Source organism: Pseudomonas sp. SWRI154 (genome assembly GCF_014268645.1).
Classification (GTDB): Bacteria; Pseudomonadota; Gammaproteobacteria; order Pseudomonadales; family Pseudomonadaceae; genus Aquipseudomonas; species Aquipseudomonas marvdashtae.
Genome location: NZ_JABWQW010000011.1, coordinates 1 through 56,083, shown reverse-complemented (window position 1 = coordinate 56,083; position 56,083 = coordinate 1). Strand labels below are relative to the sequence as shown.

The 56,083-nt window shown below is 60.3% G+C and carries 53 protein-coding genes and 1 pseudogene (1 of these 54 cut by a window edge); 17 read left to right on the top strand and 37 right to left on the bottom strand.

What is annotated here, in order from left to right; all coding sequences use genetic code 11:
- Nucleotides 1-765, bottom strand: the 5' portion of a protein-coding gene (locus HU806_RS12425) for a copper resistance protein B (protein ID WP_186611652.1). The gene continues 138 nt to the left of window position 1, outside the view; the window shows 765 of its 903 coding nt (coding positions 1-765); it begins with the start codon at nucleotides 763-765; its stop codon lies off the left edge, out of view.
- A 10-nt stretch (nucleotides 766-775) separates the two neighbouring features.
- Nucleotides 776-2,536 carry a copper resistance system multicopper oxidase gene (locus HU806_RS12420; protein WP_186611651.1) on the bottom strand — a complete coding sequence of 587 codons (1,761 nt, stop codon included), beginning with the start codon at nucleotides 2,534-2,536 and terminating at the stop codon, nucleotides 776-778.
- Between the two features lie 305 nt (nucleotides 2,537-2,841).
- Between HU806_RS12420 and nadA the strand changes: the two genes are divergently transcribed.
- Complete coding sequence (gene nadA / locus HU806_RS12415) at nucleotides 2,842-3,900, top strand: quinolinate synthase NadA (RefSeq protein WP_186611650.1); 1,059 nt, start codon at nucleotides 2,842-2,844, stop codon at nucleotides 3,898-3,900.
- Between the two features lie 216 nt (nucleotides 3,901-4,116).
- Here nadA and HU806_RS12410 read toward each other — a convergent pair whose 3' ends face one another.
- From HU806_RS12410 to HU806_RS12375, 8 genes are all read right to left on the bottom strand, one after another.
- Nucleotides 4,117-4,605 (bottom strand): RDD family protein, encoded by a 489-nt coding sequence (locus HU806_RS12410; protein ID WP_186611649.1) that lies wholly within the window; start codon nucleotides 4,603-4,605, stop codon nucleotides 4,117-4,119.
- Between the two features lie 95 nt (nucleotides 4,606-4,700).
- A complete protein-coding gene (locus tag HU806_RS12405) occupies nucleotides 4,701-4,913 on the bottom strand; it encodes a cold-shock protein (protein ID WP_186611648.1) in 213 nt (70 codons plus the stop codon).
- 393 nt (nucleotides 4,914-5,306) lie between these two features.
- Nucleotides 5,307-6,431 (bottom strand): glycine cleavage system aminomethyltransferase GcvT, encoded by a 1,125-nt coding sequence (gcvT, locus tag HU806_RS12400; protein ID WP_186611647.1) that lies wholly within the window; start codon nucleotides 6,429-6,431, stop codon nucleotides 5,307-5,309.
- 31 nt (nucleotides 6,432-6,462) lie between these two features.
- Nucleotides 6,463-7,839 carry an L-serine ammonia-lyase gene (locus HU806_RS12395; protein ID WP_186611646.1) on the bottom strand — a complete coding sequence of 459 codons (1,377 nt, stop codon included), beginning with the start codon at nucleotides 7,837-7,839 and terminating at the stop codon, nucleotides 6,463-6,465.
- A gap of 102 nt (nucleotides 7,840-7,941) precedes the next feature.
- Nucleotides 7,942-10,791, bottom strand: a complete 2,850-nt coding sequence (gene gcvP / locus HU806_RS12390) for an aminomethyl-transferring glycine dehydrogenase (RefSeq protein ID WP_186611645.1) — start codon at nucleotides 10,789-10,791, stop codon at nucleotides 7,942-7,944.
- A gap of 11 nt (nucleotides 10,792-10,802) precedes the next feature.
- A complete protein-coding gene (gcvH, locus tag HU806_RS12385; protein ID WP_186611644.1) occupies nucleotides 10,803-11,186 on the bottom strand; it encodes a glycine cleavage system protein GcvH in 384 nt (127 codons plus the stop codon).
- Nucleotides 11,187-11,503: 317 nt separating this feature from the next.
- On the bottom strand, nucleotides 11,504-13,012 hold the full coding sequence (gene gcsR, locus HU806_RS12380) for a transcriptional regulator GcsR (RefSeq protein ID WP_186611643.1): 1,509 nt from the start codon (nucleotides 13,010-13,012) through the stop codon (nucleotides 11,504-11,506).
- 115 nt (nucleotides 13,013-13,127) lie between these two features.
- Entirely contained in the window at nucleotides 13,128-14,033 is a 906-nt protein-coding gene (locus HU806_RS12375; protein WP_186611642.1) for a LysR family transcriptional regulator, read from the bottom strand.
- A 113-nt stretch (nucleotides 14,034-14,146) separates the two neighbouring features.
- On the opposite strand from HU806_RS12375, the gene HU806_RS12370 reads away from it, so the two are divergent.
- Together HU806_RS12370 and HU806_RS12365 are read left to right on the top strand one after the other, a co-directional pair.
- Nucleotides 14,147-15,025 carry an MBL fold metallo-hydrolase gene (locus tag HU806_RS12370; RefSeq protein WP_186611641.1) on the top strand — a complete coding sequence of 293 codons (879 nt, stop codon included), beginning with the start codon at nucleotides 14,147-14,149 and terminating at the stop codon, nucleotides 15,023-15,025.
- Between the two features lie 230 nt (nucleotides 15,026-15,255).
- Nucleotides 15,256-15,870: an NAD(P)-dependent oxidoreductase gene (locus HU806_RS12365; protein WP_186611640.1), complete on the top strand. Its 615-nt coding sequence runs from the start codon at nucleotides 15,256-15,258 to the stop codon at nucleotides 15,868-15,870.
- A 9-nt stretch (nucleotides 15,871-15,879) separates the two neighbouring features.
- On the opposite strand, the gene HU806_RS12360 is transcribed toward HU806_RS12365, so the two are convergent.
- The 11 genes from HU806_RS12360 to HU806_RS12310 form a co-directional block, all read right to left on the bottom strand.
- On the bottom strand, nucleotides 15,880-16,209 hold the full coding sequence (locus HU806_RS12360; protein ID WP_167352841.1) for a GlpM family protein: 330 nt from the start codon (nucleotides 16,207-16,209) through the stop codon (nucleotides 15,880-15,882).
- Between the two features lie 24 nt (nucleotides 16,210-16,233).
- A complete protein-coding gene (gene aauR, locus HU806_RS12355) occupies nucleotides 16,234-17,562 on the bottom strand; it encodes a two-component response regulator AauR (RefSeq protein ID WP_186611639.1) in 1,329 nt (442 codons plus the stop codon).
- Entirely contained in the window at nucleotides 17,559-19,460 is a 1,902-nt protein-coding gene (gene aauS, locus HU806_RS12350) for a two-component sensor histidine kinase AauS (protein ID WP_186611638.1), read from the bottom strand. The genes aauR and aauS overlap by 4 nt, the downstream gene beginning before the upstream one ends.
- A 109-nt stretch (nucleotides 19,461-19,569) precedes the next feature.
- Nucleotides 19,570-20,304 carry an amino acid ABC transporter ATP-binding protein gene (locus HU806_RS12345; RefSeq protein ID WP_018614195.1) on the bottom strand — a complete coding sequence of 245 codons (735 nt, stop codon included), beginning with the start codon at nucleotides 20,302-20,304 and terminating at the stop codon, nucleotides 19,570-19,572.
- Nucleotides 20,301-20,972: an amino acid ABC transporter permease gene (locus HU806_RS12340; RefSeq protein WP_014339892.1), complete on the bottom strand. Its 672-nt coding sequence runs from the start codon at nucleotides 20,970-20,972 to the stop codon at nucleotides 20,301-20,303. Before HU806_RS12340 ends, HU806_RS12345 begins: the two co-directional genes overlap by 4 nt.
- On the bottom strand, nucleotides 20,972-21,718 hold the full coding sequence (locus HU806_RS12335) for an amino acid ABC transporter permease (RefSeq protein WP_053124568.1): 747 nt from the start codon (nucleotides 21,716-21,718) through the stop codon (nucleotides 20,972-20,974). The genes HU806_RS12340 and HU806_RS12335 overlap by 1 nt, the downstream gene beginning before the upstream one ends.
- A 188-nt stretch (nucleotides 21,719-21,906) precedes the next feature.
- A complete protein-coding gene (locus HU806_RS12330) occupies nucleotides 21,907-22,821 on the bottom strand; it encodes a glutamate/aspartate ABC transporter substrate-binding protein (protein ID WP_186611637.1) in 915 nt (304 codons plus the stop codon).
- Between the two features lie 354 nt (nucleotides 22,822-23,175).
- Nucleotides 23,176-24,714, bottom strand: coding sequence for a glycerol-3-phosphate dehydrogenase (glpD, locus tag HU806_RS12325; RefSeq protein WP_186611636.1), 1,539 nt, complete (start codon nucleotides 24,712-24,714; stop codon nucleotides 23,176-23,178).
- Nucleotides 24,715-24,920: 206 nt separating this feature from the next.
- Nucleotides 24,921-25,676, bottom strand: a complete 756-nt coding sequence (locus HU806_RS12320) for a DeoR/GlpR family transcriptional regulator (RefSeq protein WP_003204973.1) — start codon at nucleotides 25,674-25,676, stop codon at nucleotides 24,921-24,923.
- Between the two features lie 95 nt (nucleotides 25,677-25,771).
- Nucleotides 25,772-27,277: a glycerol kinase GlpK gene (gene glpK / locus HU806_RS12315; protein ID WP_186611635.1), complete on the bottom strand. Its 1,506-nt coding sequence runs from the start codon at nucleotides 27,275-27,277 to the stop codon at nucleotides 25,772-25,774.
- 92 nt (nucleotides 27,278-27,369) lie between these two features.
- Nucleotides 27,370-28,221: an MIP/aquaporin family protein gene (locus HU806_RS12310; RefSeq protein ID WP_186611634.1), complete on the bottom strand. Its 852-nt coding sequence runs from the start codon at nucleotides 28,219-28,221 to the stop codon at nucleotides 27,370-27,372.
- Between the two features lie 286 nt (nucleotides 28,222-28,507).
- Between HU806_RS12310 and ybaK the strand changes: the two genes are divergently transcribed.
- Entirely contained in the window at nucleotides 28,508-28,978 is a 471-nt protein-coding gene (gene ybaK / locus HU806_RS12305; RefSeq protein WP_186611633.1) for a Cys-tRNA(Pro) deacylase, read from the top strand.
- A gap of 150 nt (nucleotides 28,979-29,128) precedes the next feature.
- Nucleotides 29,129-29,911 carry a PhzF family protein gene (locus HU806_RS12300; RefSeq protein WP_186611632.1) on the top strand — a complete coding sequence of 261 codons (783 nt, stop codon included), beginning with the start codon at nucleotides 29,129-29,131 and terminating at the stop codon, nucleotides 29,909-29,911.
- A gap of 48 nt (nucleotides 29,912-29,959) precedes the next feature.
- On the opposite strand, the gene HU806_RS12295 is transcribed toward HU806_RS12300, so the two are convergent.
- Nucleotides 29,960-31,069, bottom strand: a complete 1,110-nt coding sequence (locus HU806_RS12295; RefSeq protein WP_186611631.1) for an ABC transporter ATP-binding protein — start codon at nucleotides 31,067-31,069, stop codon at nucleotides 29,960-29,962.
- Nucleotides 31,066-31,986, bottom strand: a complete 921-nt coding sequence (gene argF / locus HU806_RS12290) for an ornithine carbamoyltransferase (RefSeq protein WP_186611630.1) — start codon at nucleotides 31,984-31,986, stop codon at nucleotides 31,066-31,068. The genes HU806_RS12295 and argF overlap by 4 nt, the downstream gene beginning before the upstream one ends.
- A 400-nt stretch (nucleotides 31,987-32,386) precedes the next feature.
- On the opposite strand from argF, the gene plzR reads away from it, so the two are divergent.
- The 3 genes from plzR to grxD all read left to right on the top strand — a co-directional run bounded on the left by plzR (nucleotide 32,387) and on the right by grxD (nucleotide 35,347).
- Nucleotides 32,387-32,674 carry a PlzR type 4 pili assembly inhibitor gene (gene plzR / locus HU806_RS12285; RefSeq protein ID WP_186611629.1) on the top strand — a complete coding sequence of 96 codons (288 nt, stop codon included), beginning with the start codon at nucleotides 32,387-32,389 and terminating at the stop codon, nucleotides 32,672-32,674.
- A gap of 123 nt (nucleotides 32,675-32,797) precedes the next feature.
- The gene (locus tag HU806_RS12280; RefSeq protein ID WP_186611628.1) at nucleotides 32,798-34,906 is read left to right on the top strand and encodes a molybdopterin oxidoreductase family protein; all 2,109 of its coding nucleotides are present in this window, start codon (nucleotides 32,798-32,800) and stop codon (nucleotides 34,904-34,906) included.
- Between the two features lie 99 nt (nucleotides 34,907-35,005).
- Nucleotides 35,006-35,347, top strand: a complete 342-nt coding sequence (gene grxD, locus HU806_RS12275; protein ID WP_186611627.1) for a Grx4 family monothiol glutaredoxin — start codon at nucleotides 35,006-35,008, stop codon at nucleotides 35,345-35,347.
- A 130-nt stretch (nucleotides 35,348-35,477) separates the two neighbouring features.
- On the opposite strand, the gene bfr is transcribed toward grxD, so the two are convergent.
- Together bfr and HU806_RS12265 are read right to left on the bottom strand one after the other, a co-directional pair.
- Nucleotides 35,478-35,951, bottom strand: coding sequence for a bacterioferritin (bfr, locus tag HU806_RS12270; protein WP_186611626.1), 474 nt, complete (start codon nucleotides 35,949-35,951; stop codon nucleotides 35,478-35,480).
- Between the two features lie 199 nt (nucleotides 35,952-36,150).
- Nucleotides 36,151-36,369 (bottom strand): bacterioferritin-associated ferredoxin, encoded by a 219-nt coding sequence (locus tag HU806_RS12265; RefSeq protein ID WP_003178704.1) that lies wholly within the window; start codon nucleotides 36,367-36,369, stop codon nucleotides 36,151-36,153.
- A gap of 306 nt (nucleotides 36,370-36,675) precedes the next feature.
- Here HU806_RS12265 and HU806_RS12260 point away from each other — a divergent pair, with 306 nt between their 5' ends.
- Entirely contained in the window at nucleotides 36,676-37,278 is a 603-nt protein-coding gene (locus HU806_RS12260) for a peroxiredoxin (RefSeq protein WP_003204949.1), read from the top strand.
- A gap of 118 nt (nucleotides 37,279-37,396) precedes the next feature.
- Here the strand turns inward: HU806_RS12260 and rnt are convergent, their stop codons facing one another.
- Together rnt and pyrC are read right to left on the bottom strand one after the other, a co-directional pair.
- Nucleotides 37,397-38,074: a ribonuclease T gene (rnt, locus tag HU806_RS12255; RefSeq protein WP_186611625.1), complete on the bottom strand. Its 678-nt coding sequence runs from the start codon at nucleotides 38,072-38,074 to the stop codon at nucleotides 37,397-37,399.
- Complete coding sequence (gene pyrC, locus HU806_RS12250; RefSeq protein ID WP_186611624.1) at nucleotides 38,071-39,117, bottom strand: dihydroorotase; 1,047 nt, start codon at nucleotides 39,115-39,117, stop codon at nucleotides 38,071-38,073. The genes rnt and pyrC overlap by 4 nt, the downstream gene beginning before the upstream one ends.
- A 188-nt stretch (nucleotides 39,118-39,305) precedes the next feature.
- Here pyrC and HU806_RS12245 point away from each other — a divergent pair, with 188 nt between their 5' ends.
- Together HU806_RS12245 and HU806_RS12240 are read left to right on the top strand one after the other, a co-directional pair.
- Entirely contained in the window at nucleotides 39,306-40,298 is a 993-nt protein-coding gene (locus tag HU806_RS12245; protein WP_186611623.1) for an OmpA family protein, read from the top strand.
- 128 nt (nucleotides 40,299-40,426) lie between these two features.
- Entirely contained in the window at nucleotides 40,427-41,644 is a 1,218-nt protein-coding gene (locus tag HU806_RS12240; protein ID WP_003204943.1) for an argininosuccinate synthase, read from the top strand.
- 146 nt (nucleotides 41,645-41,790) lie between these two features.
- Here HU806_RS12240 and HU806_RS12235 read toward each other — a convergent pair.
- Nucleotides 41,791-42,081 (bottom strand): annotated as a pseudogene (locus HU806_RS12235) (hypothetical protein); the annotation flags it as partial.
- 468 nt (nucleotides 42,082-42,549) lie between these two features.
- Between HU806_RS12235 and HU806_RS12230 the strand changes: the two are divergent.
- Nucleotides 42,550-43,176, top strand: coding sequence for a response regulator transcription factor (locus HU806_RS12230; protein ID WP_186611622.1), 627 nt, complete (start codon nucleotides 42,550-42,552; stop codon nucleotides 43,174-43,176).
- Between the two features lie 54 nt (nucleotides 43,177-43,230).
- On the opposite strand, the gene HU806_RS12225 is transcribed toward HU806_RS12230, so the two are convergent.
- The 8 genes from HU806_RS12225 to metG form a co-directional block, all read right to left on the bottom strand.
- The gene (locus HU806_RS12225; RefSeq protein ID WP_186611621.1) at nucleotides 43,231-43,413 is read right to left on the bottom strand and encodes a PA3496 family putative envelope integrity protein; all 183 of its coding nucleotides are present in this window, start codon (nucleotides 43,411-43,413) and stop codon (nucleotides 43,231-43,233) included.
- A gap of 107 nt (nucleotides 43,414-43,520) precedes the next feature.
- A complete protein-coding gene (gene nth / locus HU806_RS12220; RefSeq protein ID WP_186611620.1) occupies nucleotides 43,521-44,159 on the bottom strand; it encodes an endonuclease III in 639 nt (212 codons plus the stop codon).
- Nucleotides 44,156-44,686, bottom strand: coding sequence for an Rnf-Nqr domain containing protein (locus HU806_RS12215; protein ID WP_186611619.1), 531 nt, complete (start codon nucleotides 44,684-44,686; stop codon nucleotides 44,156-44,158). Before HU806_RS12215 ends, nth begins: the two co-directional genes overlap by 4 nt.
- On the bottom strand, nucleotides 44,679-45,290 hold the full coding sequence (locus HU806_RS12210; RefSeq protein ID WP_186611618.1) for an RnfABCDGE type electron transport complex subunit G: 612 nt from the start codon (nucleotides 45,288-45,290) through the stop codon (nucleotides 44,679-44,681). Before HU806_RS12210 ends, HU806_RS12215 begins: the two co-directional genes overlap by 8 nt.
- Entirely contained in the window at nucleotides 45,287-46,273 is a 987-nt protein-coding gene (locus HU806_RS12205; protein ID WP_186611617.1) for an RnfABCDGE type electron transport complex subunit D, read from the bottom strand. Before HU806_RS12205 ends, HU806_RS12210 begins: the two co-directional genes overlap by 4 nt.
- Nucleotides 46,260-47,276, bottom strand: coding sequence for an electron transport complex subunit RsxB (rsxB, locus tag HU806_RS12200; protein WP_186611616.1), 1,017 nt, complete (start codon nucleotides 47,274-47,276; stop codon nucleotides 46,260-46,262). Before rsxB ends, HU806_RS12205 begins: the two co-directional genes overlap by 14 nt.
- Nucleotides 47,273-47,845, bottom strand: a complete 573-nt coding sequence (locus tag HU806_RS12195) for an Rnf-Nqr domain containing protein (protein WP_186611615.1) — start codon at nucleotides 47,843-47,845, stop codon at nucleotides 47,273-47,275. Before HU806_RS12195 ends, rsxB begins: the two co-directional genes overlap by 4 nt.
- A 126-nt stretch (nucleotides 47,846-47,971) precedes the next feature.
- Nucleotides 47,972-50,017, bottom strand: a complete 2,046-nt coding sequence (gene metG / locus HU806_RS12190; protein WP_186611614.1) for a methionine--tRNA ligase — start codon at nucleotides 50,015-50,017, stop codon at nucleotides 47,972-47,974.
- 330 nt (nucleotides 50,018-50,347) lie between these two features.
- Between metG and apbC the strand changes: the two genes are divergently transcribed.
- Nucleotides 50,348-51,442 carry an iron-sulfur cluster carrier protein ApbC gene (gene apbC, locus HU806_RS12185; protein ID WP_186611613.1) on the top strand — a complete coding sequence of 365 codons (1,095 nt, stop codon included), beginning with the start codon at nucleotides 50,348-50,350 and terminating at the stop codon, nucleotides 51,440-51,442.
- A 54-nt stretch (nucleotides 51,443-51,496) separates the two neighbouring features.
- Here the strand turns inward: apbC and HU806_RS12180 are convergent, their stop codons facing one another.
- Entirely contained in the window at nucleotides 51,497-52,255 is a 759-nt protein-coding gene (locus tag HU806_RS12180) for an SDR family oxidoreductase (protein ID WP_186611612.1), read from the bottom strand.
- A 161-nt stretch (nucleotides 52,256-52,416) separates the two neighbouring features.
- On the opposite strand from HU806_RS12180, the gene HU806_RS12175 reads away from it, so the two are divergent.
- From HU806_RS12175 to groL, 4 genes are all read left to right on the top strand, one after another.
- Entirely contained in the window at nucleotides 52,417-53,148 is a 732-nt protein-coding gene (locus HU806_RS12175) for a HugZ family pyridoxamine 5'-phosphate oxidase (RefSeq protein WP_186611611.1), read from the top strand.
- 66 nt (nucleotides 53,149-53,214) lie between these two features.
- The gene (locus HU806_RS12170) at nucleotides 53,215-53,691 is read left to right on the top strand and encodes an FxsA family protein (RefSeq protein ID WP_186611610.1); all 477 of its coding nucleotides are present in this window, start codon (nucleotides 53,215-53,217) and stop codon (nucleotides 53,689-53,691) included.
- Nucleotides 53,692-53,947: 256 nt separating this feature from the next.
- Entirely contained in the window at nucleotides 53,948-54,241 is a 294-nt protein-coding gene (locus HU806_RS12165) for a co-chaperone GroES (RefSeq protein ID WP_024619193.1), read from the top strand.
- Nucleotides 54,242-54,290: 49 nt separating this feature from the next.
- On the top strand, nucleotides 54,291-55,934 hold the full coding sequence (gene groL, locus HU806_RS12160; RefSeq protein WP_181288598.1) for a chaperonin GroEL: 1,644 nt from the start codon (nucleotides 54,291-54,293) through the stop codon (nucleotides 55,932-55,934).
- Nucleotides 55,935-56,083 lie beyond the last annotated feature (149 nt).

Sequence of the window (56,083 nt, the reverse complement as noted above, 5' to 3'; positions counted from 1 at the left end):
GTAGCGCAGTCGCAGGCCGACTTCGGTGTCTGACAGCCCCGAGCCGACGCCGTGGGCGGGGTCGTTTTTGCCGTAGAAGTTGGCTTCGGCGGTGGGCTGCAGGATCAGACGGTTAGTCAGCAGGATGTCGTAGTCGCCTTCCAGGCGTGCCGCGCTCTGGCCGCCTTCGCCGATGAACGCGGTGGCCTCGGCTTCGAAGTTGTACAGCGCCATGCCTTGCACACCGAACGCGGCCCAGGTTTGCGGGTCGCCTGGCTTGAAGTCCTGGCGCACGCCGGCCACCACGTCCCACCACGGGCTGATGGCATGTCCCCACAGCGCCTGGAGCTCGGCTTCTTCAGTCTTGCCGTTGAGGCGCTCGCCTTCGGAGCGCAGCCATAGACGATCGATGTCGCCGCCAATCCAGCCGGAGGCATCCCAGCTCAGGGCGCTGCCATCATTGGCGTCTTGCCATTCGAGTTGGTCGATGAGAAAAAAAGAATGGATGGCGCTGTCATGCACCGCATGCCCGCCATGATCCTCATAGACGGCGGCGCGGTCGGCAGCGGTCAGCTCCGGGATTGGCGTGCGGCTGGTGACGGGGGCCGACTGCATCGGCTCCATGCCCTGCATCGAGTCCATGCCTTGCATCTGGCCATGGTCCATCCCCTGCATCTGGCTGTGATCCATGCCTTGCATCGTGTCGCTCGCCGCCCAGGCCGAAACGCTGGTGCCGAGGGCAAGGGCGGCCACGGGCAGGGTAGGGTATTTCAACAGGCTGATCATGGTCGGCTCCTCATTCCTGCACCCGGACTTCACGGAACATGCCCATTTCCATATGGAACAGCAGGTGGCAGTGATAGGCCCAGCGTCCAAGCGCATCGGCGGTCACGCGGTAGCTGCGCCTGGAACCCGGCGGCACGTCGATGGTGTGTTTGCGGACCAGGAACTGGCCGTTCTCATCTTCCAGGTCGCTCCACATGCCATGCAGGTGGATGGGGTGGGTCATCATGGTGTCGTTGATCAGCACGATGCGCAGGCGTTCGCCATACTTGAGCAGCAGTGGCGCGGCGTCGGAGAACTTCACGCCGTTGAACGACCAGGCGAACTTTTCCATGTGCCCGGTCAGGTGCAGCTCGATCGTTCGGCCGGGTTCGCGGCCGTCGGGGTCGGGGAATGTGCTACGCAAGTCCGAATAAGTCAGCACCTTGCGACCGTTATTGCGCAGCCCCATTCCCGGGTCGTCGAGCTTGGGCTTGACGGTCATGGCCTGCATGTCCACCAAGGGGTTGTCTTTTTCGCTGTCGGGGTGGGCCTGCATGCCTGCCATGCCCGACATGGCTCCGTGGTCCATGTTGGCCATGTCATCCATGCCCTGCATCTGGCCGTGGTCCATGCCTTTCATTTCGCCCATGCCGGCCATGTCGCCGTGATCCATACCGCCCATGCCCATGTCGTCCATGGTGACCAGCGGCCGAGGGTCCAACGGCGGTACCGGCGCCGACAGCCCGGCCCTGGCCGCGAGCGTGCCGCGAGCATAGCCGGTGCGGTCCATCGACTGGGCGAACAGGGTGTAGGCCTCTTGGGTCGGTTCGACGATGACGTCGTAGGTTTCGGCCACGGCAATGCGGAACTCATCGACGCTCACCGGTGTGACGTATTGGCCGTCGGAGGCCACCACCCTCATCTTCAAGCCGGGAATGCGCACGTCGAAATAGCTCATGGCCGAGCCATTGATAAAGCGCAGGCGGATGCGCTCGCCCGGCTTGAACAGGCCAGTCCAGTTCATGTCCGGCGCCTGGCCGTTCATGAGGTAGGTGTAGGTGGCGCCACTGACGTCGGCGAGGTCAGTGGGGTTCATCTTCATCTCGGCCCACATCTTGCGATCGGCCACGGTGGCGGCCCAGCCGTTCTTGCCCACGTCATCGATAAAGTCGCCGACGGTGCGTTTGTTGTAGTTGTAGTAGTCCGATTGTTTCTTGAGCTTGCTCAGGATGTCGCCGGGGGCTTCATCGGTCCAATCGGTGAGCATCACCACGTAGTCCCGTTCGTACTGGAAGGGCTCGGGTTCCTTGGCGTCGATCACCAGCGGGCCGTAGACGCCGGACTGTTCCTGGAAACCGGAGTGACTGTGGTACCAGTAAGTGCCGTTTTGCCTGACCTTGAATTGATACACGTACACGCCGCCGGGCTCGATGCCCTTGAAGCTCAGCCCCGGCACGCCGTCCATGTTGGCCGGCAGCAAAATGCCGTGCCAGTGGATGGACGTGGTGTCCTCCAAGCGATTGCGCACTCGCAGGGTCACGGTATCGCCTTCGCGCCAGCGCAGCAGCGGGCCGGGAATACCGCCGTTGATGGTTTGTGCGGTGCGTGGGCTGCCGGTGAAATTGACCGGGCTCTCGCCGATGAACAGGTCGAATTCGCTGCCGGTGAGTACGTTGGGCTGGCCGGGGCTGGTGACGGCCCAGACGGGCGGGCGCCAAAGGCCGAGGCCGCTGAGGAGGCCTCCCGCGGCCAGGCCCTTTACAAAAGTTCGCCTGGAAGTGTTCGATTGCATGCCGTTGAATCCATCGCTCGATTTTGAAGCAGGCACAGAAGCGGTGCCCTGTGCCGGTTGGAAAAGAAGATGACACAGCCGGACGCGGCGGGTGATTACATTTCAGTCAGCTTGCTGGACGCGTCCGTTTCGGTGGTCGGGCGCAGGTCAGAATGATCTTTTGCAACGGCGGGATATTCTGTAGCCTTGCCGGCTTCACGCTGTCCCGTGCCTGATAGATACTCACTTTCCCGGCGGTACCCGAGTGGTCCGGAGCCGGGTGTATACTCGACTTTCGCGCAAATGCGCCCATAGGTCTTGCGAACATGACGCAGATTTCCGAACGCCTTCTGGTCCAGGCCCATCTCGATGCCAAGCAGCCCAAGCCGCTGACCGCCGAGCAAGAGGCCTGGTACCGCGCCGCCATTGCCGCCGAGCTCAAGGCTCAGGACGCGGTGCTGGTCGCGCACTTCTATTGTGACCCGGTCATCCAGGCCCTGGCCGAAGAGACCGGCGGCTGCGTGTCCGACTCCCTGGAAATGGCCCGCTTCGGTAACGCCCATCCGGCCAAGACCGTGGTGGTGGCCGGGGTCAAGTTCATGGGCGAGACCGCCAAGATCCTCAACCCTGAAAAACGCGTATTGATGCCGACCCTGGAAGCCACCTGTTCCCTGGACCTGGGCTGCCCGGTGGATGAGTTCTCGGCGTTCTGCGATCAGCATCCGGAGCGCACCGTGGTGGTCTACGCCAACACCTCGGCGGCGGTCAAGGCCCGGGCCGACTGGGTGGTGACCTCCAGTTGCGCACTGGAAATCGTCGAGAGCCTGATGGACAACGGCGAGACGATCATCTGGGGCCCAGACAAGCACCTGGGCACCTACATCCAGCGCAAGACCGGCGCCGACATGCTGCTCTGGGACGGGGCCTGCATCGTCCACGAAGAGTTCAAGTCCAAGCAGCTGGAAGACATGAAGGCGCTGTATCCGGACGCCGCCATCCTTGTGCACCCGGAATCGCCAACGTCGGTGATCGAGCTGGCGGACGCCGTGGGCTCCACCAGCCAATTGATCGCCGCAGCGCAGAGCTTGCCGAACAAGACGCTGATCGTCGCCACCGACCGAGGCATCTTCTACAAGATGCAGCAGTTGTGCCCCGACAAAGTCTTCATCGAAGCGCCGACGGCCGGCAACGGCGCAGCGTGCCGCAGTTGCGCGCATTGCCCGTGGATGGCGATGAACACCCTGGAACGCACGCTCCAGGCGCTGAAAGACGGCAGCAACGAGATCTTCGTCGACCCGGCCCTGATCCCCCACGCGATTCGCCCGCTCAAGCGCATGCTGGACTTCACCCAGGCAGCGCGGATGAAATTGGCGGGCAATGCTTGATTGTTGGAATCTTGAGACCTCTGGAGGGCTTGGAGCTTTGAGAGGTCTTGGGACTTGGGAAGTTCTTGTGGCGAGGGAGCTTGCTCCCGCTGGGCTGCGAAGCAGCCCCCTGCTGCCAGCGCCGCATATCTTCAGATAAACCGAACAGGCCTTTTACGACTGCTGCGCAGCCGAGCGGGAGCAAGCTCCCTCGCCACGGGACCGGTGTTTGTTCCTTTATTTGCTCTTCTTCGGAACCCGCACCAGCTGCGTATCCGAATAGATGTCATGCCAGCTGCGCTGGCGCTTGTCGAACAGCGCCCAGATGAAACCTGCGCCCACCAGCAGCAACGACGCAATCGACACCACGAACCGCAAGAGCGCCTGCCACAGGCTGATGGCGGTGCCGTCGGCATTCTGTACGCGGATGCACCAGACCTGCATGCCCAGGGTCTGGCCGTTGTGGGTCCAGAACTTGGCAAAAAAACCGAACAGCACGAATAACAGCACGGTGGACAGCAGCGGGTCACCGTCCAGCGCGCCGGCGTCGGTGAGGGCACGCATCTTTTCTTCGCCGATGATTGCCATCTGGATCATTTTGTAGACGCCACCGGTCACGATCAGCAGCGCCGTGCACAGCAGGAAGTCATAGAACATTGCTGCCAGGCGACGGCCCAGGCCGGCGGGGGGGAAGTTGCCCTGGGGCGTGAGCAGGTGTTTCGGCATGAGGGCCTCGGCGGAAAAAAGAAGCCATTTTACGGATTTACGCCCATAAAAAAGCCCCTGATATCAATCAGGGGCTTTTTTAGTTTGCGAAAGCCTTAGCCTTCGGCTTGAACCTCGTCAGCCTGCATGCCTTTCTGGCCTTGCACGGCTACGAAAGTGACTTTCTGGCCTTCTTTCAGGCTCTTGAAGCCGTTGCCCTGAATGGCGCGGAAGTGCACGAACAGATCCGGACCGTTTTCAGGAGTAATGAAACCAAAACCTTTTTCGTCGTTGAACCACTTGACGGTACCGCTCTGACGATCAGCCATTTTCTTATTTCCTTGACGCTAAATTAATGACAGCCTCTTTCCAGGCGAAAGAGTACTGGGGCTGGGTTGCAGGAAAGTAAGATGACGTCGAACGGGATGTAGCTAACTTCGTAGGCTACTGCCCAGGTCACGATCCAAGCGACCCATGCAAACACAGTGACGAAACTCTACGCCAACTTCCAAGGAAAATACAACCCCCCTCAAGGGCCCGGAATTGCTCAGCTTGGTGGCAGTTTAGATGTCTCGCTGGGGAAGGCTTATTCGAAAGGCACGTCCAGTTGTTCCGTGGCGTTATAAGCACCCGTGAATATCTAAACATGCACCCTTTTATGGCGGTTGCGTTACACATTAGTGCACGTACAACGCAGCCGCGTTACTTATAGAAACAACTAATCAACCGCGATAGTAGCGCTGTGGAACGAATGGCATTTTGCTTACAAGCAAAGGCACTTTTTTCCCACGAACAATGGCCCAGACTTGCGTGTCGAGTGCAACGTAAGCGCTGTCCAGATAACCCATCGCCAACGGCCCGCCCAAGGTCGGGCCGAAACCGCCGCTGCACACGGTGCCGATGGTCTCGCCCGCTTCGTTGACGATCTCGGCACCTTCGCGCACCGGTGTGCGTTCCTGGGGCAGCAGGCCGACGCGTTTGCGGGCCACACCGCCCTGTTGTTGGGCGAAAACGGTTTCAGCCCCAGGAAAACCACCGGCGCGGGCGCCATCGGCGCGTCGGACCTTGGAAATGGCCCACAGCAGGCTGGCTTCGATTGGCGTGGTCTCGGTGTTCATGTCGTGGCCGTAGAGACACAGGCCGGCTTCCAGGCGCAGCGAATCACGGGCGCCAAGGCCAATGGCCGCGACTTCCGGTTCGGCCAGCAGGGCACGGGCGAGTTTCTCCGCATCGGCAGCCGGCACGGAGATCTCGAAGCCGTCTTCGCCGGTGTAGCCCGAACGGCTGACAAAACAATCCACGCCCAGCAACGTAACGCGCTGGAACTGCATGAAGGTCATCTTCGCCACGTCTGGCGCCAGGCGTGCTAGCACGGTGACGGCGGCCGGGCCTTGCAGGGCGAGCAGGGCGCGGGCTTCGAACAGCGGCTCGATGCTGCACTGATCGCCGATGTGGGCGCGCAGGTGGGCCAGGTCCTGATCCTTGCAGGCCGCGTTGACCACCAGGAACAGTTCGTCATTGCCCAGGTTCGCAACCATCAGGTCATCGAGGATACCGCCGTTCTCGTTGGTGAACATGGCATAGCGCTGCATGCCCACCGGCAGGTCGATGATGTCCACCGGCACCAGGGTTTCCAAGGCCTTGGCGGCACCCGCGCCGGTCAGGCGGATCTGGCCCATGTGGGACACGTCGAAGAGTCCGGCCTGATCACGGGTGTGCTGGTGTTCCTTCATTACGCCCAGTGGGTATTGCACCGGCATGTCGTAGCCGGCGAATGGCACCATGCGCGCGCTGAGTTCGAGGTGCAGCGAATGCAGCGGGGTTTTCAACAGTTGTTCGGTGGACATATCAGCTCCTGGAATTTGTGGATGGCACGCATCAGCATTCGATGATGTTGACCGCCAGACCGCCGCGGGCGGTCTCCTTGTATTTGCTTTTCATGTCGGCGCCGGTCTGGCGCATGGTGCGGATGACTTTGTCGAGGGAGACGAAGTGATGCCCGTCGCCGCGCATGGCCATGCGCACCGCATTGATGGCTTTCACCGAACCCATGGCGTTGCGCTCGATGCACGGCACTTGTACGAGGCCGCCGATGGGATCGCAGGTCAGGCCGAGGTTGTGTTCCATGCCGATTTCGGCGGCGTTCTCCACTTGCTGGACCGTACCGCCCAAGACTTCGCACAAGGCGCCCGCAGCCATGGAGCAAGCCACGCCGACTTCGCCCTGGCAGCCGACTTCGGCGCCGGAGATGGAGGCGTTTTCCTTGTACAAGATGCCGATGGCGGCGGCGGTCAGCAGGAACCGGACCACGCCATCTTCATTGGCGCCCGGAATGAAGCGCATGTAGTAATGCAGCACCGCCGGCACGATTCCGGCCGCACCGTTGGTGGGCGCGGTCACGACGCGCCCGCCATAGGCGTTTTCTTCGTTGACCGCCAGGGCGTACAGGTTGACCCAGTCCAGCACCGACAACGGATCGCGCAGCGCGGCTTCCGGGTTCTTGCACAGCTGTCGATGCAGCGCCGCCGCACGGCGCTTGACCTTCAGCCCGCCTGGCAAAATCCCTTCGTTGCGACAGCCAGCGGCCACGCAGTCCTGCATCACCTGCCAGATTTTCAGCAGGCCGGCGCGGGTTTCGGCTTCGGGGCGCCAGGCACTTTCGTTGGTCAGCATCACTTGGCTGATGGACAGGCCATAGGTAGTGCAATGGGCGAGCAGGTCCTTGGCGCTCTTGAACGGGAAAGTCAGGGGAGTGACGTCCTCGACGATCCGGTCAGCGCCGGCCGCGCCTTCATCGACCACAAAACCTCCGCCCACCGAGTAGTACTCGCGGCTGCGCACTTGCAGGCCCGCCGCGTCGAAGGCGCGGAAGATCATGCCGTTGGGGTGAAAGGCCAACGGTTTGCGAATCATCGCCAAGTGCAGCTTTTCATTGAATTCGATGGAGTGTTCACCCAACAGGTTCAGGCGACCGCTGCTGCGAATCTGCTGCAGGCGCGCGTCGACTGTTTCAGTGTCCACGGTGTCCGGGTGCTCACCTTCCAGGCCCAGCAGCACGGCTTTGTCACTGCCGTGTCCTTTGCCCGTGGCACCGAGCGAGCCGTAGAGCTCGACCTTGACGCTGGCAGTGGCATTGAGCAGGTCATCACGACGCAGCCCTTCGGCGAAACGGGCGGCGGCACGCATCGGGCCGACCGTATGGGAGCTGGAAGGACCGATGCCGATCTTGAACAGGTCGAACACGCTTAATGACATGGGAGGCTCCTGGGGGAGCAGCGACAAGCTGTGAGCTACAAGCTGCAAGAAGAGCCGTTCGGCTTTTAACTTGTGGCTTGCAGCTTGAAGCTCGTCGCTGCTTTAAGCGTAACTTTCGATCGATGGGCAGGCGCACACGAGATTGCGGTCGCCGAACACGTTATCGACCCGGCCCACTGGCGGCCAGTATTTGCCTTCGATCAACGACGCCACCGGGTAGACCGCTTGTTCGCGGCTGTAGGGGTGAGTCCACTCGCCGACGAGTTCCGCCGCGGTGTGCGGGGCGTTCTTCAGCGGGTTGTCGTCCTTGTCGAGGCTGCCGTTTTCCACCGCGCGGATTTCTTCGCGAATGCAGATCATGGCGTCGCAGAAGCGGTCCAGTTCTTCCTTGGATTCGCTTTCGGTCGGCTCGATCATCAACGTGCCGGCCACCGGGAACGACATGGTCGGGGCGTGGAAACCGAAGTCGATCAGGCGCTTGGCCACGTCATCGACGCTGATGCCGCTGCTGTCCTTGAGCGGGCGCAGGTCGAGGATGCATTCGTGGGCCACCAAGCCGTTGCTGCCGGAGTAGAGCACTGGGTAATGCTCTTCCAGGCGACGGGCGATGTAGTTGGCATTGAGGATCGCCAGTTGCGAGGCGCGCTTGAGGCCCGCGCCGCCCATCATGCGGATGTACATCCAGGTGATCGGCAAGATGCTCGCGCTGCCGAACGGCGCCGCGCACACCGCGCCTTCCTTGCGCTCCATGTTGGCATGGCCCGGCAGGAACGGTGCCAGGTGCGACTTGACGCCAATCGGGCCGACGCCCGGGCCGCCACCGCCGTGAGGGATGCAGAAGGTCTTGTGCAGGTTCAGGTGCGATACGTCGCCGCCGAACTTGCCCGGTGCGCAGAGGCCGACCATTGCATTCATGTTGGCGCCGTCGATGTACACCTGGCCGCCGTTGTCATGAACGATCCCGCAAATTTCGCGGATGCCTTCCTCGAACACGCCGTGGGTGGACGGGTAGGTGATCATCAGCGCGGCGAGGTGTTCGCGGTGCTCGATGGCTTTGGCGCGCAGGTCTTCGATGTCGACGTTGCCGCGGGCATCGCAGGCGGTCACGACCACGCGCATGCCGGCCATGTTGGCGGTGGCCGGGTTGGTGCCGTGGGCCGAAGACGGGATCAGGCAGATGTCGCGGCGGTCTTCGCCACGGCTCTGGTGATAGGCACGGATCGCCAGCAAACCGGCGTATTCGCCCTGGGAACCGGCGTTGGGTTGCAGCGACACCGCGTCATAGCCGGTGGCGGCGCAGAGCATGGCTTCCAGCTCATCGGTCAATTGCTGGTAGCCGGCGCTCTGCTCGGCCGGGGCGAACGGGTGCAGGGCGCCGAACTCGGCCCAGGTCACCGGGATCATTTCGCTGGCGGCGTTGAGTTTCATGGTGCAGGAACCCAGCGGGATCATGGTGCGATCCAGGGCCAGGTCCTTGTCGGCGAGCTTGCGCAGGTAGCGCATCAGCTCGGTTTCGGAATGGTAGCGGTTGAACACCGGGTGGCTGAGGATCGCCGATTGGCGCACCAGCTCGGCCGGGATGCGGCTTTGCACGCTAGCGGCCAGTGCGGTGAAGTCCGGCAGCGCCTTGCCATCGGCCAGCAAGCTCCACAATGCTTCGATATCAGCCTGGCTGGTGGTTTCGTCCAGGGACAGGCCCAGGCGTTCAGCGTCCACCACCCGCAGGTTGATGCGTTGGGCGCGGGCCTTGTCGTGCAGGGCGGCGGTTTGTGCGCCGGTGTGCAGGGTCAGGGTGTCGAAGAAGCTCTCTTGCTCGACGTTCAGGCCCAGCGCGCCCAGGCCCTTGGCGAGGATCGCGGTGAGGTGATGGATGCGGTTCGCGATCTGAGTCAGGCCTTTAGGGCCGTGGTACACCGCGTACATGCTGGCGATGTTGGCCAGCAACACTTGGGCGGTGCAGATGTTGCTCGTGGCTTTCTCGCGGCGGATGTGTTGCTCGCGGGTCTGCATCGCCAGACGCAGGGCCGGCTTGCCGAAACGGTCCACGGAAACACCGACCAGACGGCCCGGCATGTCGCGCTTGAACGCGTCCTTGGTGGAGAAATACGCGGCGTGCGGGCCGCCGAAGCCCAGTGGTACGCCGAAGCGCTGCGCGCTGCCGATGGCGACGTCGGCGCCGAATTCGCCCGGAGGCGTCAGCAGCGTCAGTGCCAACAAGTCAGCCGCGACCGCCACCAGTGCGTTGGCGGCGTGGAAGCGTTCAGTCAGTTCGCGGTAGTCGAACAGGTCGCCGTTACTGGCCGGGTATTGCAGCAACGCGCCGAAGAACGTGCTCACGTCGGTCAGTTCGCGCTCATCGCCCACCACCACGTCGATGCCCAGGGGCTCGGCACGGGTGCGCAGCACGTCGAGGGTTTGCGGGTGGCTGTGGACGGAGGCGAAGAAGGCATTGCTGCCCTTGTTTTTGCTCAGGCGCTTGCAGAAGGTCATGGCTTCGGCCGCGGCGGTGGCTTCGTCCAGCAACGAGGCGTTAGCGATCGGCAGGCCGGTGAGGTCGCTGATCAGCGTCTGGAAATTCAACAACGCTTCGAGACGGCCCTGGGAAATTTCAGGCTGGTACGGGGTGTAGGCGGTGTACCAGGCCGGGTTTTCCAACAGATTGCGCAAGATCGGCGACGGGGTGTGGCAGTTGTAGTAGCCCTGGCCGATGTAGGTCTTGAACAGTTGGTTCTTGCCGGCGATGGCCTTGATCGAGGCCAGTGCTTCGGCTTCGCTCTGGCCGTCGCCCATGTCCAGCACGCTGGTGCCCTTGATGCTTTCCGGGATGACGCTGGCGCTCAGGGCTTGCAGGGAGTCGAAGCCCAGGCGCTCGAGCATGGCTTGCTCGTCGCCTGCACGCGGGCCGATGTGGCGGGCGATGAATTCGTTGGCGGTGCCGAGATTAACGGTCATGTCGTGGCTCCTCAGGCTTGGGCGTTGGCTTTGATCAGGCGATCGTAGGCGTCTTGATCCAACAGCTTAGCCACTGCGTCGGCGTCGGTCGGTTTAAAGCGGAAGAACCAGCCTTTGCCCAGCGGATCTTCGTTGACCAGTTCGGGATTGCTTTCCAGGGCAGGGTTCACTTCGAGCACTTCACCGTCCAGCGGCATGTAGACACCGCTGGCGGCTTTCACCGACTCCACGGTAGAGGCTTCGGCGCCTTTGTCGTAGGCCTGCAGTTCCGGTAACTGAACATAGACCACGTCGCCCAAGGCGTTCTGGGCGAATGCGGTGATGCCAACGGTAACGCTGCCGTCGGCTTCGGTGCGAAGCCATTCGTGATCTTCAGTGAAACGCAACTCGCTCATGGAAACTCCTGGGGCCAGATTTCGTCTGGTGGACGCGAAGAAAGGCGCGGGGCTTGGCCCGGCCGAATGGCTATAGCCATAGCAAGAACGTGGCCAATGTTTTAAATCCCTTATTTTTCAGTGCTTTAAGAGGATTTTGAAAGGCGGAAAGCTTTTGTGCTGTAGCGAAATCGCTACAGTATCCAGGCAGGAAAAAATCACCATGGGATCAAAGCCTTACCCTGCGCAGCTCAGCGCCGAGTGTAGCGATATCGTTCCGCTGTAGCGCTTTCAGTACAGGTCGAGGTCGTTTTTGAGCGTTTTCGAGCGCTACCCGGCTAAGGCTTGCCGGAGATCCCGTACTTGCGCAGCCGATGGGCGATAGCGGTGTGCGAGGTTTGCAGGCGGCTGGCGAGTTGGCGGGTGGAGGGATAGTTGGTGTACAGCGATTCGAGCAATTGCTTTTCGAACGCTTCGACGGCCTGCTCCAGGCTTTCGACTTCCACGTCGCCCTGACGCGCCACGCTGGTGCCGGCGATGTCCAGGTCGCCGATGTCCACCAGGCTGCTTTCGCAGATAGCGGCGGCGCGGAAGATCACGTTCTGCAGTTGCCGCACGTTGCCCGGCCAGCGATTGCCCAGCAGCGCCGGATAGGTACCGGGGGCCAGGCGGCAGACCGGACGTTGGATCTGCGCACAGGCCTGCTGCATGAAATACCGCGCCAGCAGCAGGATGTCCTGGCCGCGCTCGCGCAGCGGCGGGACTTCAACGTTGAGCACGTTCAGGCGGTAGAACAGGTCTTCGCGAAACGAGCCTTCGCTGACCATTTTTTCCAGGTTGCGGTGGGTGGCGCTGAGGATCCGCACATTGACCTTGATCTCCCGGTCGCCGCCCACCCGGCGGAAGCTGCCGTCGTTGAGGAAACGCAGGAGCTTGGCTTGCAGGTAGGGCGACATCTCGCCGATTTCATCGAGAAATACCGTGCCCTGGTTCGCCAGCTCCATCAGCCCCGGCTTGCCGCCGCGTTGTGCGCCGGTGAAGGCGCCGGGGGCGTAGCCGAACAGTTCGCTTTCGGCCAGGTTCTCCGGCAGCGCCGCGCAGTTCAGGGCCAGGAATGGCGCGCTGTGACGGGCGCTGATGGCGTGACAGGCGCGGGCCACCAGTTCCTTGCCGGTGCCGGTTTCGCCCTGGATCAGCAACGGTGCATCCAGGGCCGCGACGCGCTGGGCCCGGGCCTTGAGGGAGCGGATCGCCGGGGATTCGCCCAGCAGCGCGTCGAAGCCTTCGGCGTGGTCATGATGCAAGGCCGACAGGCGCTCACCGATACGGTTGGGCTGATACAACGTCAGCAGCGCCCCGGCGTCGGTGATCGGGGTGGCGTCCAGCAGCAGCGTCTGGCCGTTTAGGGTGATTTCCCGCAACGGCAGGCGAAAACCATTCTCCAACAGGGCATCCAGCAATGCCGCATCACCGAACAGCTCGGCCACGCTTTCCCCGGCCGGCTCACGGCCGTAGAGGGCGATCAGCGCCGGGTTGGCGAGTAACACCTTGCCAGCGCTGTCCAGCGCCAGGACAGGGTCGGTCATCGCCGCGAGCAAGGCATCGAGCTGCAAGTGCCGGCGTTGGCCCGGCAGGATGTCCACCACGGTTACCGCCTGCACGCCACGCACGCTGAACAGCGCCTCGCGCAATTCATCCAGCACTTGCGGGCTGAGGGTCGGGGCGTCGATGTAGACGTTGGGCGGCACCATCTCCACGGCATCCAGATTGAGATTGCGACCGCCGAGCAAGGCCAGGACTTCCTGGGTGATGCCGACGCGGTCGATGAAACTGACGTGGATACGCATGGGGCGGCTTTGGGTTCTGGAATACGATGGGTGGCAAGTATGCCTTGGGGCGGGCTATTGGTGAAATCCCGGGGACACCGTTGCGAGCGCAGCAAATCCTTATGCCCGAGGGACGTTAGAGCCCCACATCCCATTCAGGCGTTTCGGGAAATCTCTCCACCAGGAAATCCAGCAGGCTGCGCAGCGCCGATGGCATGTGTTTGCGCGACGCGTATACCGCGTACATGTTCATCCGGCGAGGTTCAGCGTGGGCCAGCAGGCGTTCCAGTTCCCCGTTCTGGATGTGGGGACCGGCCTGATAGCTAGGGAGCATCGCCACGCCGGCACCCGCGATCGTCGCCTGTAGCAGGGTGCTGGCTTCGTTGGCGCTGATGTTGCCTTGGACCGGCACCGACACGGGCTCGCCGTCCTGTTCGAAATGCCAGAGGCTTTTACCGACGTAGGAGTGGGTAAGGCAATTGTGCCGGCTCAGGTCCTCCACGCGTTGCGGCGTCGGATGCTCGCGCAGGTAGCGGGGCGAAGCGCAGATTACCGAACGGCACACCGTGAGGCGGCGGGCGATCAGGTTCGGGTCGAGGTCGTTGCTCATGCGGATCGCCAGGTCGATGCGTTCATCCACCAGGTTCACCGTGCGGTCGAGCATCTGCAGGTCGACGCTCACGCCTGGGTAGCGCCGGACAAAGTCGGCCATGGCGCAGGCCAACTGGGCCTGGCCGAACGAGGGGCTGGCGGTGATGCGCAGCAGGCCCCGTGGCGCATCCTCCGGCGTGCTCACGGCGGCGTGCATGTCGCCGGACAGCTCGAGCATCTGCCGGCAACGCGGCAGGACTTCGCTGCCGGCGGCCGTCAGGCTGAGCTTGCGGGTGGTGCGGTGCATCAGCCGCGCGCCAACCCAATCCTCCAGCTCCGCCAGATACCGCGACACCACCGGCCGCGACAGGTCCAGGTGCTCGGCTGCTGCCGACTGGCTACCCAGGTCCACCACGGTGACAAACACCCGCATTGCTTGTAGACGATCCATGATTTGCCCGATTTCAGAAACAAACTGTGTCCCAGCATGGCATTTTTTGTAACGACTCTGGCAACTAAGCTCTGTTTCATTCCCTTGCGGGCCTTTGGACGATGGAGCACCTCATGACCGGATTCACCCCTATCAAGCGCTGGCTGCTGGCAACCGCCGCCCTGGCTTTCACGGCCCAGGCCTGGGCCGCCGACTTGACGCTTGACGTCTACAACCCCGGCGCGACGGCGATTTTTCCGGTGACGTCAGTGTTGGTCAGTGGTGAAAAAGAAGCCATTCTCGTCGACGCCCAGTTCGGCAGATCCCAGGCTGAGCAAGTCGTCGAGAAGATTCGCGCCAGTGGCAAGCAACTGACCACGATCTACATCAGCCACGGCGATCCAGACTACTATTTTGGCTTGGAAACCCTCACCGCCGCGTTCCCTGAGGCCAAGGTGCTGGCGTCGGCGCCGACCGTCGAACACATCAAGCACACCATGGACGGCAAGCTGAAATATTGGGCGCCGATCCTGAAGACCGATGCCCCAACCAAGGCCATCGTGCCTCAGGTGCTCAAGGGCGACAGCCTGACGTTGGAAGGCAAGCGCTTGCAGATTATCGGCCTGAAGGGCCCACAGCCGGAGCGTAGTTTTGTGTGGATTCCCTCGATCAAGGCTGTGGTGGGCGGCGTCGTGGTAGCCGAGAACATTCACGTGTGGATGGCCGATACCCAGACGCCGCAGTCGCACAAGGATTGGCTGGCAACGCTGGATAACATCGAAAAGCTGCAACCAGCCACCGTTATTCCTGGACATTACCTGGGCGAAAGCGCCCGTTCCCTGGCCCCGGTGCGCTTTACTGCCGGCTACATCAAGGCCTTCGACGAGGAAACCGCCAAGGCCAAGGATTCCGCCGCACTGAGCCGCGCCATGAAACTACGCTATCCGGACCTGGGTGAAGACAGCTCCTTGGAGCTCAGCGCCAAGGTGGCGAAGGGCGAGATGAAGTGGTGACAGCCAATCTTTGATCTGAACGCTTTTTGTGGCGAGGGAGCTTGCTCCCGCTGGGCCGGTCCGACGCTTCGGGCGCAGCAGCCCCCATGCATAAGTTGTATCTGGTACACGACATGGACCTTTTTGCGACTGCTTCGCAGCCGAGCGGGAGCAAGCTCCCTCGCCACGAATGTGTTCATGGTTCCAAGACACGTTGAAGTAGAACCTACGAATAAACATTGGAGAATCACATGAGCAAAATCGCAATCATCGGCGCCACCGGCCGCGCCGGCAGCCAACTGTTGGAAGAGGCTCTGCGCCGCGGTCACAGCGTGACGGCCATTGCCCGCAACACCACGAAAATCGGCGAAAGGGCTGGGGTGGTCAGCAAGCAATTGGATGTTCTGGACAGCGAGGCGCTGACCGCAGCCATCGCCGGCCACGACGTGGTGATCAGTGCCGCGCACTTTGCCACCGTGCCGGCCGACAAGGTCATCGCGCCAGTGAAGGCCGCCGGGGTCAAGCGTTTGCTGGTGGTCGGCGGGGCCGGTTCGTTGCTGTTGCCGGATAACAGCCGGGTGATCGACAGCGATGGCTTCCCCGAGGAATACCTGGCCGAAGCCAGCGCCGGTGCCGTGTTCCTGGATGTGCTGCGCAAGGAACAGGATTTGGATTGGACCTTTTTGTCGCCCTCGGCGGAGTTCGTCGAAACCGAGCGCACCGGGCAGTTCCGAGTGGGCAAGGACCACCTGCTGTTTGATGACTCCGGGCGCAGTTGGATCAGCTTTGCCGACTACGCCATCGCATTGATCGATGAAGTGGAAACACCGCAATTTTCGCGGACGCGGTTTACCGTCGGTTATTGATCGCAGGGATCAGCCGTGAAGCCGAACCCAGACGCTGACCAGCACCGTCGCCGCCATCAGCCAGGCGACGGCGGCTACGGCCAATGAGGCTTCGAGGCGCATGCGGTCGACCATCACGTACAGGGTTGCGAGATAGACGAAGTACGGAATGATCGACCACATGCCAAACACAATGGTGGTCTTCAGGTCGTCTACCGAGCGTCCCTTGCCGACAATGTAGTGGGCAATCAGGGCAAAGGTTGGAAACAGCGGCACCAGCCCGGCGATGTAGTAATTCTTGGTCTTGGCGAGCATCGCCAGGATCACCACAACGGCCGCGCCGAGCGCTGCCTTGAAAATCAGGTCCACAGGTCTACGTCCCCGTCAGTGGCTCAAGCCATATTTTTTGACTTTGTCGAACAGCGTGGTCTTGGCCATGCCCAGTTCATGGCTGGCCTGGGTCAGGTTGCCGCCGCTGCGTTGCAACGCGTCCATCAGCAGATTGCGCTCGAAGGCTTCCACTGCTTCGGCAAAAGCCAGGCCTTGGCTGCCACTGCTGGCGCCGGACTTCTTGAACGCCGGCAGGCCCAAGGCGTAGCGTTCGGCGACGTTGCGAAGCTCACGCACGTTGCCCGGCCAGTCGTGGCTCATCAGGTTCGACAGGGTCTGGTTGTCCAGCTCCGGCACGGTGCGGTCGAAGCGCAGGGACGACTGCTGGAGGAAATGCTCGAACAGTTGCAGGATGTCTTCGCGCCGCTCGCGCAGGGGCGGCAGCTCCAGGGTCACCACGTTGAGGCGGTAATACAGGTCGCTGCGGAACTGTCCGGACCGGCCCATTTCGTCGAGGTCGGACTTGGTGGCGGCGATCACCCGGCAATCCACGGCCACGCTCTGGTTTGAACCCAGGCGTTCCAGGGTGCGCTCCTGCAACACCCGCAGCAGTTTGATCTGCAGCGGCAGGGGCATGCTTTCCACTTCATCGAGAAACAGCGTGCCGCCATCGGCGTGCTCGATCTTGCCGATCCGGCGTTTGCCGGCCCCGGTAAACGCATTGGCCTCGTGGCCGAAAATTTCGCTTTCGAACAGATTCTCCGGCAGGCCGCCGCAGTTCAGCGCGACGAACTGCTTGTCGTGGCGCCGGCTGAAATCATGCAGGCAGCGGGCGACCAGTTCTTTGCCGGTACCGGTTTCGCCTTCGATCAGCACATTGGCCGAAGTGTCGGCGACGTTGGCGATCAGCGCCCGCAGGTGCTGCATGGCCGGCGAACGGCCGATGATCCGGCCCTCCAGCGAATCGCGTTCGGCCAGTTGCCGACGCAGCGATGACACCTCCCGGGCCAGGCTGCGCTGCTCCAGGGCGCGGCGGGCGACATCGACCAGGCGCTCGGGAGAGAACGGTTTTTCCATGAAGTCATAGGCACCTTTCTGCATGGCGCCAACGGCCATGGAAATGTCGCCGTGACCGGTGATCAACACCACCGGCAGGCTGCGGTCGCGCGCCTTGAGGCGAGTGAGGAGTTCCAGGCCATCGATGCCCGGCAGGCGGATGTCGCTGATGACGATGCCGGCGAAATTATCGTCGACCCGCTCCAGCGCTTCCTCGGCACTGCCCACGCCGATGCAGGGAATGTCTTCCAGGGTCAAGGCTTGCTGGCAGCCCAACAGGACATGGGGGTCGTCTTCGACGATCAATACGCTCAGGTCGTTGTTCATAGCGGCTCGGCAGGTGAAAGGCTTACCAACGGTAAACTGAGGACAAACGTGGTGCCACCGTCCTCCGGATGCTCCACGCCCAGGTGCCCGCCAGCGGCGGCGCTCAGGCTCGCCGACAGCGTCAGGCCAAGGCCCAGGCCCTGTTCGCCGGGTTTGGTGGTGAAGAACGGTTCGAACAGGTGCTTGCGCGCTTGCGGGTCGATGCCATGACCGTTATCGCGCACCCGCAGGCGGTATTTGCCGTCGCTGGTTTCGCCGACAAGCCACAGTTTCGGCTCGGGTTGGACCTGCATGGCGTCCAGCGCATTGCCGATCAGGTTGACCAGGATCTGCTCCAGCCGGGTCTGGTCGATTTGTACTTGGACGTCTTCAAAAGCCGAGTGGACCTGGATGCCGAGTTTTTCAAGGCGCCCGCCGAGCAACTGCAGCGCCGCCTCGACGGCCTTGCCCAGGCTGGCCCGGCCCTTGTCGTCGCCGCGCCGGGCAAAGGCGCGCAGGCTGGCGGTGATCCGGCCCATGCGGTCGATCAGTTCATTGATGGTCTTGAGGTTAGTGCTGGCGATGTCCAACTGGCCACGCTCCAGGAAACGCACGGTATTGCCGGACAAGGTGCGCAACGCCGCCAGCGGCTGATTGAGTTCGTGGGCGATGCTGGTGGACATCTGGCCGATGGCCGCCAGTTTACCGGCTTGGACCAGTTCATCCTGGGCGCGACGCAGGGTTTCTTCGGCCTGCCGTCGCTCGCGGATTTGGCCCTTGAGCCGTTCGTTGCTGGCGCGAAGGTCAGTGGTGCGTTCGGTAATCCGACGTTCGAGTTGGTTGTTGGCCTCTTGCAACGCTTCGCGGGCCGCGAGGCGAGTAGCGATTACCTTGCGCCGCTCATTCCACGCGATCAACAGGAAGGCCACCAGGGCAAACGCCACGGCCGCCAGGATGCCTTGGTTGATCGCTTGGCGACGCAGGTCTTCAAGCGGCGTGAGCAAGGTGAAATTCCACGGTGTGTCGCTCAACGGGCGGGTCTGTGACAGGTAGCTGATCGCCTGCTGTTCGGCGGCGATTTCGGTATTGGCGGGGAAGGTCAGTTTTTCCATGCCTTCGCCCAGCCGCTCCCGCGCCAGGGGGATCAGCTCATTCAACGGGAACCAGTAATATTGCAGGCTTCGGGCCAGACGCTCCTTGGTTTCGTCGCTCAGTGGGCGGACGGACTTGAGCCGTCGCGCCGGGTCGCTGGAGAGGATGATGATGCCGTTCTCGTCGCTGACGAAGGCCTCCAGGCGTGCCCGCTGCCAGCGTTCCTCCATGGCTTCGAGGCGTACCTTGACCACGGCCACGCCGATGATCTTGCCCTGTTGTTCCAAGCCATGGGCGAGGTAATAACCAGGCTCGCCGTTGGTGCTGCCGATGCCGTAGAAGCGCCCCGGCTGGCCGCGTACGGCATTCTGGAAGTAGGCGCGGAAGGACAGGTCTTCACCCAGGTAACTGTCGACATCGCGCCAGTTGCTGGTCGCCATGACCCGGCCGGTGGTATCCATGACGTAGATGGCCCGGCTGCGGCTACGCCGGTTCAGGCCTTCAAGATAATCGTTGACGGTCTTGCGGTGTTCGGGTGTCGGCTCGTCGAGCAGTTGCGCGACGCTCGATTCAAGCTCCAGCAGGCTGGGCAAGTAGGTGTATTTGCTGATTTCGCTTTCCACCGCACGGGCATGCAGCTCCAGCTGGCGCTCGCCATTCTCGGCCAGGCCGCGAATGCCATAGTGCTCGCTGATCCAGAAGCCGAGGTAACCCAGGCCGATCATCAGGGCAATGATCAGCGGCGGCAGGAACAAATGGCGGATCAGGCGGGGTTTCACGGCGAGTGATGGCGGCGCGGCGCGATAGAAGGTGGGGGCGCATTTCATCACAGAAGCCTTGGGTCAACCAGTGTGGCGGCGGTCGTCCTTCAAACGCGGCCTTGTGGTGAGGGAACCAGTTCCCTCACCACAAGGGCAAGCGTGTCTAAGGCGACGCTTAGTGTTGCAGGATTTTCTCAAGGAAATGCTGGGCGCGTTCGGAGCGGGCGCTGATGTCGCCGAAGAACTCTTCTTTCGGGCAGTCTTCGATGATCTGGCCCTGGTCCATGAAGATCACCCGGTTCGCCACTTTGCGGGCGAAGCCCATTTCGTGGGTCACGCACATCATGGTCATGCCTTCGTGGGCCAGTTGCACCATCACGTCGAGCACTTCGTTGACCATTTCCGGGTCAAGGGCCGAGGTTGGTTCGTCGAACAGCATGACCACCGGGTCCATTGCCAGCGCACGGGCAATCGCCACGCGCTGTTGCTGGCCGCCGGAGAGCTGGCCCGGATGCTTATGGGCGTGAGCGGAAAGGCCGACGCGCTCAAGCAATTGCAGGCCTTTCTTGGTGGCTTCTTCCTTGCTGCGGCCCAGCACCTTGATCTGCGCGATGGTCAGGTTCTCGGTGATGGTCAGGTGCGGGAACAGTTCGAAATGCTGGAATACCATGCCCACGCGCGAACGCAGTTTCGGCAGGTTGGTCTTCGGGTCGGCGATGGATGTGCCATCGACGACGATGTCGCCTTTCTGGAAAGGCTCCAGGGCGTTGACGCATTTGATCAGCGTGGATTTGCCCGAACCCGACGGTCCGCACACCACCACAACCTCGCCCTTGCTGACCTCGGTGCTGCAATTGGTCAGTACCTGGAAGTCCCCATACCACTTGTTGATATTCTTGATAGAGATCATACGGCGAACCTTTTTTGCAGACGCTTGACCAGCAGCGAGGCGGCAAAGCTGATTGTGAAGTACACGAGACCTGCGATGATCAGGAACTCATTGGAGCGGCCGATGATGTCGCCATTGGCCCGCGAAGCATTGAGGAAGTCCACCAGGCCGACCGTGTAGACCAACGAGGTGTCCTGAAACAGGATGATGCTCTGTTGCAGCAACAGCGGGGTCATCTTGCGAAACGCCTGGGGCAGGATGATCAAGCGCATGACCTGGCCATAATTCATGCCCAGCGCCTGTGCCGCACCCATCTGGCCCTTGGGGATCGACTGTACGCCGGCCCGGACGATTTCGCAGAAGTACGCAGCCTCGAACATCATGAACGCCACGACGCAGGAGCCGAACGCACCGATCGGCGTGTCCTCGCCGGTGATCCAGCGCAGCACGAACGGCACCGCCAGGTAGAACCAGGTGATGACCAGCAGCAACGGGATCGAGCGGAAATAGTTGACGTAGGCGCCAGCAATGTTGGAGACCAGCTTGTTGTGGGACAGGCGCATCAGCGCCAGGATCGTCCCCAGGATGATCCCGCCGACGACGCCCAGGGCCATCAGCTTGAGGGTCATCACCATGCCGTTCCACAAGCCGGGAATGGCCGGGATGATGCCTGTGAAGTCGAATTCCATTATTTACCCCCCACGGAGATCAGGCCGGGCACCGCGACTTTCTTCTCGACCATGCGCATGAGCAGCATCAGGCTCATGTTCAGGGTGAAGTAGATCAGCGTCGCCAGGGTAAAGGCTTCGAACAGGTTGGCGGAAAACTCAGCGGTCTGCTTGGTCTGCGCGAGCAGCTCCATCAGGCCGATCAGCGAGGCCACGGAGGAGTTCTTGAAGACGTTGAGGAATTCCGAGGTAAGCGGCGGAATGATGATCCGGTAGGCCTGGGGCAGCAGCACGTTCCAGTAGATCTGCGGCAGCTTGAAGCCCATGGCGCGCGCGGCGGATTCCTGGCCGCGCGGCAGCGCCTGGATACCGGTGCGCACCTGTTCGCAAACCCGCGCGGCGGTGAACAGGCCCAGGCACACGACCACGCTCAGGTAGGCCGAGGTGGTCGGGTTCAGGTCCTGTTTGTACCATTCCTGCATGTCCGCGGGCAGCAGGTCCGGCACCAGGAAATACCAGATGAACAGCTGAACCAGCAGCGGCACATTACGAAAGAGTTCCACATAGCACGTGGCGATGCCCGACACCAGCCGGTTCGGCACGGTGCGCATCACACCCAGGATCGAGCCCAGCAGCAGGGCGATGATCCAGGCGACGACGGCGATGGCGATGGTCCAGCCCAGGCCGGCCACGTACCAGTCGAGATAGATCTCGCTGCCCACGCCGGTGGACTTGAAGAACACGCCCCAGTCCCAGTTGTAATTCATTAGGGTCTCCCCTCAGATCGATCGATGTACAAATATCTGCAGGGGGAAGTCCTTTCCCGCCTAATCTTGACGATCAGGCACACACCGACGGCTCGACCTCACCGTTCGAGTGTTTCCATTATTGCCAGCAGGGAATGACACACTCCTGGAAGAGCCGGGCCCTTCCAGGAGATAAGGTTAGTCAGAAATCAGGATTTCTTTTCGTCAGCCGCTTTGTCGGTCGGGTTGGCGATCAATTTCTTGAGTTCTTCGCTCATCGGGAAGTTCAGGTTCAGGCCTTTTGGCGGGATGGGCTGCATGAACCATTTTTCGTAGATCTTGTTGATCTCGCCCGAAGCGTAGGTGGCCTTGATGGCATCATCCACGGCCTTTTTGAACGGCTCGTCGCCCTTGCGCATCATGCAGCCATAGATTTCATAGGACTGTGGCGTACCGGTCACGGCCCAGTCATCGGCCTTCTTGGCCTTGGCGGCTTCGCCGGCCAGCAGGGCGTCGTCCATCATGAACGCGACGGCACGACCCGATTCCAGCATCTGGAAGGATTCACCGTGGTCCTTGGCGGAGATGACGTTCATGCCCATTTGCTTGTCGGCGTTCATCGCCTTGAGCAGGCGCTCGGAGGTGGTGCCGGCGGTGGTCACGACGTTCTTGCCCTTGAGGTCGTCGAAATCCTTGTACTTGGAGTCTTTCTTGGACAGCAGCTTGGTGCCGATCTCGAAGATGCCAACGGAAAAGGCGACTTGTTGCTGGCGCTCGACGTTGTTGGTGGTGGAGCCGCATTCCAGGTCCACGGTGCCGTTCTGCACCAGGGGAATACGGGTTTGCGAGGTGACCAGGTTGTACTTGACCTGCAGGTTCGGCACGTCCAGCTCTTTTTTCAGCGCTTCGACGACTTTCAATTGGATGTCGTGGGAATAGCCGACCGGCTTGCCGGAAGCGTCCGCAATATAGGAGAACGGGATGGAGGCGTCGCGGTGGCCGAGCGTAACGACGCCGGACTCTTTGATCTTTTTCAGCGTGCCGGTCAGTTCGGCTGCGAAAACCGGAGTGCTGATCAGAGCGGCAGCAACGGCTGCGCCCAGGAGATGGGGAACGATGCGCATCAAATATTTCCTCGACATTTGTTTTTCTTATTTCGGCCGATTCACCGGCCATGAGTACGTCGAAACGCCTGGCAGCTCCTGTTGTGTTGGCGTACAGGCGTTCGTCTCCACGAGTGTAGAGCATGACTCGTGCCAGGCCAGTGCGACATGGTTAACATGCTGTTTTATAAAGAAATTAATGTTTTGTTTCAGGTTTTTAACGGGTTATTCATCCGGTTTGCCGAACCGACTGCCGGGTCGCGTTCGGAAAACCGAATGCGCCGCGTAGGCCCTGTGCTCGGGGGAAAAGGGCGCCAGGCAGCAAAAAGCCCCCGAATCTCTCGATCCGGGGGCTTTCATTCAGTCAGCGGTGATTCAGGCCGCTTCGATCTTGCGTCGGTTGTGCTCGACCTTGTCCAGGTACTGCTGCAGTTTCTCTTGCTCCGAGGTGCTGGTGAACAGGCCCAGCTTGCTGCGACGCCAGAGAATGTCCTGGGCATCGACGGCCCATTCGTCGCTGCACAGATAGTCGACTTCCCGGGTGTAGAGTCCTGCGCCGATGTGTTCACCCAGGTCGCCGAGACTGTGCACCCCTTCAAGCATGCGCCAGGTACGGCTGCCATAAGTGGTGGCCCAGCGGCGGGCGATATCGGTCGGCAGCCAGTCGAATTTGTCGCGAATGGCCGAGCACAACGCTTGCGGCGTGGTCATGTTTTCGCCGCCGGGCAAGGTTTCCAGGGCGGTCCAGCTTGGGCGCATCTGTGTGAAATAGGGCGCCAGCTGCGCCATGGCCGATTCGGCCAGCTTGCGATAGGTGGTCAGCTTGCCCCCGAACACTGACAGCAATGGAGCTTCTTCGCCGCCGCCGGAGAGCGCGAGGGTGTAGTCGCGGGTCACGGCGGATGGGTTGTCGGATTCGTCGTTGCACAGCGGGCGAACACCCGAATAGCTGTGCAGGATCTCGTCACGGCTGATCTGCTTCTTGAAGTGCGCGTTGACCACCTTCAGCAGGTAATCGGTTTCGCCCTCGGTAATCGCCACTGAAGCGGGGTCGCCGGTGTATTCGCGGTCGGTCGTGCCGATCAGGGTGAATTGGTTCAGGTAGGGGATGGTAAACACGATCCGCTGGTCTTCGTTTTGAAGAATGTGCGCGTGCTCGCCTTCGTAGAGCTTCGGAACAATCAGGTGGCTGCCCTGGATCAGGCGAATGCCATAGGGCGATTCGAGCTTCAGGTCGTCGCGAATGAACTTGGCGACCCAAGGCCCTGCGGCGTTTACCAGCGCCTTGGCATGGATGGAAAACAGACTGCCATCGGTGCGTTCCAGGTTCAGCTGCCACAGGCCCTTGCTGCGGCGAGCACTCACGCAGCGGGTGCGGGTGTGGATATGCGCGCCTTTTTCACGGGCCGCCATGGCGTTGAGCACCACCAGTCGTGCGTCATCTACCCAGCAATCGGAGTACTCGAAGCCTTTGGTGATTTCGCTTTTCAATGCGCTGTCGGCGCCGAATTTCAGGCTCTTGGAACCGGCCAGTTGCTCGCGTTTGCCCAAGTGATCGTAAAGAAACAGGCCGGCGCGAATCATCCAGGCGGGACGCAGGTGCGGCCGATGGGGCAGTACGAAGCGCATTTGCTTGACGATGTGCGGGGCTTTGGTCAGCAGCACTTCGCGCTCGGCCAGCGCTTCACGCACCAGGCGGAATTCGTAATGTTCGAGATAGCGCAGACCGCCGTGGATCAACTTGCTGCTGGCCGACGAGGTATGGCTGGCAAGGTCGTCCTTTTCACAAAGGAACACCGAAAGGCCGCGACCGGCAGCGTCCGCGGCAATCCCCACGCCGTTGATACCGCCACCGATGACGGCGACATCATAGATCTCTGCGAGAGGGGGCGTAGGCAAGGTAGAAGTGGGCATCGGCTGGCCTCGGGCTCTTTTCGTAATATTTGAATTCGAACATAAATGTTCATTTGCGAAAATACTAGCCCATAAGCACAGCGACAGCCAGTCGAATTCGATTGAAATTACTGATCAAAGGCGGCTGAAAGGAAAATTTTCGAACAAAAAGAGTGCTGTGGAATGTTTCTGTGGCGAGGGATTCCCCTCGCCACAAGGGGGCGGAGCTAGACCACTTCCAGCCGAATCTTGTGCTGGCTCAGCAATTGCGCCAGGGCCGGCACTGGCTGTTGGTCGGTCACCAGGCAGTCGATCAGGCTGATCGGGCCCAGGCGTACCATGGCGTTGCGCCCGAACTTGCTGGAATCGGCCGCCAGCAATACCTGCCGCGCATTAGCGATGATGGCTTGGGAAACCCGCACTTCCTGATAATCGAAATCCAGCAGGCTGCCATCCTCGTCGATCCCGCTGATACCCACCAGGGCGAAGTCCACCTTGAACTGGTTGATGAAGTCGACGCTGGCCTGGCCTACCACGCCGCCATCACGGCGTACGTTGCCCCCGGCAATCAGGACTTCGAAGTCATCCTTGGCACTGAGGATCGATGCCACGTGCAGGTTGTTGGTGATGACTTTCAGATGGTTGTGATTGAGCAGTGCCCGAGCAATCGACTCGGTGGTGGTGCCGATATTGATGAACAGCGAGGCGTGATCGGGAATCTGGGCGGCGATGGCTTCGGCAATGCGTTGCTTTTCGTCGCGCATCTGGTCGGCGCGCATGGCGTAGGCGGTGTTTTCCACGCTCGAATCATAGGCGGCGCCGCCGTGGTAGCGGCGCAGCAGGTTCACTTCCGCCAATTGATTGATGTCGCGGCGGATGGTTTGCGGGGTGACGACGAAGAGCTGCGCCATTTCCTCGATGCTGACATAGCCGCGTTCGCGGACCAGCTCGAGGATTTGCTGCTGGCGGGGAGGCAGATTCATGGGGCTTCCTTTGGGCTGCCGTACAAAATTTGCCCATGATGCCGCAGGAATCCATTCCCGACCAGTTTCAGATCCTCATCGTTCCCGGCTTCGGCTTACTCAGCGTCTTCGTGTGGCTCCCAATCACGGGTGCGGCTGACGGCTTTTTTCCAGCCGGCGTAGAGTTTTTCCTTGGCCTGTTCATCCAGCTGCGGCTCGAACTCGCGCTCAATGACTGCTTTGCCGCGCAATTCTTCCAGGCTGCCCCAGAAGCCGCATGCCAAACCGGCCAGGTACGCTGCGCCCAGTGCGGTGGTCTCGCGCATTTTCGGGCGTTCGACCAAGGTGCCAAGAATGTCTGCCTGAAATTGCATGAGGAAGTTGTTGGCCACCGCGCCGCCGTCCACGCGAAGGGACTTGAGGCGTTCGCCGGCATCCTGCTGCATGGCATCGAGCACATCGCGGGTCTGATAGGCGATTGATTCCAGCGTCGCCCGAATGATGTGATCGACCCGTACGCCACGGGTCAGGCCGAACAGTGCGCCGCGGGCGTAAGGGTCCCAGTACGGCGCGCCAAGGCCCGTGAACGCTGGCACCAGGTACACGCCGTTGCTGTCCTTGACCTTGTTGGCGAAGTATTCGGTATCGAGGGCGTCGTTGACGATCTTGAGTTCATCGCGCAACCACTGGACTGTGGAGCCGCCGTTGAACACCGCGCCCTCCAGGGCGTACGCCACTTCGCCGCGCGGGCCGCAGGCGATGGTGGTGAGCATGCCATGGTTGGACTTGACGGCTTTGTCGCCGGTGTTCATCAACAGGAAGCAGCCGGTGCCGTAGGTATTCTTCGCCTGGCCTGGTTCCACGCACATCTGGCCGAAGAGGGCGGCTTGCTGGTCGCCGGCGATACCGCCGATGGCAATGCCGCTTTTGGTGCGGCCGTAGATTTGCGAGGAAGATTTCACTTCCGGCAACATCTCTCGAGGGATGTCGAGGATGTCGAGCATCTTCGCGTCCCATTCCAGCGAGTGAATGTTGAACAGCATGGTGCGCGAGGCGTTGGTGTAGTCGGTGACGTGGACCTTGCCGCCAGTGAATTTCCAGATAAGCCAGCTGTCCACGGTGCCGAATAGCAATTCGCCGTTGCGCGCGCGTTCGCGGCTGCCTTCGACGTGGTCGAGGATCCACTTGAGCTTGGTCCCGGAGAAATACGGATCGGTGACCAGGCCAGTGGCTTCGCTGATGTACTGCTCGTGGCCGTCGCGCTTGAGTTGCTGGCAGATCTCGGTGCTGCGTCGGCATTGCCAGACGACGGCGTTGTAGATCGGACGCCCGGTGGACTTGTCCCAGACCACGGTGGTCTCGCGCTGGTTGGTAATGCCGATGGCGGCAACCTGGTCGTGGTGCAGCCCGGCATGGGCCAAGGCCTCTACCATGACCGCGCTCTGGGTGGCGAAGATTTCCATCGGATCATGTTCGACCCAGCCTGGCTGTGGATAATGCTGGACGAACTCGCGCTGGGCTGTGCAGACCACGTTGGCGTCACGGTCGAAAATAATCGCCCGCGAGCTGGTCGTGCCTTGGTCTAGGGCAATGATGTAGTTCTTATTCTTAATATCGGTCATGTCGATTGCCTCGGGTCTTTCATAAAGGGAGACGTAGATAAGGAAAGAAGCCACGGCGCAGCCCGGAATGGCAGGAGCCTGCGCCGACTGTTTCAGGATGTTCTGGGCTTGCCGTCAATGGTCGGCTCTGCATCCTTTGTAGCAGCCACGGCGCCGGGCAGGTGACGGGCAATCAGCCCGCGGTAGGCGGCAGCACCCAGGCAAGCTCCCGCGATCGGTGCGAAGATAGGCACCAGAAAGTACGGGATGTCGCGTCCCCCGGTAAGGGAAATTTCACCCCAGCCAGCGAAAAATGTCATCAGTTTTGGACCGAAGTCCCGCGCCGGGTTCATCGCGAAGCCTGTCAGCGGCCCCATCGAACTGCCAATCACGGCGATCAGCAGGCCGATCAGCAGCGGAGCCAGCGGACCGCGAGGCAGGCCATTATTGTCATCGGTAAGGGACATGATCACGCCCATCAGGATGGCGGTGATGATCGTTTCCACCAGGAAGGCCTGGCCGGTGGACAGTGCTGGATGCGGGTAGGTGGAGAATACCGACGCCAGTTCGAGGCTGGCTTCGGTGCCGCGAATCATCTGGCGAGACAGTTCGAAATCGAAGAACAGATTGCTGTACAGCGTATAGACCAAGAGCGCACCGCAGAAGGCGCCGCCGATTTGGCAGATGATGTAGAAGGGCAATTTGCGTTTTTCGAAGTCAGTAAAAATGCACAGCGCGATGCTGACGGCGGGGTTCAAGTGAGCGCCGGAAATACCTGCGCTGAGATAGATCGCCATGCTGACGCCAACGCCCCAGATGATGCTGATTTCCCATAAGCCGAAACTCGCACCCGCGACCTTGAGCGCTGCAACGCAACCAGTACCGAAAAAAATCAACAGGGCCGTACCGAGAAACTCGGCCAGGCATTGGCTGGAAAGGGAGGGTTGTTGTAAAGCAGTCGTCATTCAAACCTCGGTTCTTTTTGTTGTCCTGCACCTCGGATGCAACTCGTCAGCGCGTTTTCACCGAGGGCTGGATCCCCATCCTGCGCTCGGGCTGTTGCTTGAGACACGTGTTTCTGCTTTCAGTTTCGAAAAAATATAGACAAGAAACGCCACTGTCAAAGGTCGAAAGTGAACCGCCAGTCACTTTGCGATTATTCGTGGCGTGAATGGCCGCCGCAAAGCCTTTTAGCCGCTGATCGCATAGAATTCCTGACAGTCCTTTTTTGTTTTTCTGTCAGGAGTGGCCATGACCCCCGCGTTGGATCTGCTTAAGAAAGTGCGTGCCGAACATCGCATCCACAGCTACGAACACGATCCCAAGGCGGCGTCCTATGGGCTGGAGGCTGCTGAAAAGCTCGGACTGGAGCCGGCGCGAGTGTTCAAGACTTTGTTGGCCGCCAGCGAGAAGGGCGAGTTGCTGGTGGCGGTGGTGCCCGTGGCTGGAAGCCTGGACCTGAAAGCGCTGGCCCACGCGGCGGGGGTGAAAAAAGTCGAGATGGCCGATCCAGCCGCCGCTCAACGCTCGACGGGTTATCTGCTTGGCGGTATCAGTCCGCTGGGGCAGAAGAAGCGTCTTCGCACGTTTATCGACAACTCTGCGCAGCCTCTCGCCAGTATGTTTGTCAGTGCGGGCAGGCGTGGTTTGGAAGTTGAATTGGCGCCTTCGGTATTGAAGGAACATACCGGGGCGGCATTCGCCGACATTGGGCGTCCCTGAATCCCTTGCCACAATAATCTGAGGCTTCAAGCTTTATCGGGTGTCAAAACTTCATCCTGCGCTGTAGGGCAAAAATTGTGCTCATCTGTCACTGGATAAGCGGTGTCGGTGCGGCTCATGCTCGCGCATCTATAAAAAAGGAGAAGTGCCATGCAGCTTGCGTTTCATCAGGTCGATGCGTTCAGTGACCGACCGTTTGGCGGTAACCCGGCGATGGTCTATCGGCTCGATGCCTGGATCGCCGACGACTTGATGCAGAAGATCGCGGCCGAACATAACTTGGCTGAAACCGCTTTCCTGGTGCGTGAAAACCAGCAGTGGCACATTCGATGGTTTACTCCCACCACGGAAGTCCCGCTCTGTGGACATGCGACATTGGCCAGCGCTTTTGTATTGTTCGAGGTCTATCACGAAACCGCGCAGCGGCTGGATTTCATTTGCAAGTCTGGAGCGCTGAGCGTCAGTCGCGAAGGTGACCGGCTCTGGTTGGATTTTCCTGCGATAGTGCCGGCTGAACTGGGCGCTTCCCTGGCGGTCCAGAATGCCTTGGGGGTCGAGGCGGTGGATGTGCTGAGCTCCAACGAGCTGTTCGTGGTGTTGGAGTCGGAGCAAGCCGTGCTCGACTGCAAGCCTGATATGGCCGCCTTGGCAAAGCTGCCGTGGCCGGGCGCTATCGTGACGGCGCCGGGAAGCAAGCACGATTTTGTCTCGCGCTATTTTGCCCCGGCGATCGGCATCAATGAGGATCCGGTCACCGGGTCAACCCATTGCAGCTTGATTCCATACTGGTCCAAGCGCCTGAACAAGCACGGTCTTACGGCGTATCAGTGTTCAGCCAGGGGCGGGGCATTGTTTTGTCGGCTGGAGGGAGAGCGGGTGAAGATCGGTGGGCATGCGACGCTGGTGGCAAGCGGGACGCTGTCCCTGGGTTGACCCGTGGCGAGGGAGCCAGCTCCTTCGCCACAAAAGCCTCCCGAAGCATTAGCTGGCCGCGCTGTGTCGCCGCACGCCACTTTCCACCGGCGGCAGATGGGCCGCTGTGCTGCCCGAGGCCTGGAACAATACCAAGTGCTCAGCCGCCACTCGGATACCAACGGTCGCCCCGACCTGATGATCGGCATGGCTCGGGAAAATCGATTCCAGTTGCGCGCCTGTCGGCAATTGCAGGCGATACAAGGTAGAAGCACCGAGGAACGTCTTGCCGACGATAGTGGCTGTCAGCTGGCTGTCTGGCGCATAGACGATATCGTCCGGGCGCAGCAGCACATCCACGGCGCCGCCGATCGGCCAGGTGTAGGCTCGGTTGCCGCGCAGCACGCCCAGTTCGGTTTGCACCGATTCCGGGCTGTCGAGTCGGCCGCGAATGAAATAACCCTGGCCGATGAAACTGGCGACGTAAGGTGTCAGCGGTTCGTGATACAGGTTGTACGGTGTATCCCACTGCTCCAGTCGACCTTCCCGGAATACACCGACATGATCGCTCACGGCAAAGGCCTCTTCCTGGTCATGGGTCACCAGGATCGCGCTGGTGCCGCGAGCCTTGAGAATGTCGCGCACCTCATGGCTGAGCTTGCGTCGCAGCTCGCCATCAAGGTTGGAAAACGGTTCGTCGAGCAACAACAGTTGCGGTTCGGGCGCCAACGCCCGGGCAAGCGCCACGCGTTGTTGCTGGCCCCCAGAAAGTTCATGGGGAAAGCGCTGGCCCAGGTTCTTCAAGTTGACCAATTCCAGCAGCTCTTCGACCACGCGATCCTTTTGAGGATGTTTGCGAATGCCGAAGGCCATGTTCTCGGCGACGCTCAAGTGCGGGAACAGCGCATAGTCCTGGAAAACCATGCCGATACGGCGTTTCTCCGGGGCGAGGGTAAAGCCCGCCCGGGAAATGGTTTCCCCGGCCAGCTGGATCTCACCTTCATGCACGGGCTCGAAACCGGCGATGGCCCGCAAGGTCGTGGTCTTGCCGCACCCGGACGAGCCGAGCAGGCAGCCGATATCGCCGGCATTGAGGTGCAGGTTAAGGTTCTGCACGACCCGTTGGTCCTGATAACCGCAGGCCAAGTTGTGCAAACTCAATAACAAGGAATGGCTCATGCGTGGTGGTACGCCGGCTCGACGAGAAACTCGAGCAGGGCCTTCTGTGCGTGGAGACGGTTCTCGGCCTGGTCCCAGGCCACGGAGCGCGGATCATCTAGCAGGTCGAGGCTGATCTCTTCGCCACGATGGGCCGGCAAGCAGTGCATGAACAGCACTTCGTCGTCCGCCAGATCGAGCAGGGCGCGATTGACCTGCAAAGGCGCGAATAGCTTCAGGCGCTTGGCGGTTTCTTCTTCCTGGCCCATGGACGTCCAGACGTCAGTGCTTACCAGGTGCGCGCCGGTGACCGCTTGTTTCGGGTCGCGAACGAGGGTCACGCGGTCACCGGCCCGGGCGACGAACTTCGGATTGGGCTCGTAGCCTTCAGGGCAGGCGATGCGCAGCTGGAAATCGAATTGGATCGCCGCTTCTATATAGCTGTTGCACATGTTATTGCCGTCACCGATCCACGCCACGGTCTTGCCCTGGATCGAGCCCCGGTGTTCGAGGAACGTCTGCATGTCGGCCAGGAGCTGGCAGGGATGCAAGTCATCGGACAGGCCATTGATCACCGGCACGCGGGAATGGGCTGCGAATTGGGTCAGGGTGCTGTGGGCAAAGGTCCGGATCATCACCGCATCGAGCATGCTTGACATGACGATGGCGCAATCGCTGATGGGCTCGCCGCGGCCGAGCTGGGTGTCGCGGGGCGACAGGAAAATCGCCTGGCCACCGAGCTGGATCATGCCGGCTTCGAACGAAATGCGCGTGCGCGTCGAGGCTTTCTCGAAGATCATCCCCAGTACACGGTTTTTCAAGGGCTCGAACAGTACGCCGCGCTTACGCAGGTCCTTGAGCTCCACGCCTCGACGGATGACGCCGAGCAACTCATCGGGCGTGAAATCCATCAGGGAGAGAAAGTGCCTTGCGCTCATGATTGACTACCTTTTGTTACTGACCGCAGATGCTCAAAGCCTTGTTTAATGGAAAAACGGGCGAGACCTGCGGCAAAAGCCGCACGGGGCGACGAAATTAGGGGAAGGCGCGATATTGACATTAAATGTCGCGTCTTACCAATAGGGCTACGGTTATAGGGGATTTCAGCGAAGTCACGGCAGGACTGCAATGACGTATTCAAAGCCGGTTTCCTGACAGCAGCAGCCCATTTGTACACTGGCGCCGCGGCGCTTGGCAAACAAGCCGGACGGGCGTGGGACGATAAACGCTCGCTTTTCGGCTGGCGTGCCTGGATTTCCAGTGCCCGTTGTCGGATGTGAGATTTCCTAATCCAAGGGCCTGGGTTATAAATGAACCCCTATATGCAGGAGCCCCGAAATGGATTCGAAAGAGCGACAACTGATGGAATTGCTGGGGCTGACGGCGCGCTCCCTGACGCACCTGACCGCTTCGGTGACGTCCATGTCATTCGAGTTGTTGCGCAGCGACGACGAAGTGACCAAGGCCGCGGGTCGTCGGATGATTGATCGCATGGCCACTATCAGCAGCGGACTTGACGAGCATTGGCGCTTGATTGGCGAATTGACGGGCGTACCTATTTCCCATGAGGAAGTGCAGACCATCGAGGAAATCCAGTTGCTGGCGCCGCCTCCCGAGCAGCCCTGAAATCGGCTGGCCTGATGCCCGCCGATTCACAGGACGAACGTCGCTGGCGCGGTAGGGGATCACGGGCCATAGTTTTGTTCCCGCGGCCGAAAACGGCCGCTACGAATAAAACAGAGACTGGCCATGACCAAGACTCTTCATCACCGTGCGTGCCATCTGTGTGAGGCCATCTGTGGCCTGACGCTCGAAACCACCGAAACTGAAGGCCAGGGCCTGGCGATCACCTCGATCAAAGGTGATCCGCTGGACAGTTTCAGTCGTGGGCACATCTGCCCAAAGGCAGTTGCGCTGCAGGATATCCAGAACGATCCGGACCGGTTGCGCCAGCCCATGCGGCGGATGGGCAGCGAATGGCAACCCATCGCCTGGGAGGATGCGTTCGCGTTGGTGGCCGAACGCCTGGCAAGCATCCAGGAACGCCACGGTCAGAACGCGGTGGGCGTTTATCAGGGCAACCCCAGCGTGCATAACTATGGGCTGATGACCCACAGCAATTATTTCCTCGGCCTGCTGAAAACCCGTAGCCGCTTCTCGGCGACCTCGGTGGATCAACTGCCCCATCACCTGACCAGCCACTTGATGTACGGCCACGGCCTCTTACTGCCAATTCCGGACATTGACCACACCGACTTCATGCTGATCCTGGGGGGCAATCCCCTGGCCTCCAATGGCAGCATCATGACTGTGCCGGACGTGGAGAAGCGCCTCAAGGCGATCCAGGCCCGGGGCGGCAAGGTGGTAGTCGTTGATCCACGGCGCAGCGAGACCGCGGCCATCGCCGACCAGCATGTCTTCGTACGCCCCGGTGGTGATGCTGCGTTGCTGTTTGGCTTGCTCAACACGCTCTTCAGCGAAGGCCTGGCTCGTGACGGTCATTTGCCGGTGGATGGTCTCGAAGAGGTGCGCCAGGCCGTTGCAAGCTTTACCGCGGAGGCGATGAGCCCGCTCTGTGCGGTTCCGGCGGCGCAGATCCGTCAACTGTCCCGTGATTTCGCCGCCGCGCCGTCAGCGGTGTGCTACGGGCGGATGGGCGTGTCGACCCAGGCTTTCGGCACGCTGTGCCACTGGCTGATCCAGGTGATTAATCTGGTGACCGGCAATCTGGACCGGGTAGGCGGGGCGCTGTGCACCGAGCCGGCAGTTGATTTGGTGGCGACCACCTCGGGCGGGCACTTCAATCGCTGGCAAAGTCGGGTTTCCGGGCGTCCCGAATACGCAGGCGAGCTGCCGGTGTCGGCCCTCGCCGAAGAAATGCTCACCGAAGGCGACGGGCAGATTCGTGCGCTGGTCACCGTGGCGGGCAATCCGGTGCTGTCCACGCCCAACGGACGGCAGCTGGAGCAGGCGCTGGATGGCCTGGAGTTCATGGTGAGTATCGATCTGTATATCAACGAGACCACTCGCTATGCAGACCTGATCCTGCCCTCGACCTCAGCCCTGGAAAACGATCATTACGACACCACATTCAATCTGTTCGCGGTGCGCAACGTCAGCCGTTTCAACCGGGCGATCCTGCCCAAGCCCGAGGGGGCGCTGCATGACTGGGAAATCTTCGTCGGCCTGGCCAAAGCCTTTGCGGCCCGGACCGGCAAGGAACTCAAGCCAACCATGCCGCCGGCACAGATGATCGATTTCGGCCTGCGGGCAGGTGCGTATGGGGATGCATCGCCGCACAAGCTGTCGCTGGCGACCCTGTTTGATCATCCACACGGCATTGACCTCGGTGCGCTCAAACCCAATCTCAGCGCAAGGTTGAAAACTGAAAATGGTCGGGTGCAGGCCGCGCCCGCGGTGATCCTCGCCGACCTGGCGCGCTTTGCCGCGTTGCGAGCGCCGGCAGTGGATGAGCTGCTGATGATTGGCCGTCGCCATGTGCGCAGCAACAACTCCTGGATGCATAACTTTCATCGACTGGTAAAAGGCAAGCCGCGCCATCAGCTGCTGATGCATCCCGATGACCTGGCGAGCCGGGGTCTTGTCGATGGACAGCGAGTCAAGGTCAGTTCGCGAGTAGGGGTGATCGAAGTGGAGGTGCAGGGCAGCCTGGACATGATGAAAGGCGTGGTCAGTCTTCCTCACGGCTGGGGCCATGCCCGACCGGGTGTGCAGATGACCATTGCCAGCGCGCAGCCGGGTTCCAGTGCCAATGACTTGACCGATGAGTGCCAACTCGATGAGTTGTCCGGCAACGCGGCGCTTAACGGGGTTCCGGTGAAGGTGGCGGCTGCGTAGAATTGTCTCTGGGGCGGACCGAGCAGGGAGCTCGGCTTTCCGTTACAATGCGCCACCGTGTCGACATCTGAAGTCGCAAAGTTTAAGCCGAGGTGCTCCGTGGATATCATCGAAACGATTAAAGACCAGATTGCCAACAACACCGTCCTGCTCTACATGAAAGGCTCGCCAAACGCACCGCAGTGCGGCTTTTCGGCAAAGGCTGCTCAAGCGGTGATGGCGTGTGGCGAGAAGTTTGCCTACGTGGACATCCTGCAGAACCCGGAAATCCGCGCCAACCTGCCCAAGTACGCCAACTGGCCAACCTTCCCACAGTTGTGGGTTGGCGGTGAGTTGATTGGCGGCAGCGACATCATGACCGAGATGGCGGCTGACGGTTCGTTGCAGTCCACGATCAAGGATGCTGTAGAAAAAGCGTCGGCGACCAAGACCGAAGCTTGATTCATGACGGTTCTGTTCGCCGCACAGGGTGTGGCGGACGAGCTTTGTGGTATGCCTGGAATCCGGGCAACAAAAAGCCCCGCTCCTCGAAAGAGGGCGGGGCTTTTTAGTAGCTTGCTTTCGGGGAAGCTTATTCTTCGCCCATCTGCGATTGCAGGTAGTTCTCAAGACCGATCTTGTCGATCAGGCCCAACTGGGTTTCGAGCCAGTCGATGTGTTCTTCCTCGGATTCCAGGATGTCCTCGAGCAGTTCGCGACTGCCGAAGTCTCCCACGGTTTCGCAATGGGCGATGGCGGCTTTCAGGTCCTTGTGGCCTTCACGCTCGATTTTCAAGTCGCACTCAAGCATTTCCTTGGTGTGCTCACCGATGTGCAGCTTGCCCAAGTCCTGGACGTTCGGCAGGCCTTCGAGAAACAGGATGCGCTTGATCAACTTGTCCGCGTGTTTCATCTCGTCGATGGACTCGTGGTACTCGTGCTTGCCCAGCTTGTTCAGGCCCCAATCTTCATACATGCGTGCGTGCAGGAAGTATTGATTGATCGCGACCAGCTCATTGGCGAGGATCTTGTTGAGATGCTGGATGACTGTGATGTCGCCTTTCATGGTGAGGGCCTGCCCTGTAATAGCTGTGTATAAGGCAGAGTTTGAGCCGCGTATTTGCGAGTGTCAAACCTAAGTTATTGAATAATAAATGAAAATTAATCGGAATAAGAATGTTTGTGTTCCGCGTCTGGAAGCTAAGCAATTGATTTACAGACATAAAAAAACCGGACATAGAGTCCGGTTCTTCAAAAAGCTGGATTTATGCGGCAGTAAATTCTACCGGGTAAGGGATCGAGGCCTGGGCGGTCTGCACTTTGGCGAGGGTTTCACGCACCACTTCCTTGGCAAGGCAGGCGCATTTACCGCATTGGCTGGCTACGCCGGTGGCCTGGCGGACTTCGCGGTAGCTGCAGCAACCTTCATAGATCGCTTCGCGGATTTGTCCGTCGGTGACGCCAGTGCAGAGGCATACATACATAAGTGAGAACCGTCGCTGGTTGTGACTCAATTGAGACGGATCTTAATGTTAACGAGAATGATTGTCAAAGTGGTTTCTAAAGCTCTTTCACCACAGCGGCATCAGGCTGACGAACGGTTTGGTGAAGATGCATGCCGCTAAGTGCCACGGATTTCGATGTCACTGAAAAACCGTTGAGGACAGTCCAAATGTGCGGTGTATGATGGTCGGTCCTTGCAAAGCGGGTTCATGTCACAGGGTTGTCGCCTTAGGGTGGCAGGCTGGCACGGACCTGTGTTTTCACGTTACTACACCAGGAGATATCCAATGAGCGTACTCGTAGGCAAACAAGCCCCGGACTTCACCGTTCCTGCCGTCCTCGGCAACGGCGAAATCGTCGACAGCTTCACCCTGTCCTCCGCCATCAAAGGCAAATACGGCCTGGTGTTCTTCTACCCGCTGGACTTCACCTTCGTCTGCCCATCCGAGCTGATCGCGCTGGACCACCGCATGGACGATTTCAAGGCCCGCAACGTTGAAGTGGTCGCTGTTTCGATCGACTCGCACTTCACCCACAACGCCTGGCGCAACACCCCGATCAACAATGGCGGGATCGGCCAAGTGAAGTACACCATGGCTGCCGACATGAAGCACGAAATCGCCAAGGCCTACGACGTTGAGTCCGAAGGCGGCGTGGCCTTCCGTGGCGCATTCCTGATCGACGACAAAGGCGTGGTTCGTTCGCAGATCATCAACGATCTGCCGCTGGGCCGTAACATGGAAGAGCTGATCCGTCTGGTCGACGCCCTGCAATTCCACGAAGAGCACGGCGAAGTCTGCCCGGCCAACTGGAAAAAAGGCGACAAGGGCATGACTGCGTCCCCTGAAGGCGTAGCCGCTTATCTGGGCGAGCACAGCGACAAGCTGTAAGCGCACGCGGCATAAAAAAACCGGCCCTTGATGGGCCGGTTTTTTTATGGGCGGGTTATCAGTTCCAATGCAGATATCTGTGGCGAGGGAGCCACAAGCGCCGGATCTGGCGCCGGTGTCAGTCGTCGAAATCCTGCCAGCCGCCCATCTCCTTCCAGCGATTGACGATGCCGCAGAACAGCTCGGCAGTTTTCTCAGTGTCATAGCGGGCCGAGTGGGCTTCGCGGCCATCGAAATCGATGTCGGCTGCCTGGCAGGCCTTCGCCAATACCGTCTGGCCGTACGCCAGGCCCGCGAGGGTTGCGGTGTCGAAGCTGGAAAACGGATGGAACGGGTTGCGCTTCATATCCAACCGCGCAACGGCGGCATTGAGAAAGCCCAAGTCAAAGCTGCTGTTGTGACCGACCAGGATCGCACGCTTGCAACCGTTGGCTTTCAGCGCCTTGCGCACGCCACGGAAGATGTCGGTCAGCGCGGTTTCCTCGCTGACCGCCATGCGCAGCGGGTGATCAAGCTTGATCCCGGTGAATTCCAGTGCGGCGGCTTCGACGTTGGCGCCTTCGAACGGTTCGACGCGGAAGAAATAGGTGTGGTCAGGGAACACGAAGCCTTTTTCGTCCATGCCGATGGTCGTCGCGGCGATTTCCAGCAGCGCATCGGTGGCGGAGTTGAAGCCGCCGGTTTCCACGTCGACCACCACCGGCAGATAGCCCCGGAAACGAGCGGCCATGGGATGGCGAGCGCCCCCGGAACCGGCGTTGCCGTCCAGTTCGTCGTCGAAATGATCTTCACTCACGCGTTTTCCTCCAGCAGGCGCCAGCGCAGTTTTTCACCGGCGCGCAGCGGGATGACAGTCAGCTCGCCAAAGGGCAGGCTGGCGGGGGCGGTCCACTCGTCGCGGACCAGGGTAATACGATCGGTGTTCACCGGCAGGCCATAGAAACGCGGGCCGTGCACGCTGGCGAAACCTTCGAGCTTGTCCAGCGCATTGCGCTGATCGAACGCCTCGGCGTACATCTCGATGGCGGCGTAGGCGGTGTAGCACCCGGCGCAACCGCAAGCGGCTTCCTTGGCGTGACGGGCGTGGGGCGCCGAGTCCGTGCCGAGGAAAAACTTGGCGCTGCCGCTGGTGGCGGCGTCGAGCAAGGCTTCCTGATGGGTGTTGCGCTTGAGGATCGGCAGGCAATAGAAGTGCGGCCGGATGCCGCCCACCAGCATGTGGTTGCGGTTGTATAGCAGGTGATGCGCAGTGATCGTCGCGCCGACATTGGCCGGGGCTTCGTTGACGAACTGCACGGCATCGCCGGTGGTGATGTGCTCGAAGACCACCTTGAGCGTCGGGAAACGCTCCACGACGCGACGCATATGCTCGTCGATGAAGATTTTCTCGCGGTCGAACACGTCAACATCGCTGCGGGTGACTTCACCGTGGATCAGAAGGGGCATCCCGACTTCAGCCATGGCTTCCAGCGCCGGGAAAATCTTGTCGATGCTCGTGACGCCGGAATCCGAGTTGGTGGTGGCGCCAGCCGGGTACAACTTGGCCGCGTGGACGAAACCGCTGGTCTTGGCCTCGCGTATTTCCTCGGGCTGGGTGCGATCGGTGAGATAAAGCACCATCAGTGGCTCGAAGCGGCTGCCAGCCGGGCGCGCGGCGAGGATGCGCTGGCGATAGCCATCAGCCTCGACAGCGTTACGCACGGGCGGAACCAGGTTAGGCATGATGATTGCGCGCCCGAAGGTGCGCGCGACATCGGCGACGGTATGGGTCAACACAGCACCATCGCGAAGATGAATATGCCAGTCGTCGGGACGCAGCAGGGTCAGGCGGTCGGACATGGGGGGCTTCCAGGCGGGTCAAACTCTGGGGAATGCTACCGGAAAAGACCGATGCGGGCACCCGCTATCAAGTTTTGGCGCAAGTGACCGATAGCCCCTTCAGGTGTGCCACGATTCCGTGCGGTGTCTCGGACAGGCGTCATGCCACGTGTTTTTCGATTTCCGTATAAATGCCAGTGGAGCCTCCCGTGCGCCAGCGTTATCTAGCCTTGCTCAGTGTGTTTGCCAGCCTTCCCGCGATGGCGCTCACTTTCCAGACCCGTCTGGAGAGCATCGAGTGGACGGTCGAAGGCGACAAGTTCGAGTGCCGGCTGAGCCAGCCGATCACCGATTTCGGTAGCGGCGAGTTCGTGCGCCGGGCAGGCGAGCAGGCCACGTTCCGGCTCAAGGCCTATAACCCGATGATGGGTGGCGGCTCCGCGACGTTGCTGGCGGCTGCGGCGCCTTGGCAGCCAGGGCGAGGTGACATCAACCTGGGCTCGGTCAGGATCGGCAGCGGCGATGTGCTGTTCGACAGCTCCCAGGTGCAGGCGGGCCGTCTGATCAGCGGGTTGCTGGAGGGGCGTAGCCCTGTGGTCCGACGTAATACCGAGGACGGCCGGGTATCGGAGGTCCGCCTGTTGCCTGTGCGCTTCAACAAGGCTTTCAGCGATTATCAAGGCTGCGTGGCGAAACTGTTACCGAAGAACTTCGAGCAGATCAAGCAAACCCAGATCGGCTTTCCCGGCGAGGGGATTGAACTCGATGCCCAAGCCAAGGCGCAGTTGCAGGTCATGCTTGACTTCATCAAGGCTGACCCGAGCGTCAATCATGTCGAACTCGACGGCCATTCCGACAACAGTGGCAACCGTTTGACCAATCGTGAATTGTCGCGCCGCCGTGCACTGGCGGTCATGGATTTCTTCAAGGCCAACGGTTTCCAGGAGTCCCAATTCACCGTACGTTTCCACGGTGAGCGTTATCCCCTCGTCTCTAATACCAACGCCGCCAATCGAGCCAAGAACCGGCGTGTGGTCGTGCAGCTGGCGCGTGTGACGGCGACTCAAGCTCCGACGCTACAACCGACGACACCGCCAGCGACGCCGCCTGCCGCACCGGCAGGGGCGCCTGGCAAGGTTCCGGCGCCGGTCGCTCCCACCAAAACTGCAGCCCCCGCTGCGGCGACGGCGCGAACCTCCTGATCCTGCACTGATCGTCGCGCGCTCGACATAATCTGTCGCTTCGTCGTCATAAGCTGTCGCGCCCCTGTAAATTATTCGCGCTGGACGTTAGACTTCCCGGCTTTCCGTACAACCCGTGGAGTGATGGCATGGCGGACGTAAACAAGGTCGTTCTGGCGTATTCCGGCGGCCTGGACACTTCGGTGATCCTCAAGTGGCTGCAGGACACTTATAACTGCGAAGTGGTGACCTTCACCGCTGACCTGGGGCAGGGCGAAGAAGTCGAGCCTGCACGCGCCAAGGCTCAGGCCATGGGCGTCAAAGAGATCTACATCGACGATTTGCGCGAAGAGTTCGTCCGCGACTTCGTGTTCCCAATGTTCCGCGCCAACACTGTTTACGAAGGCGAGTACCTGTTGGGTACTTCTATTGCCCGTCCGCTGATTGCCAAGCGCCTGATCGAAATCGCCAACGAAACCGGCGCCGACGCCATTTCCCATGGCGCCACCGGCAAAGGCAACGACCAGGTGCGTTTCGAGCTGGGCGCCTACGCCCTCAAGCCGGGCGTGAAGGTCATTGCCCCGTGGCGTGAATGGGACTTGCTGTCCCGTGAAAAACTGATGGACTACGCCGAGAAGCACGCGATCCCGATCGAGCGCCACGGCAAGAAGAAGTCCCCGTACTCGATGGACGCCAACTTGCTGCACATCTCCTACGAAGGCGGCGTGCTGGAAGACACCTGGACCGAGCACGAAGAAGACATGTGGCGCTGGACCGTCTCCCCGGAGAAAGCCCCCGATACGCCTCAGTACCTGGAACTGACCTATCGCAACGGTGACATTGTCGCGCTGGATGGCGTGGAAATGAGCCCGGCGACCGTTCTGGCGACTCTGAATCGTATCGGCGGCGAACACGGCATTGGTCGTCTGGACATCGTCGAGAACCGCTATGTTGGCATGAAGTCCCGTGGCTGCTACGAAACCCCGGGTGGCACTATCATGCTGCGCGCGCACCGGGCGATTGAATCGATCACCCTGGACCGCGAAGTGGCTCACTTGAAAGACGAGTTGATGCCCAAGTACGCCAGCCTGATCTACACCGGCTACTGGTGGAGCCCGGAGCGTCTGATGCTGCAACAGATGATCGATGCCTCCCAGGCTCACGTGAATGGCGTCGTGCGGTTGAAGCTCTACAAAGGCAACGTGATCGTCACCGGACGCAAATCCGACGAGTCGTTGTTCGATGCGAACATCGCGACCTTCGAGGAAGACGGTGGGGCCTACAACCAGGCCGACGCGGCCGGTTTTATCAAGCTCAACGCCCTGCGCATGCGCATTGCGGCGAACAAGGGTCGTAAGTTGTTCTGATCCGGCTTAAAAAAAACGGCCTGCGATAAGCAGGCCGTTTTTTTATACATTCCTTCTAGCGCCCTCCCTTCCGGCTCATCCCCGAGATGACTCGATTTCCCAGTTGATACGGCAGATTATCTAGCAGAACGCCTGCGTTTTTTACCAGGTGAACGGCGTGGGCGATGGCTATCCCGGGAGGAGTCGTCCATGCTTTTCGTGAAATGCTTGCCCTTGCGGAAATCCGAAGGTGAATACAAAGAGCGGTAATTGAAGTTGAGCGTAGTGAAGAACAGAAGTAACAAGTAAAACGGAAAGCTGATCAGGAACCAAAGAAAGTATTCGCGATCCTGGTCATCCAGGAACGGCAGTGAAATGGCTGCGGTGCTTTCGGATAAAGTTGCGAATATGGCGATAAGGGTCAGGGGGTTGGTAACGGTTCTCAGTGGTGTGTTCATAGTTGATACTCATAAATAGTTTTATGCTCGAATATTGAGATTGATGGATTAAGTCTTGTTGCGTGCTTTGAAGCATTAAGAATATCGATGGTGCAGTTGTTTTGTTGTCAATTGGATAGAATCTTTTATACAGAAACTCATGCATCTGGGCGAAATTTTCGCTGTTGTCTATAAATAAATCAGTAACTATTTATGATAAATGGCTTTCTCCTGATGTTGCCGTCAGAGAAGTTTTTTCGGGAGAAGTCGCATTGTTCATAGGGTTTCCGGCTCGTCAGAATAAGCCGCATCATGGCTGTGGAAAAAATCGTGGCACATTATTTCTCAGGTTATTTGTAGGATTTTTCTGTATTGCTTGTAGGTTATGTCTTTCGGTGCGAGCGGTCATGGGGGGCGGCATGCCAAGGCCGAAATGACTAGGCTATTGTGCGTGCTCTAAAAACTCGAACAGCGAATTTGGATTTGCCCATGAATAAAGTGCTGATCGTGGATGATCATCCCGTCATTCGTCTTGCTGTACGTTTGCTAATGGAGCGCCATGGATATGAAGTTATCGCTGAAGCAGATAATGGCGTCGATGCGTTACAGATTGCCAGGGAACAAATGCCTGACATTGTCATCCTGGATATTGGGATCCCGAAATTGGATGGGTTGGAGGTCATCGCTCGTTTGACCGCCAATCCATCACCCTTGAAGGTATTAGTGCTGACTTCACAATCGCCCGGACATTTCTCTATGCGCTGCATGCAGACAGGTGCCGCCGGCTATGTTTGCAAACAACAGGATTTGACCGAGCTGTTAAGCGCAATAAAGGCGGTGCTGTCCGGCTACAGCTATTTCCCTAACCAAGCATTGCATACGGTTCGTTCAAGCCTTGGGAATGCCAGCGAGTCCGATATGGTTGATCGCCTGTCCGCAAGGGAAATGATGGTCCTTCAGGAACTGGCTCGCGGAAAGACCAACAAGGAAATAGCGGATGGGATGTTCCTGAGCAACAAGACCGTCAGCACCTACAAGACTCGCTTGTTGTTGAAACTCAATGCCCGCTCGCTGGTCGACCTGATCGAACTGGCACAGCGAAATGGCTTGGTGTGAGTTTCCGGCTACGCGTAATCAGTAAAAAGCCTCCATCAGGGAGGCTTTTACGTGTCAGAGATCAAAGTCATAATCGGCGAGTTGCTTCTCTAAGCGACGCTCTTCCAGCAGGTTATCGATGGTACGGCGTTTGCTCAGGTTGGTTTTCGCCACTTCCACGACCGCAGGTTCCGCGTCGTCAGCTTCGACGGCGATGAAATCGTCTTCTACATCCAATTGTTCTTTGCCAGTACTCATGGGTTCGACTCCAGGCTAAGAATGCCATTGGCGCTCCTTATATCGATAAACCACCGGCGGGTAAAAAAGATTTTTTCAATCGACTTATCAACAGGAGCAATAGCGCCTCAATCGTCCGATGTCTTGTGCTTGTATTCGCAGAGGTCTTCGATCCTGCAACTCCCGCAGCGTGGCTTGCGCGCCAGGCAAACGTAACGCCCGTGGAGGATGAGCCAGTGATGGGAATCCAGCAGGTATTCCTTGGGTACGAATTTCAGCAGCTTCGTCTCCACTTCCACCACATTTTTGCCCGGGGCCAAGCCGGTGCGGTTGCTGACGCGGAAAATGTGGGTATCGACCGCCATCGTCAACTGACGAAACGCCGTATTGAGGACCACGTTGGCAGTCTTGCGACCGACGCCCGGCAGGGCCTCCAGCTCCTCCCGAGTCTGTGGAATTTCCCCCCCGTGGCGCTCAATCAACAGGCGACAGGTTTCGATCACATTTTTTGCCTTGCTATTGAACAGCCCGATGGTCTTGATGTATTCGGACAGCCCTTCAACGCCAAGGGCATGGATCGCCTGTGGCGTATTGGCCACGGGGAAAAGTTTGGCGGTAGCCTTGTTGACGCCGACGTCGGTGGATTGGGCCGACAGGATCACCGCGATTAGCAACTCGAACGCAGAGGAATAAGCCAGTTCGGTTTTCGGCTCCGGGTTGTCTTCATGAAAACGACGAAATATTTCCAGGCGTTTTGCGGCGTTCATGGGCGCGGCGGTTCCTCTTGGGGTGATGGGGCTTTGATGGTTTTCCAGGCTTGGTAAGCCGCCAGTAGCAAGCCCAGCAGAATGAATCCGCCAGGGGCGAGCAGGGCCAGTGGGACGTCCCTGCCGATCAATTCCCGCAGAGCGCCCAGGGTGATGATCAACAGGCCAAACTGTCCCGCCAGCCTGAGATGGGCAGCCATGCGGGGCTCGACGATGGTTGCGTGCTCCAGCACTACGCAGCTCACGGCGATCCATCCGATATACAGGCTCAACACTCCGTGGTGCTCCAGCATCCAGGCCTCTGCAACAAGGCTTGCGCAAGCGGTCAGCGCCGCGGCCAGGACGATCGACGCAACAAGCCGTTGGTCGGCCGTGAGGCGTTGCCTCAGCAAAATCATTGTGCCGCCATGGGTGAAGCTGATCAGAACCCAGGCACACCATAGAAGCAGCGAATTGATCAGCGAGTCGCTTGCGCCCACCAGGGGGACGAGCACCAGCCCACGGGTCCAGGCCGCAGGTTTATTCATGATCAATCGTTCCTGTCAGCCGAGCCTTGTTTTCGTCGAAGTAACGCAGCGCGTCGTGTACAGCCTGGAGCACGGCCCGGGACGTGACCGTCGCGCCAGCCAGTTGATCGAATTGGCCCTGATCCTTTTTCAAGGCCCAGCCGTCATCGGTAGGCGCCTGGCGTGACTTTCCGTGAAAGGTTTGCAGCCAAGTGTTCGGCCAACCGGCAATTGCCGCGCCCAGGCCTGGAGTTTCCGACTGGCGCAGTGTTTTCACTCCCAGTAGTCGGCCTGTCGGGTCGATAGCGGTCAGCAGTTCGATGCTGCCTTCATAACCCAGTACTTGGCTGCGTAACAGCACTGCGCTGGGCCGGCCGGTGTGGGTCGCCAGGTAACCGCCCAGCAAGGTGCTGTGAGATAAAGTGACCGGAGCCGCGAGGACGGGCCGCTCCAGCGGCTGATTGTCGTAGCGGTCGGCCGGCAATACGTCGAGCAAGGTTTTGCTGGCTATCGCTTGTCGCTGGGCTTCGATGCGCCCGCTGGTATTGATTTGCATGACATACGTGGCGCCGATGCAAAGGCCGGTCAGTAGTATCAGGATTAAAATGCCCGTGACGTTTTTCATGTCACCGAACGCCTTTGTCGTGCCTCGGCGAAGCGGTCCAGCGCGGGCGCGCCGAGGTTCATCAACAACACCGCGAACGCCACGCCATCCGGGAAACCGCCCCAAGTGCGAATCAGATAGACCAGCAATCCTGCGCCGGCGCCGAACAACAGCCGGGCGAGCGGGGCCTTCGCGCCCGACACGGGTTCGGTGGCGATAAAAAACGCGCCCAGCATGGTGGCTCCGGTCAGCAGATGAAACAGTGGCGAGCCGTGGGAGTCCGAGCCCGAGCCGTTCCAGCACAGCAAGCTGATCGTGAACAAGCTGACAAGCATGCCCACCGGGGCGTGCCAACTGAATACCCTTTGTCGCAACAGAAACAGGCCTCCGGCGAGGAAGGCCAGGTTGATCCACTCGACACCGTGTCCACCCCAGCGACCGAACGCCGGGTTGCTGGCGAACAGCTCATCGATGGTCAGGCTTCTATTGATCTGCAGGCTGTCCAACGCTGTGGCTCCGGCCCACCCATCGGGCGCCTGGGCAATGCCGGCAACCTGCCGCAAGCCCTCGAGCAGGCCCATGCCGTGGAGCGACGGCCATTGGCTCACATACTGGGGAAACGCCACGAGCACCAGGGCATACCCCAACATCGCCGGGTTGAACGGATTGCTGCCGACTCCGCCCCATAAATGCTTGCCAAACAACAAGGCGCAGGCGACCGCTGTGACGATCAGCCACCAAGGGCAATACGCCGGCAAGGCCAAGGCCAGCAAGAGGGCGCTGACCCATGCGCTACCGTCGCTCAGGCCCGGCTTGAGTGGCCATCGCCGCAAACGCAACACCAACGCCTCGACCGCCAGTGCGGCGAGGCCTGACAACAGCAAGTTGAGCAGCACGCCCCAGCCGTAGACCCACACCGACACCAGCACTCCGGGCAGCGCCGCCAGCAGCACTTGCCGCATTGCTTGTCGCAGCCGTTCGTCCATCGGGTCAGGTAGCGGCATGAGCGTTCACTTGTCGTTCGGCGTCTTTTACGGCTTGCTCCAACGCTTGCAGTTGCTCTTGCGAGGTCGCGGCAGTCCGGGCCTTGCTCAGCTCTGCGCGACGCATCGCCAGTTGAATCTTGGCCCGCTTGAGCTCGGCGTCGTTTACTGGCTTGACGGCTGGCGCTGGAGCAACGGGGCAAGCGCTGTTTTCCAGTTGGGCCAGCACCTGCTCCGCCGTCTCGAACTGGCGTTGCAGGACGATCAGTTGCGACTGCTGCTCGAAGGTCGGCGGATGGCCGAACGCTTTCAAGGATTTGTTCAGTTGCGCCCGACTCATGGCCAAATCGATCTTGGCTTTTTTCAAGGCGGCATCGGCGCCGGCGGCTTTCTGCGCGCGCACTCGCTCCAGCGCGGCCTGCACCGGGTCAAGGGGCTGTGCCTCGGCTTGCTGGACGTTGCGCTGGGTCCGGGCGAGACGCTCGGCCTGGCGCTGCTCTTCTTCGCGACGCAGGCGCGCGTTGCGTTGTTCAAAGCGTCGGCGGGCGTGATTGCGCTTGGCGGTTCGGGCCTGCTGTTCCTCGACGCTAAAGGCCAAGCCGCCGACGACCGGCAATACGCTTGCCATCGGCAATGGCCGCATCTCGATACAGTCCACTGGGCAAGGCGCCACGCATAGATCGCAGCCGGTGCATTCGTCGACAAGCACCGTGTGCATCAACTTTGCCGCGCCGACAATCGCGTCCACCGGGCAGGCCTGGATGCATTTGGTGCAACCGATGCATTCGGCCTCCCGGATAAAGGCGAGCTGAGCCGGCGCCGAGCCGCGACTGACGTCCAGCTCGAGCACCGGGATCTTCATCAGCTCGGCCAGGGCCGCGATGGTCTCGCTACCGCCTGGCGGGCATTTATTGATTGGCTCACCCTGGGCGATGCCTTCGGCGTAAGGCTTGCAACCGGGATGGCCGCATTTACCGCATTGAGTCTGCGGGAGCAAGGCGTCGATACGTTGAATCAGGCTCATGTCTTGACCAGCCCGCGTAATCCGAGAAAGGCCACCGCCATCAGTCCGGCGCTGATCAACTGAATCGGCAGGCCTCGAAAAGGCTGGGGAATGTTGTTATCCAGGACTCGCTGGCGCAAGTCATCGAACAGACTCAATACCAGCCAGAAACCCAGCCCGGCGCCCAGGCTCGCGGCAATGGCCTGGCCCAAGCCTGATCCCTCCCGGCTGTTGAGCAGGGTGACACCCAATATGCCGGCGTTGCCGAGCAACATGGGCCACAGGCCGTCGAATGGCAACAAAGGAAACGTGCGTGCCAGCAGCCGCAACAACGGCCCGATCAGCAAGACGCTCAGGGGCAGCCACACGAATAACCGCAGCGACGCCAGGTCGGCCGGCACCAGCAGCCAATGCTCGATCAGATACCCCAAGGTCCCGACTATCAGCATCAGGCATGCCGTCGCCAGGCCCAGGGCATGGACTTGGTTTCTGCCCTCGGCTGCCAAGAGCGGATCGACACCCAGCGGCCAATGCAACACAAGGTTGTTGATCAGGGCCGCGCTCAACAGGGGCAAGAGGATTTCGGTCATGGGTATTGGGTGACAGTGCCTGTTACAAGAGTAGGCATTATCCGGCACGCCGTGAGAGTGGGCCAGATATGAAAATCCCACAGTCGCTCGACAGCCACTGTGGGATCGGTGCAGCGCGCCGTGGTGTTATTTGATTCGTTGGCCCGGCTTGGCACCGCTGTCCGGGCTCAGCAGGTAGATTTCCTCGCCGCCGGGGCCAGCCGCCATCACCATGCCTTCCGAAATACCGAAGCGCATTTTGCGCGGCTTGAGGTTGGCGATCATCATCGTCAGCCGGCCTTCGAGCTTGGCAGGATCCGGGTACGCACTCTTGATGCCGGAGAACACGTTGCGTTGCTCATCGCCGATGTCCAGGGTCAGGCGCAGCAACTTGTCGGCGCCTTCGACGGCTTCAGCCTTGATGATCAGCGCCACGCGCAAGTCGATGGCGGCGAACGCATCGAAATCGATTTCCGGCGACAACGGATCCTTGGCCAGCTCGCCGTTGCCAGCAGGGCCGCCGGTGTCGGTCTGGCTGGCCGCCAGGTCTTCCTTGGAGGCGTCGATCATCGCTTGTACCTTGGTTGGGTCGATCCGGGTCATCAACGGCTTGAACTCGTTCAACTGATGGTTGCTCAGCAGAGTCTGGTGATCGTTCCAGGTCAGTGGCGCGACGTTCAGGAACGCTTCGGCATCGGCGGCCAGCAGCGGCAGCACCGGCTTGAGGAAAATCACCAACTGGCGGAACAGGTTGATGCCCAGGGCGCAGATCGCCTGGACTTCGTCCTGCTTGCCGTCCTGCTTGGCCAGTGACCACGGTGCCTTGTCGGCGATCCAGGCGTTGGCACGGTCGGCCAGCCCCATGATTTCGCGCATGGCACGGGCGAAGTCGCGGCCCTCGTAGGCTTCGGCGATGCTTGGCGCGGCGGCCAGGAAGGCATCGGTCAGCTCCGGGGCGGCATTGCCCGCCACCAGCACACCGGCGTTGCCTTTGTGGATGAAACCGGCGCAACGGCTGGCAATGTTGACGACCTTGCCCACGAGGTCGGAGTTGACCTTCTGCACGAAGTCTTCGAGATTCAGGTCCAGGTCGTCGACGCCACGGCCCAGCTTGGCCGCGTAGTAGTAGCGCAGGTATTCCGGCGACAGGTGGTCCAGGTAAGTCCGCGCCTTGATGAAGGTGCCGCGGGACTTGGACATTTTCTGGCCATTGACGGTCAGGTAGCCATGGACGTTGATGCCGGTCGGCTTGCGGAAACCGGCGCCTTCCAGCATGGCGGGCCAGAACAGCGCGTGGAAGTTGACGATGTCCTTGCCGATGAAGTGATACACCTCGGCCGTGGAGTCCTTTGCCCAGAACGCATCGAAGTCCAGCTCCGGGGTGCGGTCGCAAAGGTTCTTGAAGCTCGCCATGTAGCCGATGGGCGCATCCAGCCACACGTAGAAATACTTGCCGGGCTCGCCGGGAATCTCGAAGCCGAAATACGGCGCATCGCGGGAAATGTCCCACTCTTGCAGGCCAGAGTCGAGCCACTCGGCGAGCTTGTTGGCCACGGCGTCCTGCAACGTGCCGCTGCGGGTCCAGGTTTGCAGCATCTGCTGGAAATCCGGCAGCTTGAAGAAGAAATGCTGGGAGTCCCTGAGCACCGGGGTAGCTCCAGAAATCGCCGATTTCGGGTCCTTCAGGTCGGTCGGTGCGTAAGTGGCGCCACATTTTTCACAATTGTCGCCGTACTGGTCTTCGGTGCCGCATTTCGGGCAGGTGCCCTTGATGAAACGGTCGGCCAGGAACATTTTCTTTTCCGGGTCGAAGTACTGCGTGACCGAACGGGTCGAAATGTGCCCGGCATCACGCAGCTTCAAATAGATCTGGCTCGACAGCTCACGGTTTTCTTCGGCGTGAGTGGAGTGGAAGTTGTCGAAGTCCACCAGGAACTCGGCAAAGTCGGCGCTATGTTCAGCCTGGACGTTGGCGATCAGTTGCTCCGGGGTGATGCCTTCTTTTTCCGCGCGCAACATGATGGCCGAACCGTGGGCGTCGTCGGCGCAGACGTAGATGCATTGGTTGCCGCGATGTTTCTGGAAGCGCGTCCACATATCGGTCTGGATGTATTCCAGCATATGGCCGAGGTGAATCGAACCATTGGCATAGGGCAGGGCGCTGGTGACGAGGATCTTGCGTGGCTCGGACATGGGGCTCGGCTACTTGATGAAACGGAGGTCGGCCACTATAAAGCGCTGGCGGCTTTTTTTCACCCTTCGGGGCTGTTTCAGAGTGCTGCGCGGTTGTGGCGAGGGAGCTTGCTCCCGCTGGGTCGGTCCGACGCTTCGGGCGAAGCCGCCCCAAAGCTTTCAGCCTGGCATGCAGGCGAACTGCGTCAGCCCCATTGCGACTGCTGCGCAGTCGAGCGGGAGCAAGCTCCCTCGCCACAAGAGCGTTTGTCGTCCTTAATCGGGTCGCCACGACAGCATGCGCGGCGTAGGATAGCGGCCTGTTTTCAAGTCTTGCTATCGGAGTTGCCCATGAGCGCCGTCAATCGCGCAGCGGTGGAAGCCGTTCTTCGCCAATACACCGACCCCTACCTGAACCAGGACCCGGTCAGCGCCGGATGTGTGCGCGCCATCGATATCCAGGGGGACCGCGTCAGTGTCCAGCTGGAAATCGGCTACGCCGCCGATCTGTTCAAGAGCGGTTGGGCGCAAATGCTGCAGATGGCGATCGAGGGCCTGGACGGCGTGACAGCCGCAAAGGTCCAGGTCAACAGCGTGATTGCCGCCCACAAGGCCCAGGCGCAAGTACCAGGGCTGGCCAACGTCAAGAATGTGATCGCCGTGGCGTCGGGCAAGGGCGGCGTCGGCAAGTCCACCACCGCCGCCAACCTGGCCCTGGCCTTGGCACGTGAAGGGGCGAGGGTCGGTATTCTCGATGCCGACATCTACGGCCCTAGCCAGGGCATCATGTTCGGCGTCGCCGAAGGCACGCGACCCCAGGTCAAGGACCAGAAGTGGTTCGTGCCGATCCAGTCCCACGGCGTGGAAGTCATGTCCATGGCGTTCCTGACCGACGACAACACGCCAATGGTCTGGCGCGGCCCGATGGTTTCGGGCGCCTTGCTGCAGTTGGTCACGCAAACCGCGTGGGGCGACCTGGATTACCTGGTAATCGACATGCCGCCGGGCACCGGTGACATCCAGCTGACCCTGGCACAGAAAGTCCCGGTGGCGGGCGCGGTGATCGTCACCACACCTCAAGACCTGGCCTTGCTGGACGCTCGCAAGGGCGTGGAGATGTTCCGCAAAGTGAACATCCCGGTGCTGGGCGTGGTGGAAAACATGGCCGTGCACATCTGCTCGAACTGCGGACACGCCGAGCATCTGTTCGGTGAAGGCGGTGGTGAAAAACTGGCAACCCAGTACGGCGTTGAGCTACTGGCCTCGCTACCGCTGTCGATGCTGATCCGCGAACAGGCCGATGGCGGCAAGCCAACCGTCATCGCCGAGCCGGATAGCCAGATCGCCATGGTCTATCAAGAGTTGGCCCGCCACGTGGGTGCGCGGATCGTGTTGCAGGAAGCGGCGACGCCGGCGATGCCGAACATTACCGTCAGCGACGATTGATGACAGGCTGATCAGAGAGGGAAGCGAGCCAGCGCGCTTCCCTCTGCCGTGATGTCAGATCCGCAGCCCGCCGTCCATTTCCAGGATGCGCCCGGTGTAGTAATCGTTCTCGAAAATATAGGCGGCTGAATGGGCGATTTCTTCGGGCTTGCCCATGCGCTTGAGCGGAATCGCGGACGTCATTTTTTCCAGGGCCTCGGGCTTCATGCCCAGCGTCATCTCGGTTTCGATGAAGCCCGGTGCGATACCCGCCACGCGAATACCGTAGCGCGCCAGTTCCTTGGCCCAGGTCACGGTGGCGGCCGCCACGCCGGCCTTGGCGGCCGAGTAGTTGGTCTGGCCGACATTGCCGGCACGGGAGATCGACGAGATATTGATGATCGCGCCGTTGTTTTTCAGCTCGACCATTTTCGCCGCCACTTCACGGGTGCACAGGAACACGCCGGTGAGGTTGACATCGATCACGGCCTGCCATTGGGCCAGGCTCATCTTGGTCATTTCGCCGTCCTTGACCTTGAGCAGCAGGCCATCACGCAGGATCCCGGCGTTGTTGATCAGCCCATGGATCGCGCCGAAGTCATCGGCGGCCCGGGCGACCATGTCGATCACTTGGTCTTCATTGGCTACGTTGCACAGGTAGGCACGCGCCTCGACACCCTTGGCTGTGCAGGCGGCAACGGCCTGGTCGAGTTTTTCCTGGTTGAGGTCCACCAACGCCAGCTTCGCGCCTTTGCCCGCGAAATACTCGGCCATGGAGCGGCCCAGACCCTGGCAACCGCCAGTGATAATGATTACTTTGTCAGTGAGTTGCATTCTCATGTCCAGATGGCACAGCGGTGGAGGGACTCTTCGGGCGGCCTCTCGATTGCGACGGGTTAGCCCGTTTGCACACGAGAATTGTCCCCTGGTGTGTCGGAACATTACTCCAGTCACCTGACCGTTTTCTAGACGGATTTCATAAAAGGAGTCATAAATTGAGCGTTGAAGCTACCAAGCATGCCCGCGAACTGCTGCTCAAGGAATACCGTGGAATGCTCTCCACTCATTCCAAATCCATGCCCGGCTTTCCGTTCGGCTCCGTGGTCCCGTATTGCCTGGATGAGCAAGGCCGGCCGTTGATTCTGATCAGCCGGATCGCCCAGCACACGCACAACCTGCAAAAAGACCCCAAGTGCTCGATGCTGGTGGGCGAGCGGGGCGCCGAGGATGTGCAGGCCGTGGGACGCCTGACTTACCTGGCCGAAGCTCGAAAACTCGAAGACAGTGCCGCCATCGAAGCTGCCGCCGAGCGTTATTACCGCTACTTTCCTGACTCGCAGAACTACCACAAGGCCCATGACTTCGATTTCTGGGCGCTCGAGCCGGTGCGTCATCGCTACATCGGCGGCTTTGGCGCCATTCACTGGGTCGACCAGCTCACCCTGGCCAACCCCTTTGCCGGCAAAGCCGAAGCCAGCATGATTGAGCACATGAACGCCGATCACGCCAAGGCCATCGCCCATTACGTGGAGCTGGCCGGCCTGCCGAAAAGCGAACCGGCGCAACTTGTAGGCATCGACAGCGAAGGCATGCACCTGCGCATCGGGCAGGGCCTGCACTGGCTGGCGTTTCCCACGCCTTGCAACACGCCGACACAAGTGCGCGAAGCCTTGGTTTATCTGGCCCACGCCGAACAATGGCCAAAAAATGCCGAGGTTGACGCTTGAATTCACGAAAGGGCGACGTCATTTAGGTTTTCATAGCAAGGCATTCTTGCGTTGAGGAACCTTTTGATGCGCCCTTTTTTGTTGCTCTTTCTGCTATTCCCGGTGTTGGAGCTGTTCGTATTCGTCAAGGTCAGCGGTGCGATCGGGTTTTTCCCGGCGCTGCTGCTGGTCATTCTCGGCTCGATGCTTGGCGTGTTCGTGCTGCGCATTGCCGGCCTTGCCACGGCGCTGCGTGCCCGTGAAAGCCTGAGTCGGGGCGAGCTGCCTGCGCAGACCATGCTCGAGGGCCTGATGCTCGCCCTGGGTGGCGGTCTGTTGATCCTGCCTGGCTTCATCAGCGATGTGCTGGGCCTGGTCATGTTGTTGCCAATCACCCGTCGGTTGCTGGCCAATAAAATGCGTCGGCGCGCCGAGGAACAGGCGATGCACCAGCGGGCCTTCGCCGACGACCTGCAGCCACGCGGCGGGCCGGCTCCGCGAGAACCCCTGGGCCGCGAGCCCAACGTGATCGAAGGCGAATTCGAACACCGCGATCCCAAGTAGCTTTTCAGTGACACGGCAGTCGATGCCACGGCACCTTCGGGTGCCGTGTTCGTTTTGCTCGTTAAGTAAAAAATTTCACCTGCGGCCCTTGTAATCGGCTTGTACGCCCTTATGTATGGGTCACCGCAAGGTTTCCGGTGGCAACACCGGACAGACTTCCGCGGTTCGCTTGACGAACCGCACCCGGCACCGCCGGATCCGTAAACCCGCCGGGACTACACCGGCCGATGAAAACCACAATTAGGAGAGATCGACAATGAAGCTTCGTCCTCTGCATGACCGCGTCGTCGTCCGTCGCAGCGAAGAAGAAAAGAAAACCGCTGGCGGTATCGTCCTGCCAGGTTCGGCTGCCGAAAAGCCAAACCAGGGTGAAGTCCTCGCTGTAGGCCCAGGCAAAGCCCTGGAAAACGGTGAAGTACGTGCGCTGTCCGTGAAAGTGGGTGACAAGGTTGTGTTCGGCCCTTACTCCGGCAGCAACACAGTGAAAGTCGACGGTGAAGACCTGCTGGTTATCGGCGAAAGCGAAATCCTCGCTGTTGTCGAAGGCTGATTCCCCGCTCATTTTCCCGCTACTACAAAGTATTTAAGGAATATCGATCATGGCTGCTAAAGAAGTTAAATTCGGCGATTCCGCCCGCAAGAAAATGCTCGCCGGTGTCAACGTCCTGGCTGACGCAGTAAAAGCGACCCTGGGCCCGAAAGGCCGTAACGTGATCATCGAGAAGAGCTTCGGCGCTCCGACCATCACCAAGGACGGCGTATCCGTAGCCAAGGAAATCGAGCTGAAAGATCGCTTCGAAAACATGGGCGCGCAGCTGGTCAAAGACGTTGCCTCCCGTGCCAACGATGACGCCGGCGACGGTACCACCACCGCTACCGTACTGGCTCAGTCGATCGTCAACGAGGGCCTGAAAGCCGTCGCTGCCGGCATGAACCCGATGGACCTCAAGCGCGGTATCGACAAGGCGACCATCGCCATCGTCAAGGAACTGAAGGGTCTGGCCAAGCCTTGCGCTGACTCCAAGGCTATCGCCCAGGTAGGTACCATTTCCGCCAACTCCGACAACTCCATCGGCGACATCATTGCCGAAGCCATGGAAAAAGTCGGCAAGGAAGGCGTGATCACTGTTGAAGAAGGCTCGGGCCTGGAAAACGAACTGTCGGTCGTAGAAGGCATGCAGTTCGACCGTGGCTACCTGTCCCCTTACTTCGTCAACAAGCCGGACACCATGGTTGCCGAGCTGGACAGCCCGCTGATCCTGCTGGTCGACAAGAAGATCTCCAACATTCGCGAAATGCTGCCAGTGCTGGAAGCCGTTGCCAAAGCCGGCCGCCCACTGCTGATCGTGGCTGAAGACGTCGAAGGCGAAGCCTTGGCGACCCTGGTCGTGAACAACATGCGTGGCATCGTCAAAGTCGCAGCCGTCAAGGCTCCAGGCTTCGGCGACCGTCGCAAGGCCATGCTGCAGGACATCGCCGTACTGACCGGCGGTACCGTTATCTCCGAAGAGATCGGCCTGAGCCTGGAAAGCACTACCCTGGAGCACCTGGGTAACGCCAAGCGCGTAATCCTCTCCAAGGAAAACACCACCGTGATCGACGGTGCTGGCAACGACGCCGACATCCAGGCTCGTGTCACCCAGATCCGCGCACAAGTGGCCGAGACTTCGTCCGACTACGACCGTGAAAAACTGCAAGAACGCCTGGCCAAGCTGTCCGGCGGTGTTGCTGTCATCAAGGTTGGCGCCGGTTCCGAAGTTGAAATGAAAGAGAAGAAAGCCCGCGTTGAAGACGCCCTGCACGCGACCCGCGCAGCCGTCGAAGAAGGCGTGGTGCCTGGCGGCGGCGTGGCACTGGTTCGTGCCCTGCAAGCCATCAGCGAGCTGAAAGGCGACAACGATGACCAGAACGTGGGCATCCAGTTGCTGCGTCGCGCTGTTGAAGCGCCTCTGCGCCAGATCGTTGCCAACTCCGGCGACGAGCCAAGCGTAGTGGTCGACAAGGTCAAGCAGGGTTCGGGTAACTACGGTTACAACGCTGCTACCGGCGAATACGGCGACATGATCGAAATGGGTATCCTGGACCCAGCCAAAGTGACTCGTTCGGCTCTGCAAGCGGCTTCGTCGATTGCCAGCCTGATGATCACCACCGAGGCGATGATCGCTGAGATCAAGGACGACGCTCCAGCTGGCGGCGGCATGCCAGACATGGGCGGCATGGGTGGCATGGGCGGCATGATGTAAGCCAGCCTTACCCCTGTAGCGAAAAACCCCGCCTGCGAAAGCAGGCGGGGTTTTTTAATGCGTGCGCCAGGCATGGCGCGTTGCGCGTAAGCGCAACCAGCTTGGCTGTGGTGGCCACGCTGGTGACTTGGAGGTGAAAGTCCTCTACA

Bases quoted from the DNA above. Each gene is read 5' to 3' on its own strand.
- groL (WP_181288598.1), top strand. From the start codon at position 54,291: ATGGCTGCTAAAGAAGTTAAATTCGGCGATTCCGCCCGCAAGAAAATG.
- HU806_RS12365 (WP_186611640.1), top strand. From the start codon at position 15,256: ATGAGCAAAATCGCAATCATCGGCGCCACCGGCCGCGCCGGCAGCCAA.
- HU806_RS12300 (WP_186611632.1), top strand. From the start codon at position 29,129: ATGCAGCTTGCGTTTCATCAGGTCGATGCGTTCAGTGACCGACCGTTT.
- plzR (WP_186611629.1), top strand. From the start codon at position 32,387: ATGGATTCGAAAGAGCGACAACTGATGGAATTGCTGGGGCTGACGGCG.
- glpD (WP_186611636.1), bottom strand. From the start codon at position 24,714: ATGCCCACTTCTACCTTGCCTACGCCCCCTCTCGCAGAGATCTATGAT.
- HU806_RS12205 (WP_186611617.1), bottom strand. From the start codon at position 46,273: ATGCCGCTACCTGACCCGATGGACGAACGGCTGCGACAAGCAATGCGG.
- HU806_RS12225 (WP_186611621.1), bottom strand. From the start codon at position 43,413: ATGAGTACTGGCAAAGAACAATTGGATGTAGAAGACGATTTCATCGCC.
- HU806_RS12170 (WP_186611610.1), top strand. From the start codon at position 53,215: ATGCGCCCTTTTTTGTTGCTCTTTCTGCTATTCCCGGTGTTGGAGCTG.
- HU806_RS12345 (WP_018614195.1), bottom strand. From the start codon at position 20,304: ATGATCTCTATCAAGAATATCAACAAGTGGTATGGGGACTTCCAGGTA.
- glpK (WP_186611635.1), bottom strand. From the start codon at position 27,277: ATGACCGATATTAAGAATAAGAACTACATCATTGCCCTAGACCAAGGC.
- HU806_RS12280 (WP_186611628.1), top strand. From the start codon at position 32,798: ATGACCAAGACTCTTCATCACCGTGCGTGCCATCTGTGTGAGGCCATC.
- bfr (WP_186611626.1), bottom strand. From the start codon at position 35,951: ATGAAAGGCGACATCACAGTCATCCAGCATCTCAACAAGATCCTCGCC.
- HU806_RS12375 (WP_186611642.1), bottom strand. From the start codon at position 14,033: ATGGATCGTCTACAAGCAATGCGGGTGTTTGTCACCGTGGTGGACCTG.
- HU806_RS12240 (WP_003204943.1), top strand. From the start codon at position 40,427: ATGGCGGACGTAAACAAGGTCGTTCTGGCGTATTCCGGCGGCCTGGAC.
- HU806_RS12260 (WP_003204949.1), top strand. From the start codon at position 36,676: ATGAGCGTACTCGTAGGCAAACAAGCCCCGGACTTCACCGTTCCTGCC.
- aauS (WP_186611638.1), bottom strand. From the start codon at position 19,460: ATGAAATGCGCCCCCACCTTCTATCGCGCCGCGCCGCCATCACTCGCC.
- HU806_RS12215 (WP_186611619.1), bottom strand. From the start codon at position 44,686: ATGAATAAACCTGCGGCCTGGACCCGTGGGCTGGTGCTCGTCCCCCTG.
- HU806_RS12410 (WP_186611649.1), bottom strand. From the start codon at position 4,605: ATGCCGAAACACCTGCTCACGCCCCAGGGCAACTTCCCCCCCGCCGGC.
- metG (WP_186611614.1), bottom strand. From the start codon at position 50,017: ATGTCCGAGCCACGCAAGATCCTCGTCACCAGCGCCCTGCCCTATGCC.
- HU806_RS12395 (WP_186611646.1), bottom strand. From the start codon at position 7,839: ATGTCATTAAGCGTGTTCGACCTGTTCAAGATCGGCATCGGTCCTTCC.
- HU806_RS12295 (WP_186611631.1), bottom strand. From the start codon at position 31,069: ATGAGCCATTCCTTGTTATTGAGTTTGCACAACTTGGCCTGCGGTTAT.
- argF (WP_186611630.1), bottom strand. From the start codon at position 31,986: ATGAGCGCAAGGCACTTTCTCTCCCTGATGGATTTCACGCCCGATGAG.
- gcvH (WP_186611644.1), bottom strand. From the start codon at position 11,186: ATGAGCGAGTTGCGTTTCACTGAAGATCACGAATGGCTTCGCACCGAA.
- gcsR (WP_186611643.1), bottom strand. From the start codon at position 13,012: ATGCGTATCCACGTCAGTTTCATCGACCGCGTCGGCATCACCCAGGAA.
- HU806_RS12180 (WP_186611612.1), bottom strand. From the start codon at position 52,255: ATGCAACTCACTGACAAAGTAATCATTATCACTGGCGGTTGCCAGGGT.
- gcvP (WP_186611645.1), bottom strand. From the start codon at position 10,791: ATGACCGTTAATCTCGGCACCGCCAACGAATTCATCGCCCGCCACATC.
- HU806_RS12335 (WP_053124568.1), bottom strand. From the start codon at position 21,718: ATGAATTACAACTGGGACTGGGGCGTGTTCTTCAAGTCCACCGGCGTG.
- HU806_RS12420 (WP_186611651.1), bottom strand. From the start codon at position 2,536: ATGCAATCGAACACTTCCAGGCGAACTTTTGTAAAGGGCCTGGCCGCG.
- HU806_RS12320 (WP_003204973.1), bottom strand. From the start codon at position 25,676: ATGAATCTGCCTCCCCGCCAGCAGCAAATCCTCGAGCTGGTCCGCGAA.
- nth (WP_186611620.1), bottom strand. From the start codon at position 44,159: ATGAACGCCGCAAAACGCCTGGAAATATTTCGTCGTTTTCATGAAGAC.
- HU806_RS12230 (WP_186611622.1), top strand. From the start codon at position 42,550: ATGAATAAAGTGCTGATCGTGGATGATCATCCCGTCATTCGTCTTGCT.
- HU806_RS12405 (WP_186611648.1), bottom strand. From the start codon at position 4,913: ATGGCTGATCGTCAGAGCGGTACCGTCAAGTGGTTCAACGACGAAAAA.
- HU806_RS12370 (WP_186611641.1), top strand. From the start codon at position 14,147: ATGACCGGATTCACCCCTATCAAGCGCTGGCTGCTGGCAACCGCCGCC.
- HU806_RS12165 (WP_024619193.1), top strand. From the start codon at position 53,948: ATGAAGCTTCGTCCTCTGCATGACCGCGTCGTCGTCCGTCGCAGCGAA.
- HU806_RS12210 (WP_186611618.1), bottom strand. From the start codon at position 45,290: ATGAAAAACGTCACGGGCATTTTAATCCTGATACTACTGACCGGCCTT.
- apbC (WP_186611613.1), top strand. From the start codon at position 50,348: ATGAGCGCCGTCAATCGCGCAGCGGTGGAAGCCGTTCTTCGCCAATAC.
- rsxB (WP_186611616.1), bottom strand. From the start codon at position 47,276: ATGAGCCTGATTCAACGTATCGACGCCTTGCTCCCGCAGACTCAATGC.
- gcvT (WP_186611647.1), bottom strand. From the start codon at position 6,431: ATGTCCACCGAACAACTGTTGAAAACCCCGCTGCATTCGCTGCACCTC.
- HU806_RS12310 (WP_186611634.1), bottom strand. From the start codon at position 28,221: ATGACGACTGCTTTACAACAACCCTCCCTTTCCAGCCAATGCCTGGCC.
- aauR (WP_186611639.1), bottom strand. From the start codon at position 17,562: ATGAACAACGACCTGAGCGTATTGATCGTCGAAGACGACCCCCATGTC.
- HU806_RS12265 (WP_003178704.1), bottom strand. From the start codon at position 36,369: ATGTATGTATGCCTCTGCACTGGCGTCACCGACGGACAAATCCGCGAA.
- HU806_RS12340 (WP_014339892.1), bottom strand. From the start codon at position 20,972: ATGGAATTCGACTTCACAGGCATCATCCCGGCCATTCCCGGCTTGTGG.
- HU806_RS12330 (WP_186611637.1), bottom strand. From the start codon at position 22,821: ATGCGCATCGTTCCCCATCTCCTGGGCGCAGCCGTTGCTGCCGCTCTG.
- nadA (WP_186611650.1), top strand. From the start codon at position 2,842: ATGACGCAGATTTCCGAACGCCTTCTGGTCCAGGCCCATCTCGATGCC.
- pyrC (WP_186611624.1), bottom strand. From the start codon at position 39,117: ATGTCCGACCGCCTGACCCTGCTGCGTCCCGACGACTGGCATATTCAT.
- HU806_RS12195 (WP_186611615.1), bottom strand. From the start codon at position 47,845: ATGACCGAAATCCTCTTGCCCCTGTTGAGCGCGGCCCTGATCAACAAC.
- ybaK (WP_186611633.1), top strand. From the start codon at position 28,508: ATGACCCCCGCGTTGGATCTGCTTAAGAAAGTGCGTGCCGAACATCGC.